Below are 54,077 nucleotides of genomic sequence, written 5' to 3'. Positions count from 1 at the left end.
CGCCCGACCCGGCGGCCCAGGCGGTGATGCTCGAACGCACGGCCGAGCGCATTGCGCATTGCTGGCACCTCATGGACACGCAGATCGACGACCCTGCGCCGTACCTGCTCGGCGAGAAGTTGAGCATGCTCGACCTGTACGTCACCGTGCTGTCGCGCTGGACGCCGGGACGACGGCGCTTCTATCGCGAAGCACCGCGCATGGCCGGCGTGGTGCGGCGGGTCGATGCCGATCCGCGCCTGGCCGAATTCTGGGCCGCGCGCTATCCTTTCACGAAGGGCGAACAGACATGAGCGCACGCACGCCGACCCCCGCGTATCCGATGACCATCTTCCACAAGCCCAACTGCAGCACCTCGCGCAACGTGCTGGGCCTGATCCGCGAAAGCGGCGTGGAACCCGAGATCGTCCTGTACCTGGAAACCCCGCCGTCCAAGGAGAAGCTGCGCGCGCTGGCAAAGGCCATGGGCGTGGGCGCGCGCGACCTGCTGCGCGCCAAGGAGGCACCTTACGAAGAACTGGGGCTGGCCGACCCGAAGTGGACCGACGACCAGCTGTTCGATTTCATCGCCACGCATCCGATCCTGCTGCAGCGCCCCATCGTCGTGTCGCCGCGCGGCACGCTGATGTGCCGGCCGTGGGCACGCGTGCGCGAGATCCTGCCTTCGGCGTAGCCCGAGCCAGTCGCTCAGCCGCGCTGCAGCAGCGCGGGCACGCCCGACGCCAGCATGGCCGCACCCGATGCAGTGAGCAAGCCCAGCACCAGCTTGCGGAACGCCGTCTCGCTGATGCCGATGTAGAGCCGCGCCCCCAGCAGCACCGGCACCGCCACGGCCAGTGCCACCAACCCCAGCAGCGGCACCGTCGACATGCCGATGCTGCCGCTTGCCAGGTGGAGCGCGAACGCCACCACCAGCATCGAGAGATTGAAGTTCTGGATCACCGCGCGCTGCGTGTCGCGCTGGAAGCCGCGCAAGGTGCACCAGAGCGTGGGAATGGTGCCGGAGAAGCCGCCGATGCCGGCCATGGCGCCGCCGATGGTTCCGGCGATGCCGTCGGCGATTCGGCCACCGAAAGTGATCTTCGGAAGATGCCGCGACATCAGCATCGCAGGACACCACAGCACCAGCAGCACACCGAGGCAGACCTTGAAGACCACGAGATCGAGGTGCGGCAGCAGCCACACGCCGAACGGCACGCCGGCCAGTCCGCCGACCACGAAGGGCCACAGCAGGTGCCTGTCGAAAGCGCGCCGCACGGTGACGGCGGCAATCACCTGGCCGGTGAGCGCGCCGAAGAGGGCAAGGACCGCCGCCAGTTGCGGCTCCAGGGTCCAGGCCCAGACCGACATGGCGACCAGGCCGAAGGCGAAGCCCGACAACCCCTGCACGAAACCCGCCAGTGCGGCACCGGCGATCACATAGACATACAAGGACTGCATGCGGCCGATGATATCGGCCACACCCGCGCCCGGCGCCCTGCCGGAACGGTCAGGCCGAGGCCGTCACCAGCGCCGTGCGCCGCACGCGCGTGACGTTGAAGGCGCTGGCAATCAGCACGGCCTGCACCAGTGCAAGGCCGACGATCACGCTCGTGTACTGGGCGTGGTCCATCAGGCGGCCGAACACCAGCGGCGCCAGGGCCTGCCCGATGTCCAGTCCGGCATACACCACGCCGTAGACGCGGCCCGTGGCGTTGGGCGGCGTCGAACGCTTGACCAGCAGGTCGCGCGAAGGCCCCGCCACGCCCGAGACGAAGCCCATGGCGCCGAACAGCACCGGCACCATCACCGGCGGAAACTGCGCAAAGGCCAGCACCAATGCCAGCACGGCCGCAACACCGAAGCCCATTCCCACGATGCGTTCGCAGCGAGACGGGTCCGAGGCGAGAAAGCCGCCCACCACCATGCCGGCCGCGCTGGCCACCATGTAGACCGTGAGGCACACCGCCACCAGCGCGACCGGCACCGCATGCAGGTGGCCGGCGGCCACGGGCGCGAAGGTCTGCACCACGCTGATCACGACCGCATAGAAGAAAAAGAAGCCGAAGCACATCCACACGGCAGGGATGCGCAGGAAGTCGAACTCGCCGCCGATGGGAGCAGGCTCGCCATGGCCGGTGGCCTTCTGCACCGTCTTCACGTCGAGCGCGAGCACGCTGCGGTAGGCCCACAGCACCAGCAGCACCACGATGGCCAGCACGCCCGCCGATGCCAGCGCCACGCGCCATGAGAACGCGATGGCGATCGGCACCACGAAGGCCGGCGCCAGCGCCCAGCCCAGGCTGCCCGTGATGCCGTGCACGCTGTAGGCATGGCCGAGCCGCGTCGGTGCCACCTTGCGGTTGAAGAGCGTGTAGTCGACCGGGTGGAACACACCGTTGCCGACGCCGCCCACCACGGCGCACAGCAGCAGCATCCAGTAGCTCTGGGCCAGCGCATAACCGAAAGCCGCCAGCGCCAGCGCACCGAGTCCCACGAACAGCACCGGCCGCGGACCGAGCTTGTCGACGATGAAGCCCGAGGCCGCCTGCACCACGCATGACACCACGAAGAACACCGTCAGCACCGCGCCAAGCTCGGTGTAGCTCACGTTGAACGCGTCCTTCAGCCATGGGAACAGCGGCGCGAGGATCAGCTGGCTGAAGTGGCTGATGGCATGGGCCAGGCCGACCAGTCCGATCAGTTGGGCGTCGCCTCGCAAATTGGTGGGGGAAGCGGCCGTGGAGGAAGGCGATGAAGACATGGATTGCTACAAAAAACGGGGCAGGCACCGATGCTATGCCGGCCAGTCGCGGCAGAATGGCGATACAGCGACAACATTTGTCGAAACCATGCCAAGCGTCGTTTCCACCCCTTCTCCGGTCACCAGCGTGGCTTCCCTCACGCCGCACCTCTTCGCACCCGACGCCGTGCGGCCGCTGCGCGCGAAGGAGCATTTCCTCAGCGCCGACACCTTCGTCGAGCTGCACCAGCACCCCTGGCCGCAGCTCACCTTCTCGACCCGCGGCGTGATCCGGCTCAGCACGCAAGACGGCAGCTACATCGTGCCCCCGTCGCGCGCGGTCTGGGTGCCGGCCAACATGCCGCACAGCATCATGCTGATCGAGGATGCCGAGCTGCGCACCGTCTACCTCCACGCCTGGCTCGGCCCGCCATGGGAGAAGTGCGAGGTGCTCGAGATCAGCCCGCTGCTGCGCGCGCTGATGCTGGCGCTGGACACCACGCCGGACGGCCTCCCGCCGGCCGACCCGCATGCGGCGCAGCGCGAACGCATGATCGCCCCGCTGCTGGTGGACGAGTTGGAGCGCGCCACGCAGATCCGCATCGACGTTCCGCTGCCCGCCGACAAACGGCTGCGCCAGCTGTGCGAGGCATTGCTGCGCAACCCCGCCGACCGGGCTACGCTGGCCGAGCGCGCCGCTGCCATCGGCGCCAGCGAGCGCACGGTGGCGCGGCTGTTCCGCGACCAGTTGGGCATGAGCTGGCAGCAATGGCGCCAGCAGGCGGTGATGGCGCATGCGCTGCCGCTGCTCGCACGCGGCATGGCCGTGAGCCAGGTGGCGGCGGCCAGCGGCTATGCGACCGACAGCGCCTTCTGCGCCATGTTCAAGGCAGCCACCGGTCGTTCGCCGACCTCGTTCCAGCACCGCAAGCGCTCCGCCGCCCTCTCCTGAATGGCGGCAAGCCGTCACGGCGCTCTGGCAAGATCGGCGGGCCGAAGAAACCACGGACCATCCACCGACTTGCCCATGGCGCCCAATTCGCGATCGCATCGCCCCCTGACCTGGACCCAAGACATCGGCGAGCGCGCTCGCAACCTGTTCTGGCTCAAGGCGATCGGCACCACGGTCTTCACCTGGCTCTTCTTCATCGGCTACTTCCACCTGCTGCGCAATCCGGTCCACCCGGTCGCGGTGATGCCGCTCACGGCGCTGGACCGCCTGATTCCGTTCCAGCCCTACACGCTGGGCGCCTACCTGTCGCTCTGGTTCTACGTGGGCGTCGCGCCCGGGCTGCAGCTTGGTTTTCGCGAACTGGTGGTGTACGGCCTGTGGATCGGCGCGCTGTGCCTCACGGGCCTGGGCTTGTTCTACTTCTGGCCCACGCAGGTACCGCCGCTCGCCATCGACGTGTCGGGCTACCCGGGCTTTGCGATGCTGCAGGGCGTGGACGCCGCGGGCAACGCCTGCCCATCGATGCACGTGGCCGTGGCCATCTTCACGGCGATCCGGCTCGACCATGTGCTGCGCGAAGCGCGCACGCCGGTCTTTCTGCGCCTTGCCAACTGGGCCTGGTTTGCCGCCATTGCCTGGTCGACGCTGGCCGTCAAGCAGCACGTGGTGCTCGATGCGCTGGCCGGCGCCCTGCTGGGAATGGCCTTCGCGCTGCCTTCGCTGCGGTGGCGCCCGGAGGGCAGGCGCCGAGGCAATTCCCTGGTCGGAGCGGATATCATTGGCCATCACTGACCCACAAGCCGAGCGAGGAAGGGGTCGATCCATGGAGCGCCCCGGGGGGCGGCGATCGATCAGCGGCCGGCGCAAGACAACAGGCATCGCACGATGAGTTCGCTGAAGGAATTGCAGGACCTGATCCACGAGAAGTACGGCATCGAACCGTCCAAGCTCGACCCCGACGCCTCGATGCGCGAAACCGGCGGGCTCGACTCGCTCGCACTGGCCGAGTTCCTGTTCGCCATCGAAGACCATTTCGGCATCACCATGCCCGACGACGACGCCAACGTCGACACGCTGGGCCAGCTCGCCCTGCTGGTCGACAAGGTCAGGGCCGCGAAGACAGCGTGAACCACGAGGTCCGCGTTACCGGGCTTGGCGTCATGGCGCCGCATGGCGGCGAGCCCGACGCGCTGTTCCAGTCCTTGCTCGATGGCCAATCGGCCATCCAGCCGATCTTTCCCGACCTGCCCAAGCCCGCCGCCGCAGCCACCGTCGCCTTCGACGAATCGCACTGGTTCACCAAGCTGCAACTCGCCGGCGTCGACCGCGTGAGCCAGTTTGCCGTGGCCGCGGCCGATCTCGCGGTGCGCGATGCAGGCCTGCCGATGAGCGATGCCGATCCCGAACGCGTCGGCGTCTATGCCGGATGCGGCATGGGCGGTGCCGCGGCGCTCGAAGCGGCGTACCGCGGCAACGGGCGGGTTTCGCCGCTCACCATTCCCGCCTTCATGCCCAATGCGCCCGCGGCCCACGTGGCCATGCGCCATGGCGTGCAAGGCCCGGTACTCACCTATTCGGTCGCCTGCGCCTCGTCGTCGGTGGCCATTGCCGAAGCCGCCAAGGCCATCCAGCGCGGCGAGGTCGACCTGGCCATTGCCGGCGGCAGCGAGGCACTCATCGTGCCGGGCGTGGTGCTGGCCTGGCAGGCGATGCAGACACTGGCCACTTTCCAGCCCGGCGAAGCAGCCTCGGCGGTGCGGCCCTTCGCGAGTGACCGCAGCGGTTTTGCGCTGGGCGAAGGGGCCGCCTTCCTGGTGCTCGAGTCCGCCGAGCGCGCACGCGCCCGCCGCGCCCGCAGCTATGCGACGCTGGCCGGCTGGGGCTTGAGCAGCGACGCCACGCACCTCACCAAGCCCGACGCCCCGGGCCAGGCCCGCGCATTGCGCGCGGCCCTGCGGCAGGCCGGGCTCCAGCCGCGCGACGTGGGCTACTGCAATGCGCATGGCACGGCCACGCGCATCGGCGACGTGGTGGAGCGCAATGCGCTGGCAGAGGTCTGGGGCAGCGATCTCGACCGCTTGCGCGTCAGCTCCACCAAGGCGCTGCACGGTCACCTGCTGGGCGCCGCGGGTGCCATCGAGGCGCTCATCACGGTGCTCGCGCTGCACCGCCGGCAACTGCCGCCCAATGCCCACTGCAGCGAGATCGATCCGGCCTGCAGCCTGAACCTGGTGACGCAGCACGATTCGGGCGCCCCGATGCTCGAAGCGGCGCTGAGCAACTCCTTTGCTTTCGGCGGCACGAATTCCGTGCTGCTGTTCCGCCGCGCGTGAGCCCGCGTTCCGCGAGGGGTATGCTGACGATGGAATCCCCCTAAACACCCTCAGACGGGAGTTCATCATGCGCTTTCGCTTCGCACTGGTTTCCCTCGCGCTGACCGCGGCGAGCTTCCCGGCCATGGCCCAGTCGGACCTGCTCGGCCAACTCAAGGACCAGGCCGGCGCGTCGCTCGGCCAGGACCTCGGCTTCAAGATGCCCGCCATGGGCTCCAGCACCATCGGCAGCGCGGCCGGCGTGCTGCAGTACTGCGTCAAGAACAACTACCTGGGCGGCGATGCGGCCTCGGTGAAAGACAAGCTCCTTGCCAGGATCACCGGCCAGAAGCAGCAGGAGAAAAACTTCGAGAGCGGCGCAAAAGGCCTGCTGAAGGGCGGCGACGGCAAGACGCTCAACCTGAAATTGCTGTCGTCCAAGCTGAAGTCCAAGGCCTGCGACTACGTGCTGAAGAACGCCAGCTCGCTGATCTGACGGCGCCCCCGCGTGCCACCTGCGCGGCGCACCGCGCATGGGCCGCCCCGCCTCTCCCGTGCGCCCGTAACGCTTCATGAATCCGGCCTCCCCCTCCCCCTCCTCCTCTTCTTCTCTGCGCCAGCGCCTCGCGCGCTGGGTTCCGTGCCTCGCATGGCCGCGCCCCTCCGCCGCGCTGCTGCGCAACGAAGCCATGGCCGGCATCACGGTGGCGCTGATGGTCATTCCGCAGGGCGTGGCCTACGCGGCGCTGGCGGGCATGCCGCTGGTCACGGGCGTCTATGCGGCGCTGTTCCCGGCGCTCATCGCGGTGATCTTCAGTTCGTCGCAGCGGCTGTCGGTCGGCCCCACGGCGCTCACGAGCTTGCTCGTGGGCGCCTCGCTCGCGCCGCTGGCGGTGCCGGGCAGCAGCGAATGGGTGGCCATGGCGGTGTGGCTCACGCTGATCTCGGGCGCCATCCAGATCGTGCTGGGCGCCGGACGTTTCGGCTGGCTGCTGCGGCTGGTCAATTCGCCGGTGCTGATCGGCTTCACGCAGGGCGCGGCAGTGCTGATCGCCATCTCGCAGCTGCCGGCGCTGCTCGGCTTCACGGGGCGCACCGTTCCGCAAGTTCTCCAGGGCGGCCCGCCGCCCGATTTCGTCGCCATCGGCTTCGGGCTCGGCAGCATCGCGGTGCTGTGGCTCGGCAAGCGGCTGGTGCCGCGCTTCCCGACCACCATGGCGCTCGTGGCCGGCGCCGCGGCCATCAGCTGGTCCGTGAACTATGCGCTGCGCGGCGGCGCCGTGGTGGGCAGCCTGCCTTCGGGCCTGCCCTCCTTCTACTGGCCGGGCCTGCTGCCCTCGGGCACGTTCAGCGCGCTGGTGTTGCCCGCGCTGATGATCACGCTGGTGAGCTTTCTGGAGACCGCATCCAGCGCCAAGGTCGACAACGCGCGCGCCGGCACGCTCTGGAACGAGAACCAGGACCTGATCGGCCAGGGGCTGGCCAAGCTGGCCTCGGGTTTCACGGGCGCCTTTCCCACCAGTTCATCGTTCTCGCGCTCGGCCATCACGCTCTATGCGGGCGCGCAGACCGGGTGGGCCACGCTGTTCAGCGTGGCGGTGGTGGCCGGTGCGCTGCTGTGGCTCATGCCCCTGCTCTATCACGTGCCGCAGGCCGTGCTGGCGGCGGTGGTGGTCACGGCCATTCTCGGCCTGGTCAAGCCCGCGAGCTTCGTTGCGCTGTGGCGCGTCTCGCGCATCGAGGCCGGCATCTCGTTCGGCACCTTCGTGCTGACCATCGCCACGGCGCCGAGCATCTACTGGGGCGTGCTGGGCGGGCTGCTCGCGAGCATGGCGCACTACATGTACCGCCACCTGCATCCGCGCATCATCGAGGTGGGCCTGCACCCCGACGGCAGCCTGCGCGACCGGCATCTCTGGAAATTGCCGCCGCTGGCGCCGCACCTCCACGCGCTGCGCATGGATGCCGAGCTCGACTTCGCCTCGGCCTCGACGCTCGAGCGCGCGCTCACGGTCGCCCTGGCCGAGCGTCCCGACCTGACCGACGTGTGCCTCTTCGCGCAGCCCATCAACCGGATCGACATCACCGGCGCCGAGGTGTTCGGCTCGATCCGCCGCATGATGGAAACCAAGGGCGTGCGCCTGCACCTGAGCGGGCTGAAACTGCCGGCCATGCAGGTGCTGGAGCGCGCGGGGCTGCTCGCGCCGGGCCCGATGCTTTTCAGCTACCGAACCGATGCAGAGGCCCTGGCCGCGCTGGCGCAGCCCGAAGCGCTTCAGCGCGCCGGGACAAAAGGCTCGACGGAAGCCGACCTGATTTCGTAGCCGCTCACGCCCATGTCCACCGACGAATAGCGCGCCGCCTTCAAGAGGCCGCTGACCCGCACCGTGTCCATCGCGTGCAGGCCCTTCACGGTGTCGGCCGCGATCACGTGGACGATCTGGTTGGCGGGCGGCGGCGGGGTGTGGATGCAGGCCCCGAAGTAGGGCACCAGCAGGAATTCGCGGATGCCGCCCTGCGTGTTGTCCAGTGGAACCACGAAGCCCGACAGCCGCGCGGCCGTGCCGTCGAGCGCCACGTTGACCGGTGCGTTGTCCCACACGGCGCGCATCTCGTCGAGCATCTGGATCGCGCGCGGGTCGTTGTCGCGCAGCGATTCCAGGCTGATGTTGCGATACCGCTTGGTGGGGTCCCAGTTCTTGGGAACGAGCTCTTCCCACTTGAGTTCCTGCACCGCGCCCAGGGCAGCCGGGCCGGCGTCACTGGACGGCCCGCAGCCCGGCAGGGCGGCCGCACCCGACACAAGCAGGACGGCCGGCACAAGGCGGCGGAGGAAGGCTCTCATGGCCTCCATTGTGCTTGGCGTGCGTGTCGGCCGGCTTAGGAGTGCCTTAAAGCTCAATCCCGCACCGGTCCGCGCAGGTTCTTGATCTGCGAACGCTGGCTCTTGCCCTCGAGCCGGCGCTGCCTGGAACCATAGGTCGGCTTGGTGGGGCGCCGCACGCGCGGCGGCGTCGCCACGCTGTCGACCACGGCCTGCAGGCGCGCGAGCGCATCGGCGCGGTTCATCTCCTGCGTGCGGTGCTGCTGCGCCTTTAGCACGAACACGCCCTCCTGCGTGATGCGGCTGTCGCGCAATGCGAGCAGGCGCTCCTTCACGTCGGCGGGCAGCGAGCACGCGTGGATGTCGTAGCGCAGATGCACCGCGCTCGAGACCTTGTTGACGTTCTGGCCGCCCGCGCCCTGCGCCCGGATGGCGCTGATCTCGACCTCATCGGGGTCGATCAGGAGTGGTGGGCGAAGCATGTCCGCCAGTGTGCCTTCAAACGCGTTCGAAGACGGCGGCAATGCCCTGCCCGCCGCCGATGCACATGGTGACCAGCGCATAGCGGCCGCCGGTGCGATGCAGCTCGGCAATCGCCTTGGTCGTGATGATCGCGCCGGTCGCGCCCACCGGGTGGCCGAGCGAAATGCCGGAGCCGTTCGGGTTCACCTTGGCGGGGTCGAACCCGAGCTCCTTGATGACTGCGCAGGCCTGGGCCGCGAAGGCTTCGTTCGATTCAATCACGTCGAAGTCGCCCACCTTCAGCCCGGTGCGCTCCAGCACCTTGCGCGTGGCGGGCACCGGGCCGATGCCCATGTAGGCGGGCTCGACGCCGGCATGCGCATAGCCGACCAGGCGCGCCAGCGGCTTCAGGCCCAGCGCCTTCACGCGGCCGCCCTCGGCCAGCACCACGGCGGCGGCACCGTCGTTGATGCCCGAGGCATTGCCCGCGGTCACCAGGCCATCCTTCCTGAACGCGGGCTTCATCTTCGAGAGCGCCTCGGCGGTGGTCTCGGCACGCACGTGCTCGTCGGTGTCGAACAGCACGACCCCCTTGCGCGTCTTCACCTCGACCGGAACGATCTCCTCCTTGAAGCGGCCCGCGGCAATGGCGGCGGCGGCGCGCTGCTGGCTGGTGGCGGCCAGTTCGTCCATCTGCTCGCGCGTGATGCCGTAGCGCGCGGCCACGTTCTCGGCCGTGATGCCCATGTGGATCTTCTCCCACGGGTCGTGAAGGATGCCCAGCATGTAGTCGACCAGCACCGCGTCGCCCATCCGTGCGCCGTAGCGCGCCGACGTGTCGAAGTACGGGCCGCGGCTCATCGATTCGGAGCCCCCGCCGATGGCGATGTCGCAGTCGCCCAGCGCAATGGCCTGCGCCGCCGACACGATGGCCTGCAGGCCCGAGCCGCAGAGGCGGTTCACGTTGAAGGCCGGCGTCTCGATCGGGCAGCCCGCATCGATGGCGGCCACGCGGCTCAGGTAGGCGTCCTTCACGTCCGTGGGAATCACGTTGCCCATCACCACGTGCCCGATGGCATCGGCCGCCACGCCGCTGCGTTCGATGGCGGCCTTGACCGCGGTGGTGGCCAGTTGCGTGTTGGGCACGTCCTTCAGCGCGCCGCCGAAGGTGCCGATGGCTGTGCGGGCGGTGCCGACCACGAAGATGTCGCGCGAGGTCATGGTGTGGGTCTCCTGGATTGAAAAGAACTGGGCCGGGCGATGCTCACCCGGGTTTGCGCGCAACGGACTTGCGGCGCGCGGCGGGAGCCGGGCGATGCAGCACACCGTTCAGCAGCAGCTGGATGCCCTGGTCCGCGATCTGCGTGGGTGTGAGGTCGCCATCGGGGCGATACCAGCGGCCGATCCAGCTCAGCGCGCCGGCCAGCATGAACGCGGCCATCTTGGGATCGCAGGGCGCAAGCGATCCTTCGGCCACGCCTTCCGCGATGAGCCGGCGGAACTGCCCGTCGATGCCGGCCTTGAGCCGGCGCAGCTCCTTCTTGAGCGGATCGGGCAGCGGGTCTTCGCCGATGCGGATCACGCACATGCCGAAGTCCTGCGTGACCACGCTCGAGTAGATGCGCATGCAGGCCTCGAGCTGGTCGATGGCGCTGCCGCCCGCGGCGCGCACCTCGTCGATGCCGGCCTGCATCAGGTCGAGCGCGATCTTCACGCACTCCAGCAGGATCTGGTCCTTGCTCTCGACGTAGTAGTAGACCGTGGGCTTGCTGACGTTGAGGCGTTCGGCGATGTCGTCCAGCGAGGTGGCATGGAAGCCGCGCTCGTTGAACAGCTGGGCCGCGGCCTGCAGCACGGCATTGCGCTTGACCTCTCGCTGCTGCGCGCGCTTGCCCGCGGGCTCCCAGGGAGAGGACGTGGAAGATGCGATGAGGGCTGGGCTGGGCATGGGGTTTGTGCGGGCGGGGAAAGTCCTGATGCCGCGGCCTGCGGCGAACCATGACATTACCCATCAGTAGGAATTTTACGCGCCAGTAGCTTTTCTGCTCGTGGACACAAACCCTGACCGTACCGCTCCCCTCTTAGCCATGCCTGACGCGCCCTCACGGGACGACTCCCTTGCGCCTGCCGCCTCCGTGCTGCGGGTGGAGGCGTTGACGCTCGCCTTCGGCGGGGTCAAGGCGCTGACGAACGTGGGCTTCGGCGTGGCACACGGTTCGATCACCGCGGTGATCGGGCCGAACGGCGCGGGCAAGACATCACTCTTCAACACGATCTCGGGCTTCTACAGGCCCGCAGAAGGCCGTGTCCTGTTCGAGGGCGAAGACATCACGCGCCTGCCCGCGCCCAAGCGCGCCGCGCTCGGCCTTGCGCGCAGCTTCCAGAACATCGCGCTGTTCCGCGGCATGACGGTGCTCGACAACATCAAGCTCGGCCGCCACGCGCACCTCAAGTCGAACGTGTTCGACGCCCTGTTCTACCTCGGCCGTGCGCGGCGGGAAGAAGCCGAGCTGCGGCGCGACGTGGAGGAACGGATCATCGACTTCCTGGAGATCGACCACATCCGCCATGCCTCCGTCGCCGCCCTGCCCTATGGCCTGCAGAAGCGGGTCGAGATGGCGCGCGCATTGGCGATGCAGCCCAAGGTGCTGATGCTCGACGAGCCCGTGGCCGGCATGAACCGCGAAGAGACCGAGGACATGGCCCGCTTCATCCTCGACGTGCGGCGCGAGTGGGGCATCACGGTGCTGATGGTGGAGCACGACATGGGCATGGTGATGGACCTGTCGGACCACGTCGTGGTGCTCAACTTCGGCCAGGTGATTGCGCAGGGCACGCCGGCGCAGGTGCAGGCCGATCCGGAGGTGATCCGCGCCTACCTGGGCGCGGGCGACGTCGGCGAGTTGCGGCGCAGGCTGCGCGGCGAAGCCGCGGCACAGGCGGCGGCATGATGGATTGGGCCTACCTGTTCGAGATCGCGCTCACCGGCATTGCCGGCGGCGGCCTGTATGCGCTCGCGGCGCTGGCCTTCGTGCTGGTCTACAAGGCCACGCGCGTGGTCAACATCGCGATCGGCGAGATGCTGATGATCGGCGCCTACCTGTTCTTCACCTTTGCCGCGAGCTTCTCCCTGCCGGTCTGGCTCGCGGTGCTGGGCTCGGTGATCGGCACCGGCCTCCTGGGCGCGGTGGTCGAGCGCACCATGATCCGCCCGCTGCTGGGCGAGCCGCCGATCTCGGTCTTCATGGTGACGGTGGGGCTGGCGTCGATCCTTGTCGGGCTGGTGGAGATCGTCTGGACCGCGGACCAGCGACGGCTGCCGGAGTTCCTGCCGAACGCGCCGGTGATGATCGGCGAAGCGTTCCTCGCGCCCAAGATCGCCTACGGCGCACTGATCGCGGTGGTGCTGATCGGCATGGTGCTGCTGCTGTTTCGCTTCTGGCGCGGCGGCGTGGCGTTGCGGGCGACTGCATCCGACCAGGCCGCGGCGTACTCGATGGGCATCAACGTGCCGCGCGTGTTCTCGCTCGCATGGGTCGCCTCGGCCATGATCGCGGCCGTGGCCGGCATCATCGTCGGCGCGATCGGCGGCATCTCGTCGTCGATGGGCGTGTTCGGCTTGTCGGTGCTGGTGGTGGTGATCGTCGGCGGGCTCGACAGCGTGCTGGGCGCGCTGGTCGGCGGGCTCTTCATCGGCCTGGTCGAGGCGCTCGCGGGCTCGTACCTGGGCGGCGAATACAAGCTGCTCGCAACCTTCATCGTGCTGGTCCTCGTGCTGATGGTGCGGCCCTACGGCCTGTTCGGCACGCGCGAGATCGAGAGGCTCTGAGATGGCGGACCCATGCGCATAGGCACCCTCAAGCAAAGCTACGTCGCGGATGCGGCGCTCTTCGACTCGCGCACACAGAAGGCGTGGCTGGCCATGGGCGCGGCGCTGCTGGTGCTGTTCCCGTTCATGGCCAGCGACTACTGGCTGTACCTCGCGTGCCTGGTCGCCATCAACGTGGCCAGCGCGACAGGGCTCAACATCCTCACGGGCTACACGGGATTGGTGAGCCTGGGCCAGGCCGCCTTCATGGGCCTGGGTGCATACACCGTCGCCATCATGCACACACGGCTCGGCACGCCCTTCCTGCTGAACATTGCCGCAGGCGGCGTGGTCGCCATGCTCGGAGGCCTGGTCGTGGGCATTCCCTCGCTGCGCGTGAAGGGCCTGTACCTGGCCATTGCCACCATTGCCGCTTCGTTCATCGCCCACTTCCTGTTCGCCAACCTCAAGCTCACGGGCGGCACATCGGGCCTCTCGCTGCCGCCCGCGCAGTTCTTCGGCTTGCCGCTGGACACCTCGTTCCGCCTCTACTGGGTGATCGTGCCCGTCATGCTGCTGATGGTGCTCGGCGCGGCCAACCTCTTTCGAACGCGCGTGGGCCGGGCCTTCATCGCGATCCGCGACCGCGACATCTCGGCCGAGGTGCTGGGCATTCCGCTGCTGCGCTACAAGCTGCTGTCGTTCGGCCTCTCGTCCTTCTACGCCGGCGTGGCCGGCGGGCTGTGGGCCTACTTCTTCCGCGTGGTCACGCCCGAGAGCTTTCCGCTCCTGATGTCGATCTTCTTTCCTGGCCGCGATCATCGTCGGCGGCATGGGCACGATCCTCGGCGGCATCCTCGGCGCGGTGTTCATGACCATGGTGCCCGAGCTGCTCAAGCTGGTGGTCGACCTGCTGCCCGGCGGCGTCGAGATGGCCGTGTTCCTCTCGCCCGTTCGCACCGTGGTGTTCGGGCTGCTGATCGTCGGATTTCTGGTGTTCGAGCCGCATGGGCTCGCAGAAGTGTGGCGGCGCATCCGCCGCTTCTTTCATCTATGGCCTTTCCGTAACTAGACCGCAGGAGACAAGCATGCCCAAGACACCGAAGCTTTCCCAACACCGCCGCGCCCTCTTGATTGCCGCCGGCCTCGCGGCCGCGGTGCCGTTCGCGCATGCGCAAGGCAGCGAGGACATCGTCATCGGCGGTTCGATCCCGATGACCGGCGTGTTCGCCTTCGCGGGCGTCGGCATCAACGCCGGCATTGCCGACTACGTGAAGATCGTCAACGATGCGGGCGGCATCAAGGGGCGCAAGCTGCGCTACGTGCCCGAGGACACGGGCTACAAGGTCGACGTCTCTGTAGCGGCCTTCAAGAAGATCACGAGCCAGAACAAGGTCAACCTCTACTACGGCGACTCCACGGGCTTCTCCAAGACGATCAACCCCGAGCTCGACCGCAACGGCCAGATCCTGATGGCCGGTGCCTCGTTCGCGACCGAGCTGAACGACGCCGCCAAGTACCCGAACCAGTTCCTGGTGGGGCCCGACTACACCGAACAGATCGGCATCCTGCTGCGGCACATCGCCAAGGAAAAGCCCGGCGCCAAGGTGGCCTTCGTGTACTCGGATTCCGAGTTCGGCCGCGATCCCATCGAGGCCAGCGAGGCCGCCGCCAGGAAGCTGGGCTTGACGGTCCCCGTCAAGCTCATGACGCCGCCGGGCAGTGTCGACGTGTCGACCGAAGTCATCAAGCTGCGCCGCGCCGCGCCCGACTACACCATCTTCCACGGCTACATCCTGGCGCCCATTCCCGAGTTCATCCAGCAGGGCAAGCAGATGGGCATGACCAGCAAATGGATGGGCACCTTCTGGACCATGGACAGTTCCACTGTCATGAAGATGGGCGAAGGCGCCGACGGGTTCATGGGCGTCATGCCCTACCGCTACTACTACGACACCTCGGCCAAGGCGCCGATGCTCGACAAGATCCGCGCGCTGCGCCCCGAGTACCAGAGCACCGCGTACACGCAAGGCTTTCTCACCGCGATGCTGTTCACCGAAGCCGCCAGGCGCACGCTGGAGGCAGGCAAGCCGCTGGACGCCAGGAACCTCAAGGCCTCGCTCAACACCATCAAGGACTTCGACACCGGCGGGATCATCGGCACGCCGATCACCATCAAGGGCAACTCGATCCCGGTGGGCCGCGTCTACAAGGCCGACATGAAGGCGCAGAAGATGGTGGCCGCGTCAGACTGGATCTCGCTGGACTGATGGACGCGCGCGCGGCACCGCCGGACCTCGTGTTGGAGGTCAACAACATCGAGGTGGTCTACAACAAGGTCGTGCAGGTGCTGCGCGGCCTGTCGCTGGCCGTGCCGCGCGGGCAGATCGTGGCGCTGCTGGGCAGCAACGGCGCCGGCAAGTCGACCACGCTCAAGGCGGTGTCGGGGCTGCTTGCGCTGGAAGACGGCGAGGTGGAAGCGGGCCGTATCGTGTTCGATGGCGCACCCACCGCGCAGCTCGCGCCGCAGCAGCTGGTGCGGCGCGGGCTCAGCCATGTGATGGAAGGCCGCCGCGTGTTCGAGGACCTGACGGTGGAGGAAAACCTGGTCGCCGCCGCCTACGCGCTGGCCGGCCGCCAGGGTGCCGCGCCGCCGCGCAATTTCGACGACGTCTACGCGTACTTCCCGCGCCTGCACGAACGGCGCAAGGGCCTGGCGGGCTATCTCTCGGGGGGCGAGCAGCAGATGCTCGCGATCGGCCGGGCGCTGGTCGCGCAGCCCAAGCTCATCCTGCTGGACGAACCCTCGCTGGGCCTTTCGCCCAAGCTGGTGGAAGACATCTTCACGATCATCGCGCGCATCAACGCCGAGCGCGGCACCTCGATGCTGCTGGTCGAGCAGAACGCGAGCGTGGCGCTGGCCATTGCGCACACGGGCTACATCATGGAAAGCGGCAAGGTGGTGATCGACGGCAGCGCCGAACGGCTGGCGGCCGATCCCGACGTGCGGGAGTTCTACCTGGGCGTGGGCGGCAGCGGCGAATCGCGCAGCTTCCGCACGCTCAAGCACTACAAGCGCCGCAAGCGCTGGCTGTCATGAGCGCAGTGCCAACGGAAACACCGATGACCTCAGCAGCGCTCCCCCCGCTCACGCTGCCGCAGATGCTGCGCGAGCAGGCGCGCCGGCAGCCCCGGCAGATTGCGATCAGGCAAAAGGATTTCGGCATCTGGCACCCGCTCGACTGGGCCGGCTACCTGCAGCGCGCCAGCCGCTTCGGCCTCGGCCTGCATGCGATGGGCCTTGCGCCGCGGCGGGCACCTGGGCGTGATCTCCGAGAACCGCGTCGAATGGCTGCTCGCGCAGATGGGCGCGGGCCTGATCGGCGCGGTGACGGTCGGCGTGTATCCGACCAGCCCCAGCAACGAGGTGGCCTATGTGATCGGCCATGCAGACATCGAGGTGATCGTCTGCGAGGACCAGGAACAGACCGACAAGGTGCTCGACGCGATCGACCAGCTGCCGCGCCTGCGCAAGATCGTCGTCATCGAGACCAAGGGGCTCGCGAGCTATCCGCCCGAGGTGCGCGGACTCATCGCCACCTTTGCGGACGTGGAACGGGCCGGCGCCGAAGTGCATGCACGCGAGGGCGACGGGCCGATCGACGCCGCGCTGGCGCACCAGTCGCTGGCCGACATCGGCCTCATGATCTACACCTCGGGCTCCACGGGCAAGCCCAAGGGCGCGATGATTTCGTACCGCAACATCCGCGGCGTGGTGCCCGGCATCGCCGAGCGGCTGGCGCTCGATGGCGCCACCACGCACCTGTCGTACCTGCCGCTGTGCCATGTGGCCGAGCAGATGCTTTCGGCCTTCGTGCCGCTCTACCTGGGCTCGCAGGTGAACTTCGGCGAATCGATCCGCACCGTGCAGGAAGACCTGCGCGAAGTGGCGCCCACGATGTTCCTCGGCGTGCCGCGCATCTGGGAAAAGCTGCACGCTGGCATCACCATCAAGATGCAGGAGGCCGGACGGCTGCAACGCGCGCTGTTCGGCCGCGCGATGGCCGCCTGCGCGCCGCTGGCCGAGAAACCGCGCCATGCATGGACCCTGGCGGAGCGCGGCCGCTTCGCCCTGCACTACTGGACGGTGCTGCGCGCACTGCAGAACTTCATCGGACTGCGGCGCGCGCGCATCGCACTGACCGGTGCGGCACCCATCCCGCCCGACGTGGTGCGCTTCTTTCGCACGCTGGGCCTGCCCCTGGTGGAGGTCTACGGGCTCACCGAATCGACCGGCATGATTGCCGGCCATCGCAGCGACGCCGTGAAGATCGGCACCGTGGGCCCGCCCACGCTGGGCACCGAGCACCGCGTGGGCGAAGCGGGCGAACTGCTGGTGCGCGGCGAGATGGTGTTCGAGGGCTACTACAAGAACCCCGAGGCCACGGCTGCATCGCTGCGCGACGGCTGGCTCCATACGGGCGACGTGGTGCGCGAAGAAGACGGCCAGCTGCGCATCGTCGACCGCCTGAAAGACATCATGATCACGGCCGGCGGCAAGAATCTCACGCCCTCGGAGATCGAGAACACCATGAAGGGCAGCCCCTTCATCAAGGAATGCATCGTGGTGGCGGACGGCCGCAAGTTCGTCGGTGCACTGCTGCAGATCGACTACGAAACGGTCGGCAAGTGGGCCGAAGCGGCACGCATTCCGTTCACCCACTTCCGCTCGCTGGTCGACGAGCCGCGCGTGCGCGCGTTGATCGAAACAGAAATTTCACGCGGCAACGAGAAGCTCGCGCAGGTGTCGCAGATCCGGCGTTTTCACCTGCTCACAAAAGAGTTGGACCACGACGACGGCGAAGTCACCGCGACCATGAAGGTGCGGCGCTCCAGCATCTACAAGGCCTACGCGGAAGAGATCGAGGCGCTGTACCGCGCCTGAACATACGCCGCGCCGCTACTCGCCGCGCGCGGGCCGGGCCCGCACGTCGGTCACGTCGCCGGCGGGACGCAGCGACAACGGGCTGCGCACCGATTCGCCGCGCGCACGCGCATTGGCCATGTCGGCCGCGGTGGGCTCGGCCGGCTGCGCCGCCTTGCGAAAGCGCTCGAAGCCCGAGCGCGGATTGAAACGTCCGCCCATCGAAGCCATCCATGGCGTCACAGGCTGGCCCGTGATCCGCCCCCAGGCGTAGCGCGCACCACACATGGCCGCGAGCAGCGTGACCACCACGGCGAGGCTGGCCGCGAACACCAGGCCCAAAAGCAGAAGAATGACGCGAAAAATGAAGTTCATCATCCGACTTTAGGCCGCAATGGCCTCCGATGGTTCCCCGGCCTTGGTGAACGAAAACTGGCCAGGGGTCCGGATCGGGTCGGTTGTCACTTCGATCGTGTCCTTCGGGCCGAAGCTGCCGTCGAGCAGCAGCTTCGACAGCGGGTTCTCGATGCGCTGCTGGATCGCGCGCTTCAGCGGCCGTGCGCCGAACACCGGATCGAAGCCGACCTTGGCAATCTCGGCCAGCGCCGCGGGGGAGACCTCCAGGCCCAGGTCCAGCTTCGCGAGCCGGGCCTTCAGCACCTTGAGCTGGATCGCGGCAATCGATTCGATGTTTTTCGCGTCGAGCGCGTGGAACACCACGGTCTCGTCGATGCGGTTCAGGAACTCGGGGCGGAAGTAGTTCTTCAGCTCGTCCCACACCGCTTCCTTGATCTCCTCGGCCGGCTGGCCCACCATCGACTGGATGATCGGCGAACCGATGTTGCTGGTCATCACGATCACGGTGTTCTTGAAGTCCACGGTGCGGCCCTGGCCGTCGGTCAGGCGGCCGTCGTCGAGCACCTGCAGCAGCACGTTGAACACGTCGTGGTGCGCCTTCTCGACCTCGTCGAGCAGCACCACGCTGTAGGGCTTGCGGCGCACGGCCTCCGTCAGGTAGCCGCCCTCCTCGTAGCCGACGTAGCCCGGCGGCGCGCCGATCAGGCGGGCGACCGAATGCTTCTCCATGAACTCGCTCATGTCGATGCGGATGAGGTGGTCTTCGCTGTCGAACATGAATCCGGCCAGCGCCTTGCACAGCTCGGTCTTGCCCACGCCCGTGGGGCCGAGGAACAGGAAGGAGCCGGTCGGGCGGTTCGGGTCGCTCAAGCCCGAGCGAGAGCGGCGGATGGCGTTGGCCACCGCGCCGATGGCCTCGTCCTGCCCCACCACGCGTTCGTGCAGCTTGTCTTCCATGACGAGCAGCTTGTCGCGCTCGCCCTGCATCAGCTTGGCGACCGGAATGCCGGTGGCGCGCGCCACGACCTCGGCGATTTCTTCGGAGCCGACCTGCGTGCGCAGCAGCGTGGGCGCGCTCGACTTGCCCTTGCTGGCCTCGTTTTCCTCGGCTTCGCGCAGGCGCTTCTCGAGCGCGGGCAGCTGTCCGTATTGCAGCTCGGCGAGCTTGTTGAAGTCGCCCTTGCGCTTCCACTCCTCGATCTCGAATTTGATCTTGTCGATGTCCTCGCGGATCTTCGCGCTGCCCTGCGCCTGCGCCTTCTCGGCCTGCCAGATCTCGTCGTAGTCGGCAATCTCTTTTTGCAGGCGCGCGATCTCGTCCTCGATGAGATTGAAGCGCTTCTGCGAGGCCTCGTCCTTCTCGCGGCGCACGGCTTCGCGCTCGATCTGCAGCTGGATCAGCCGGCGGTCGAGCCGGTCCATGACCTCGGGCTTGGAATCCATCTCGATCTTGATCTTGGCCGCGGCCTCGTCGATCAGGTCGATGGCCTTGTCGGGCAGGAAGCGGTCGGTGATGTAGCGGTCGGACAGCTCGGCCGCGGCGACGATGGCCGGGTCGGTGATCTGCACGCCATGGTGCACCTCGTACTTTTCCTGCAGGCCGCGCAGGATGGCGATGGTGGCTTCGACGCTCGGCTCGCCCACGATGATCTTCTGGAAGCGGCGCTCCAGCGCGGCGTCCTTCTCGATGTACTTGCGGTATTCGTCGAGCGTGGTGGCGCCCACGCAGTGCAGCTCGCCGCGCGCAAGCGCCGGCTTGAGCATGTTGCCCGCGTCCATCGCGCCTTCGGCCTTGCCGGCGCCGACCATGGTGTGCAACTCATCGATGAAGACGATGGTCTGGCCTTCATCCTTGGCCAACTCGCTCAGCACGGTCTTCAGGCGCTCCTCGAACTCGCCGCGGTACTTGGCGCCGGCCAGCAGCGCGGCCATGTCCAGCGACAGCACCCGCTTGCCCTTGAGCGACTCGGGCACCTCGCCCGCGACGATGCGCTGGGCCAGCCCTTCGACGATGGCGGTCTTGCCCACGCCCGGCTCACCGATGAGCACCGGGTTGTTCTTGGTGCGGCGCTGCAGCACCTGGATGGCACGCCGGATCTCCTCGTCGCGGCCGATGACCGGGTCGAGCTTGCCCAGGCGGGCGCGCTCGGTCAGGTCGAGGCAGTATTTCTTGAGGGCTTCGCGCTGGCCCTCGGCGTCGGCGCTGTTCACGCCCTGGCCGCCGCGCACGGCATCGATGGCCGATTCGAGCGACTTGCGGCTCAGTCCGTTTTCCTTCGCGATGCGGCCGATGTCCGACTTGCTGTCGGCCACGGCCAGGAGGAAGAGCTCGCCCGCAATGAACTGGTCATTGCGCTTGATGGCCTCTTTCTCGGTGGCCTGCAGCAGCTTGCCCAGCTCCGGACCGACCTGCACGACATCGTGTCCCTGCACCTGCGGCAGCTTCTTGATGGCGGCTTCGGCCGCGTTCGCCAGCCCGTGCACGTTGACGCCGGCACGCTCCAGCAAGGCGCGAGGGCCGTCGTCCTGGCGCAGCATCGCGACCAGCAGGTGGGCCGGCTCGATGTAGGCGTTGTCGTTGCCGATCGCGAGCGTCTGCGCATCGCTCAGCGCTTCGTTGAATTTGGTGGTGAGTTTGTCTTGTCGCATGGTGGTGTTCCTGCACTCAAAATAGGACTGTTCGGACGCGATTCAAGGTGTCCGGCGTCTCCGGCACGGGTATTGCACTGTGCCTGCTCATCTTTCGAATGGAGTCGATCATGGTTTTTTCAATGCAGAGCCCCCATCCGGTTCGCCGGGCGCTCGGCGTCGGCCTCTTTGTAGCGGCCCTGGGCCTGTCCGGTCTTGCGCAGGCGCAAGGCACCCCCATCCGCCTGCTGGTCGGCTTTCCCGCCGGTGCCGGCACGGACGCCATCGCCCGCACGCTGGGCGAGAAGCTCAAGGACGTGCTGGGCGTGCCGGTGGTGGTGGAGAACCGCGCCGGCGCCGGCGGGCAGATCGCCGCGCAGGCGCTGAAGGCCGCACCGGCCGACGGCCACACGCTGTTCCTCTCGCACGACCACTCCATCTCGATCCTGCCGCAGGTGGTGAAGAACCCGGGCTTCAATCCGGCGACCGATTTCGTGCCCGTGGCGGGTTTTGCCACTTTCGCCAACGTGCTGGCCGTCTCGGGCGGTACGCCGGCCAAGAGCCTCGACGAGTACGTGAAATGGGTTCGCACCCAGCGCGGCGGCAAGGAAACCATCGGCATCCCGGCGCCGGCCTCGATTCCGGAGTTCCTGGTGAAGATGATCTCGGAAAAATACAAGATCGACGTGCAGCCCGCGCCCTACCGCGGCAGCGCACCGATGACGGCGGACATGCTGGGCAACCAGATCACCGCGGGCATCGCCTCGGTGCCGGACTTCATCGAGAACCACAAGGCGGGCAAGGTGCGCATCGTGGCTTCCATCGGCGCCAGGCGCCAGGCCGTGCTGCCGAACGTGCCGACCTTCACCGAACTGGGCTTCTCCAACCTCGAAGACCTGCCCTACTACGGCATCTTCGCGCCCGTCGGCACGCCCCAGCCGATCATCGACAAGTACGGCGAGGCGCTGCAGAAGGTGCTGGCCATGCCCGACGTGAAGCAGAAGCTGACCACGATAGGCCTCACCGTGGCCTACGAGCCGCAGGGCCAGTTCGCAGGCCGCGTGCGCACCTACACGCAGGCCTGGGAGCGGATCATCCAGTCGAGCGGGTTCAAGCCCCTCTGACCTCCCTTGCCCCCTCTCCCTCTGCGAGAGGGGAGAGAGATCAGGCGTTGTTGGCGGTGATACCCCACCGCGCCAGCGCCGCGTCGTCGCTGACGCGCGCATCCACCCATCGTGCGCCTTCAGGCGTTTGTTCCTTCTTCCAGAACGGCGCCTGCGTCTTGAGATAGTCCATCAGGAACTCGCAGGCCTCGAAGCTCTGGCCCCGGTGGGCCGAGATCACCGCCACCATCATGATCTGGTCGGGCGGCCGCAGCAGGCCCACGCGGTGGATCACACGTGCGCCGAGGATGTCGAAGCGCCGGTGCGCCTCGTCGATCATCCCCTCGATGGCCTTCTCGGTCATGCCGGGATAGTGCTCGAGCTCCATCGAGGCGATCGAGCTGCCGTCATTGCGATCCCTGACCGTGCCGATGAAGCTGCAGACCGCGCCCACGCGTTTGTCGCCGGCGCGCAACGCGGCGACCTCCTGTCCGAGGTCGAAATCGGCTGTCTGGATCGAAACGCGTGCATCGCTCATGCCGGGATTGTGGCACCGCGCTAGACTTCGGCAATGCCTTGCCACGCCACGCTTTCTCCGGTGCTTACGCACCTTGAGAGCCGCCGTGCGCGCCAGGGCAGCAAAGCCAAAAAACCAAAGCTCGTCTGACCGGAGCTGCGGTTCCGTCGTCGGATGAGCGACGGAACCTGCCAAGGCATTGGTCCCCATCGGGTTGCGCGCGCATCGAACGACGGTTCTTTTTCCATCGGTCGATTCCCGTGAGGAAACGCGTGCCGCAATCATCATCTCTCTCCGCCAGCCCTGATTTCTCGGGCCTCTGGATCCCCCTTGTCACGCCGTTTCGCGGCGGCGCCATCGACCATGCCGCGCTCTCGGCATTGACGCGCCGGCTCGCCGGCGACGGCGTGGCCGGCTTCGTGGTCTGCGGTTCGACGGGCGAGGCCGCCGCGCTCGATGAGACCGAACAGCTCGCCGCACTCGAAACCGTGCAGGCTGCCGCCGAGGGACTGCCGATCGTCATGGGCCTCTCTGGCTACCACCTGGGCAAGACCACGGCCTGGGTGCGCCAGTTGGCCGAACACCGTCTGGCGGGTCTGCTGGTGCCCGCGCCACATTACATCCGCCCTTCGCAAGCCGGCCTGCTCGAATGGTTCCGGGCCATCGCCGACGCCAGCCCGGTGCCGGTGCTGATCTACGACATTCCCTACCGCACCGGTGCGACCCTGGCGCGCGAAACGCTGCTGGCGCTGGCCGAACACCCGCGCATTCGCGGCGTCAAGGACTGCGGCGGCGACATGGCCAAGACGCGCGCGCTGATTGCCGACGGCCGGCTCCAGGTGCTGTCTGGCGAAGACCACCAGATCTTCGCCACGGTGGCCGAAGGCGGCGCGGGCGCCATTGCGGCAAGCGGACATGTGCAGACGCGGCGCTTCGTGCAGGTGCTGCGCCTGCTCGCGGAGAACCGGCTTGCACAAGCGCGCGCCGAGTGGCAGCCGTTGCGGCCGCTGATCGAGTTGCTGTTTGCCGAACCGAACCCGGGGCCGGTCAAGGCGCTCCTGGCGCACGGCGGATCGATGAGCGGCGAACTGCGCTCGCCGATGACCCGCGCAACCGACGCGTTGCGAGATCGCCTCGTGGCCCTGGACGCCGGGCTCAGCCGCCGGTGACGGGTGGGAAGAAGGCGACCTCGCAGCCTTCGCGCAGCGCGGCCGCCTCGTCGCTCATGGCCTGGTCGAGCGCCATGCGCACGGCCTTGCCGCGCGCCAACGCCGTGGCGTAGGCGCCGCCGCGGGCGATGAGTTCGTCGCGCAGCGCGGCCAGCGTGCCAGCGGCGGTGTCGACGGTTTCACCGCTGGCGTCGAGTGCCTCGCGCACCGAGGCGAAGTAACGGATCTGGACCTTCATGGGTGCGTCTCAGGCCAGCAGCGAAGCCAGGGGAATGAACTTCACCGTGTCGCCGGCCCGGATGGCCTGGCCCGGCGGGTTGTCGATGATGCCGTCGCCCCAGACCATCGACGTCAGCACGCCCGAGCTCTGGTTGGTGAACAGGTCGAGCCCGCCGGCGGCGTTGCGGCGCGCGCGCAGGAACTCGCGGCGCTTGTCGGCGCGCGGCCAGTCGAAGTCGGCGCGCATGTGCACCGGCTCGGGCGCCACGCGCGTGGCGCCCTGCAGCGTCAGCAGGAAGGGGCGAACCAGCAGGAGGAAGGTCAGGAAACTGGACACCGGATTGCCGGGCAGGCCCGTGACGTGGCAGCGACCTTGCGCTTCGCCTCCGGCTCTCGCAATCGAGCCATAGGCGAAAGGCTTGCCGGGCTTCATGGAGAGCGACCACAGCTGCAGCTCGCCGAGCGCCTGGACCGCGGCCTTGATGTGGTCTTCCTCGCCCACGGAGACGCCGCCGGTGGTGATGATCAGGTCGCTGTGCTCGGCCGCACCACGCAGCGCCTCGATCGTGGCGTCGCGCTTGTCCGGCACGATGCCCAGGTCGTTCACCTCGCAGCCGAGCCGGTGCAGCAAGGCGCGCATGAAGAAACGGTTGGAGTTGTAGATTGCCCCGGGTTTCATGGCCTCGGGTGCGACTTCGCCGGGCATCACCAGTTCGTCGCCGGTCGACAGCAACGCGACGCGCGGCCGCCGCGCCACCTGGAGCCGATCGAAACCCACGCTCGCAGCGAGCCCGAGCGCGGCGGGTGTCAGGCGCTCGCCCTTGCGCAGCACCACGTCGCCGGAGGCCACGTCTTCGCCCGCGCGGCGAATCCACTGCCCGGCGGCGGGAACGGTCTCGATGCGAACCGTGCCGAGCGTGCCCTCCTGGGGCAGCGCCTGGGTGTCTTCCTGCATCACGATGGCATCCGCGCCTTCGGGTATCTGCGCGCCGGTGAAGATGCGTGCCGCGGTGCCGGCCGCGAGCGGCGTGCCCACGGTGCCGGCGGGAATGCGCTGCGCCACCTGGAGCACCGCGCCGGGCGCGGCGCAGTCGGCCACGCGCACCGCATAGCCGTCCATCGAGCTGTTGTCGCGCGGCGGCACGGTGAGCGCGGACACCAGGTCTTGCGCGAGCACGCGGCCGTCGGCGTCGAAGGTGGCGACGCTTTCGGCGGCCAGCCTGGGCTGCGCCTTGCCGAGCAGGCTTGCCAGCGCGTCGTCGAGCGCCATCAGCGGCGGGCGCGAAGGAGTCACGGAATCAGCCATGGTGTTCGGGGTTGTATTCGAAGCGGCTGCCGCTGTCGATCAACCACTGCGCGATGCCCTCGATGTCGTCGAGGTCGAAAAGGGGCAGGTTGGTGGGCTCCGGCAGGCTCGCGGGCGCGTTGGTGGCAATGGCGGTCACGAAGGCATCGTCGATGTACTTCGACGGCCGCGGCGGCTGGCCGTCTTCGGGGGCGCGCCAGACTTCGATCTTGAGCAGGTCGCTGTGCTTGAAGCCCTCGACCAGCACCCAGTCGACGCCGTCATGCAGTTCTGCAATGAGGTCGTGCACGGTGAGCTGCGCGGGCTGCTCGAACTCGCGGATCAGCGCCAGCCGTTTGTCCGATGCCACGACCACCTCGAAGGCCCCCGCCTCGCGATGGCGGTAGGTGTCCTTGCCGGGATGGTCGATGTCGAACTTGTGGTGCGCATGCTTGACCACCGACACGCGCTGCCCATGCAGCCTGAGCACCGGGATCAGGCGCTCGACCAGCGTGGTCTTGCCCGAACCCGAGTACCCGGAAAAGCCGATCACCTTCATGTCGAATTCCTGTGGCCGCCGACTATGCGGCAGGCGTATGCAGATGCAGATGCGGGGAAGCCATCGCAAGGCGAGGCTTGCGGCAAGGCTCAGTCACAGTTCTGGGCGATATAGGCCTTCACGGCCTCCACATCGGCCGGGAGCTTGACCACACGCTTGGGCAGCGCCTCGATGCCTTCGAACCTGGCCGGCCGCTCCGGCTCGTGGCCCAGGGCTTCGACCAGCGTGGCGGCGAACTTGATTGGCAGCGCGGTCTCGAGCACCACCATCGGCACGCCGGCCACGAGGTGTTCGCGCGCGGCCTTGAGGCCGTCGGCCGTGTGCGGATCGACCAGCGTGGCAAAGCGCTTGTCGGTGTCGCGGATGGTGGCCAGGCGGTCGGCATGCGTGCTGCGGCTGCTCTTGAAGCCGAAGCGCTGCGCAGCCTCGCCAAAGGCGGCGTCCGCGCTCAGGTCGAAGCGGCCCTGGCCGCCCAGTTCTTCGACGAACAGCGCGCGCAACCTGGCGGCATCGCGGCCCACGAGGTCGAAGATGAATCGCTCGAAATTGCTGGCCTTGCTGATGTCCATCGACGGGCTCGACGTTTCATGCGTGTCGACCGCCGCGCGCACGCGGTAGATGCCGGTGCGGAAGAACTCGTCGAGCACGTCGTTCTCGTTGGTGGCGACCACCAGCGTCTGGATGGGCAGGCCCATCATCCGCGCCACGTGGCCCGCGCACACGTTGCCGAAGTTGCCCGACGGTACGGTGAAGCTCACCGGCTTGTCGTTGGCGGCCGTGGCCTGGAAATAGCCTGCGAAGTAGTAGACGACCTGCGCGAGCAGGCGCGCCCAGTTGATGGAATTGACGGTGCCGATGCGGTACTTGCGCTTGAAGCCGAGGTCGTTCGACACCGCCTTGACGATGTCCTGGCAGTCGTCGAACACGCCGGTGATGGCGATGTTGTGGATGTTCTCGTCCTGCAGGCTGAACATCTGCGCCTGCTGGAACGGGCTCATGCGGCCGTCGGGCGAGGTCATGAAGACGCGCACACCCTTCTTGCCGCGCATGGCGTATTCGGCGGCGCTGCCGGTGTCGCCGCTGGTGGCACCCAGGATGTTCAGCTCCGCGCCGCGGCGGGCCAGCTCGTATTCGAAGAGGTTGCCCAGGAGCTGCATCGCCATGTCCTTGAAGGCAAGCGTGGGGCCACTGGACAGAGCCTCGAGGTACACGCCGTCCTCGAGCTCGCGCAGCGGCACGATCTCTTCGGTGCCGAACACCGCGGGGGTGTAGGTCCTGGCGCAGATGGCCTTCAGGTCGGCCGGCGGAATGTCGTCGATGTAGAGCGAGAGAATCTCGAACGCCAGTTCCGCATACGGCAGGCTGCGCCACCTGGCGAGCGTGGCGGTGTCGACTTGCGGGTAGTGCTCGGGCAGATACAGCCCGCCGTCGGGCGCCAGGCCTTCAAGCAGTATTTCGCAGAAACGCTTGCGGTCCGGATGGCCGCGGGTGCTCAGGTAGTTCACGTTGCTTCTCTTGCGCCGTCCTCAGGACAGCTCTTCCTTGCGGATGCGCACGATCGGCTGCAGCACCGTGGGCAGTGCCTGCAGTTCGGCGAGCACGTCGTTCACGGTGCCTTCGCGCGCGTCGTGCGTGAGGATGATCAGGTCGGTCTGGGTCGAGCCTTCGCCGCCCACTTCGTCGGCTTCGCGCTGCAGCACCGCGTCGATGCTGATGCCTGCGGTGGCGAGCAGGCCCGTCACCTTGGCGAGCACGCCGGCCTGGTCGGCCACGCGCAGGCGCAGGTAGTAGCTGGTGACGACCTCGGTCATCGGCAGCACCTGGAGGTCGCTCATTGCATCGGGGTGGAAGGCCAGGTGCGGCACGCGGTGCGCGGCGTCGGCCGTGTGCAGGCGCGTGATGTCGACGAGGTCGGCAATCACGGCACTGGCCGTCGGCTCGCTGCCCGCGCCCTTGCCGTAGTAGAGCGTGGTGCCCACGGCATCGCCATGCACCACCACGGCGTTCATGGCGCCCTCGACGTTCGCGAGCAGCCGCTTCGACGGCACCAGCGAGGGATGCACGCGCAGCTCGATGCCCTGCGCGGTGCGCTTGGTGATGCCCAGCAGCTTGATGCGGTAGCCGAGCTGCTCGGCGTACTTGATGTCCTGCGCGGCGAGCTTGGTGATGCCTTCGATGTGCGCCTTGTCGAACTGCACCGGAATGCCGAAGGCGATCGCGCTCATCAGCGTGACCTTGTGGCCCGCGTCGACGCCCTCGATGTCGAACGTGGGGTCGGCTTCGGCGTAGCCCAGGCGCTGCGCTTCCTTGAGCACGGTCGCGAAGTCCAGGCCCTTGTCGCGCATTTCCGAAAGGATGAAATTGGTGGTGCCGTTGATGATGCCGGCCAGCCACTGGATGCTGTTGGCTGTAAGGCCTTCGCGCAGCGCCTTGATGATCGGGATGCCGCCCGCCACCGCGGCCTCGAACGCGACCATCACGCCCTTGGCGTGCGCGGCCGCGAAGATCTCGGTGCCGTGCACGGCGAGCAGCGCCTTGTTGGCCGTGACCACGTGCTTGCCGGCCGCGATGGCCTCGAGCACCAGCTGCCGCGCGATGCCGTAGCCACCGATGAGTTCGACGACGATGTCGATGTCGGGGTTGGCGATGATGGCGCGCGCGTCGCTGACCACCTCGACGCCCTCGCCCGCCACTTCGCGCGCACGCGCCTGGTCGAGGTCGGCCACCATCGTGATCTCGATGCCGCGGCCCGCACGGCGCTTGATTTCTTCCTGGTTGCGCAGCAGCACCTTGAAGGTGCCGCTGCCGACGGTGCCTGCACCGAGCAGGCCTACTTGGATGGGTTTCATTGGAAGATTCGCGTTGATGGTTTGGATGGGGTGGCAGGCGGCACGCTCACGGCGGGGCTCAGCTTGCGCGGCAGGGTCCGGTCGCCGCCGCATGCGGCGGTGCATTGCGGCGCAACGCCCCGGGCCTCTTTGCCACGCGGGCGGATTTCATGACCCGGTCTTGCTGCGCAAGCGGTACTGCTCCAGGAACCTGGCGATGCGCTGGACGGCCTCGCGCAGGTCTTCCTCGTGCGGCAGGAACACGATGCGGAAATGGTCGGGCGTGGCCCAGTTGAAGCCGGTGCCCTGCACCAGCATCACCTTGGTTTCCTTCAGCAGTTCGAGGAAGAACTGCCGGTCGTCGTCGATGGGGTACACCTTCGGATCGAGCTTGGGGAACATGTAGAGCGCGGCGCTGGGCTTGACGCAGCTCACGCCCGGAATGGCCGTGATCAGTTCGTAGGCCAGGTCGCGCTGGCGCCGCAGCCGGCCGCCCTTGCCGACCAGGTCGTTGATGCTCTGGTAGCCGCCCAGCGCAGTCTGGATCGCCCATTGGCCCGGCACGTTGGCGCACAGGCGCATGTTCGAGAGCATGGTGAGGCCCTCGATGTAGTCGCGCGCCGGTTTCTTGTCGCCCGACACCACCAGCCACCCGGCCCGGTAGCCGCAGGAACGGTAGCTCTTGGAAAGCGAATTGAAGGTGAGTGTGAGCACGTCGTTCGACAGGCTCGCGATGGCCGTGTGCCGGACGTCGTCGTAGAGCACCTTGTCGTAGACCTCGTCGGCGAAGATCACCAGCCCGTGCTCGCGCGCGATGGCCACGATGCCGCGCAGCAACTCATCGGTATACAGCGCGCCGGTCGGGTTGTTCGGGTTGATCACCACGATGCCCTTGGTGCGCGGCGTGATCTTGGCGCGGATGTCGTCCAGGTTGGGCATCCAGCCGTTGTCCTCGTCGCAGAGGTAGTGCACCGGCTTGCCGCCCGACAGGCTGGTCACGGCGGTCCACAGCGGGTAGTCGGGCGCCGGAAGCAGCATTTCGTCGCCGTCGTTCAGGAGCGCGTTGGTCGCCATGGCGATGAGTTCGCTGGCGCCGTTGCCCAGGTAGATGTCGTCGAGCGTGACGCCGGCAATCCCCTGCTTCTGCGTCTCGTGCATCACGGCCTTGCGCGCCGCGAAGATGCCCTTGCTGTCCGAGTAGCCCGCCGAGCCCGGCAGGTTGCGGATCATGTCCTGCTGGACTTCCTCTGGCGCATCGAAGCCGAACACCGCGAGGTTGCCGATGTTGAGCTTGATGATCTTCTGGCCCTCTTCCTCCATCCGCTGGGCGGCCTCCATGATGGGGCCGCGGATGTCGTAGAGCACGTTGGCCAGCTTGGCCGATTTCTTGAACTGCTTCAAAGGGCCCTCCCGGGCGCGGGTTACTCGATGTCGAAAGGCCCTGGAGGGCCTCGTGTCACTGGGGAAAACCTATAATTTGACCACAGTTCCCAGTGCCCCGATGAAGCTCCAGCCCGACAAATCCGACGTCCAGTCCCTTACCGCCCACGGCCCCGGCTGGGTCGCGATCAACAACGAAAAGGTCGAGGGCAGCGTGGTGGTGGGCTCGCGCGGCGAACGCTTTGCGTGGGACTGCACCCGTTTCGACCAGCTGGGGCCCGAGCATTTCGCCCAGCTGGCGTCGCTGGGCGCGGAACTGATCATTTTCGGCAGCGGGACCCGCATCCGCTTTCCGCAAGCGGCGTGGCTCCAGCCCCTCATGGCCAAGCGCACCGGTGTGGAGACCATGGACACCCCGGCAGCCTGCCGCACCTACAACATCCTGGCCGGCGAAGGCCGCCACGTGATCGCCGCCCTGCTGGTCGAACCACCCCAGGTTGGCTGAGGGGGAGGTTTTCGGGGTAAAATACCGGGTTGCGAACAGGCCTGCTGCCCTCAGTTAGCAACGACCAATCCTCCATTTCGTCGAGTGTGCCTCAAAGCGCCCGATCCAATGGAAACCAACGGAGAAAACAAGATTCATGGCGATCGTTGTCAACAAACCCATTCCTGAATTCGACGCCAACGCCACGGGTGGCCTGAAAGTCTCGAATACCTCGCATCTCGGCCACGTGCTGGTCATGTATTTTTACCCGAAAGATAACACTCCGGGTTGCACGACCGAAGCCATGCAGTTTCGCGATCGCTACAAGGACTTCGAAAAGGCCGGTGCCACGGTGTTCGGCGTGTCCCGCGACAACATGAAGTCGCACGACGAGTTCAAGGCCAAGCTCGAGCTGCCGTTCGAACTCATCGCCGACACGGAAGAAAAAATGTGCCACATGTTCGGCGTGGTCAAGAACAAGATCATGTACGGCAAGAAGGTCAAGGGCATCGAGCGCAGCACCTTCCTGATCGGCGCCGACGGCATCCTGAAGGCCGAATGGCGCGGGCTCAAGGTCCCCGGCCATGTCGACGACGTGCTGAAGGCCGTCAAGGCGCTCAAGAAGGCCGCCTGACCGTTACAAGAAGCGCGGTCTGTGCGCTTTTGCTTCAGGCCGTGGGAATTGCCCAACGGACGGTGCAAACAGCGCAAGACGCGCCGCTGCGGGTGTGCATAATGGCCTCATGCCGTTGAGCTCCACGACCGCATCCCCCGAACAAAGCCGCCTTGGTCTACAGGCGGCTTTTTCGTTTTCTGGTTTCCACTTCCTGCGAGCGACCTGACACATGCCACTGCCCCCCGCCCCCACGAAACGCGCCGCATTGCTCTCGCCGGATGCGCACGATGCACCCGCCCGCTCCTCTCACCGGGGCTCGCGCCGCTCGGGCGAATCGCGTGCCGATTCGGCTTCCCCGAGCGGCTCGCAGCCGCTCGAACTGTTCGACCGGAATACCGCCGAGGCGGCAGGCGGCAGCGGCGAGGCCGCACCTTCGGCCCGCGGCAGGTCGAAACCCGCTCCTTCCCGCAACCCGGAGCGCAACCCCGAACGCGGCAATGACCGCAACCACGAGCAGCGCCCCGCAGCCCGCGGCGAACCCGAGGCGCCGCCTGCTGTCTACGTGCCCGCGCCTTCGCCTGTGGCGGCGCCGCAGGTTCCGACCCGTTCCAAGCGCGCCAAGTCGAACGGCGCCGCCAAGCTGTTCGTGCTCGACACGAACGTGCTGCTGCACGACCCGATGTGCCTGTTCCGCTTCGAGGAACACGACATCTTCCTGCCGATGATCGTGCTGGAGGAACTGGACGGCCACAAGAAGGGCACCACCGAAGTGGCGCGCAACGGCCGCCAGACCAGCCGCACGCTGGATGCGCTGGCCGGCACGCAGGACGCCGACATCGCCAAGGGCCTGAAGCTCGACACCACGGGGCACCGCGAGGCTGGCGGAAAGCTGTTCTTCCAGACCGAGCCGCTGGACTACTCGCTGCCGGTCAGCCTGCCCCAGGGCAAGGCCGACAACCAGATCCTGGGCGTGGTGCAGGCGCTGCGCGACCTCTATGCCAAGGACCAGCCCGGGCGTGCGAAGCAGGAGGTGGTGCTGGTGTCCAAGGACATCAACATGCGCGTCAAGGCGCGCGCCCTCGGCCTTGCCGCCGACGACTACCAGAACGACAAGACGCTGGAAGACGGCGACCTGCTCTATGCGGGCTCGCTCGCGCTGCCGCCCGACTTCTGGACCCGCCAGAGCAAGACGGTCGAAAGCTGGCAGAGCGGCAGCAACACTTTCTATCGCGTCAGCGGGCCGCTGGTGCCCAACCTGTACATCAACCAGTTCGTCTATTTCGAGGCGCCCGGCGAGCCGAGCATGTATGCGCGCGTCACCGAGATCCGCGACAAGACCGCCGTCTTCAAGACCTTGAAGGACTACAGCTCGGGCAAGAACGCCGTGTGGGGCGTGAACACGCGCAACCGCGAGCAGAACTTCGCGATGAACCTGCTCATGGACCCCGAGGTCGACTTCGTCACGCTCACCGGCACCGCCGGCACTGGCAAGACGCTGATGGCGCTGGCCTCGGGCCTGACGCAGGTGCTCGACGACCGGCGCTACACCGAGATCATCATGACCCGGGCCACCGTGAGCGTGGGCGAGGACATCGGCTTTTTGCCCGGCACCGAGGAAGAAAAGATGGGCCCCTGGATGGGCGCGCTCGACGACAACCTCGAGTTCCTCGCCAAGGGCGACGGCGGCGGCGCCGGCGAATGGGGCCGCGCGGCCACCAACGAGCTGATCCGCAGCCGCATCAAGGTCAAGAGCATGAACTTCATGCGCGGGCGCACCTTCCTGAACAAGTACGTGATCATCGACGAAGCGCAGAACCTGACGCCCAAGCAGATGAAGACGCTGATCACCCGGGCCGGCCCGGGGACCAAGATCATCTGCATGGGCAACCTCGCGCAGATCGACACGCCCTACCTGACCGAAGGCTCCTCGGGCCTGACCTTCGCGGTCGACAAGTTCAAGGGCTGGCCGCACGGCGGGCACATCACGCTGGCGCGCGGCGAACGCTCGCGCCTGGCCGACTTCGCGAGCGACGTGCTCTAGGCGCTTCGTCCGCCCCGATCGGGCCCGCGATGCTCCGCCGAGCATCGCGGGCTTTTTTCTTGCCCGTCGTGACAGGCTCCTGACAAGACGTTGTCAGGAGGCGGTCCGCACCATCGAGGCTCCTTCAACAACAACGAAAGAGAGTCCTTCATGCAAAACGCCATCAGCTGGTTCGAGATTCCCGTCGCCGACCTCGACCGCGCGCAGGCTTTCTACGAGACCGTGCTCGGCCGCAAGCTGCGCCGCGAGACCTTTGGCAGCGAGACGCTGGCCGTGTTCCCCTACGACGACCCGGCCACGGGCGGCGCCCTCCAGGCCGGCGCGAACGCCAGCGCACGCGCCGGCAGCGGCATCCGCATCTACCTGGACTGCATGCCCAGCATCGATGCCGTGCTCGCGCGCGTCGAGAAAGCAGGTGGCCAGATCGTCGAGCCGAAGTCCGCACTGCCGCCCGGCATGGGCTTCATCGCGCATCTGCGCGACACCGAGGGCAACGAAGTCGGCCTTCACGCCCTGGAGTGAACCGCAATGGCACAGCGCAACTGGATCGCCGTTGCCAGCGCCGAGCACGCCCGGCGCGGGCGCGACCACAAGCCGCTCGGCTTCATGCAGGTCGGCCATGGCAAGCTGGGGCCGCTCAAGCGCGTTGCAGCCGGCGACCGCGTGGCCTACTACGCGCCGGCCACGGTGTTCGGCGGCACGGACAAGCTGCAGAGCTTCGTGTCGATCGGCATCGCGCAACCTGGCGAGCCTTACGAATTCGATATGGGCGGGGGCTTCATCCCCTGGCGCCGCGACGTGGCCTACGCGCCTTCGCGCGAGGCGCCCATCGCTCCATTGATCGAGCACCTTGCCTTCGTCGAGAACCCGAGCCAATGGGGCTACAAGTTCCGCTTCGGCATGTTCGAAGTCAGCGATGCCGACATGATGCTGATCGCTCGAACCATGAAAGCCGACCTGAAGGCGCTCGCGCTTTGAGCGCCACAATCCCGACATCACCCATGCAGAAGACACACCCGATGGACCCCGTCCGCCAGCATCATGGCGCTTTCCACGTCGCCGGCCTCACCGGCCGAACGACCAACCGCGCGGAGGACGATCCCGCGACCGCCCGCATCGGCGCGCTGTGGAATCGCTTCTTCGGCGAAGAGACCTACCGGTCGACGCCCGATCGCACAAGCGACGCCCGTATCTTCGGTGTCTATTCCAGCTACGAATCCGATGCTGATGGCGCCTTCGACGTGACGGTAGGCGTGGCCGTCGCGGATGCAAGGGGCAGCGTAGCCATCGAGCCCGGCGACTACCTCGTCTTCGAGGGCCAGGGTGAAATGCCGCAGATGGTGGTCGCCACCTGGGAGCGCATCTGGCAGTATTTCGAGGCGCACCCGGAAATCACGCGCCGCTACCGCAGCGATTTCGAAGCCTACGAGGGGCCGGACAAGGTGGCGATCCACATCGGAGTTTCATGAGTACACCCCAGGGCTGGCCCCGCGAGGTCGCACCAAAATTGCAAGGAGCGCGCTGATGCGCCGCGCCGACCGCCTCTTCCAGCTCGTGCAGCTGATCCGCGGCCGCCGGCTCACCACGGCCGCCTTCCTCGCGCAGCGCCTGGAAGTGTCGGAGCGCACGGTGTATCGCGACGTGGCCGACCTGCAGCACCAGGGCGTACCGATCGAAGGCGAAGCCGGCGTGGGCTACCGGCTCGGCGCGGGCTTCGAGCTGCCGCCGCTGATGTTCACGCAGGAGGAGGCTTCAGCGCTCGTGGCTGCGGCACGGCTGGCGCAGAGCTGGGTCGATCCGGCGCTGGCACGCAACATCGAAACCGGGCTGGGCAAGATCCTCTCGGTCCTGCCCGCGGCGGCCCGCGTCTCGGCGGAAGCACTGGCGCTCTATGCGCCCGCGCTGGGCCTGGACGATGCCATGCGCAATCGGCTCCAGACCTTGCGTGAGGCCGTGGAGGCACGCCAGAAGCTGCGCCTCAGCTACCGTGACGTGTCGGGCGATGCCAGTGAACGCACCGTGCGCCCGCTCGGCTGCTTCTACTGGGGCAAGGTCTGGACGCTGTCTACCTGGTGCGAACTGCGCAGCGACTTTCGCGGTTTTCGCATCGACCGCATGGACGCGGTCGAGGTGCTGCCAGAGCGCTTTCGCGACGAAGCGGGCAAGACGCTGGCCGACATGCTGCGCCAGGTGAAGGCCCGCTCGGCGGAAGCAAAGCGGCTCGAGCAGCAACCACAATAGCCGGGCAGCGTCAGTAGTCGTCGCTGCTGCCGTAGCTGGCCATGTTCTCGAACTTGGTGAGCGGCTTCAGGAAGGTCAGCTTGACGGTGCCCGTGGGACCGTTGCGGTGCTTGCTGATGATCACCTCGGCGACGCCCGGCTCCTTGCTGTTCTTGTCGTAGTAGTCGTCGCGGTAGATGAACATGATGATGTCCGCGTCCTGCTCGATGGCGCCGGATTCGCGCAGGTCGCTCATCATGGGACGCTTGTCGGTGCGGCTTTCAACGCCGCGGCTCAACTGCGACAGCGCGATCACCGGGCACTTGAGCTCCTTGGCGAGCATCTTCAGGCCCCGCGAAATTTCGCCCACCGCTGTGGCGCGGTTTTCGTCGTTCATGCTGGTCGACACGCTCATGAGCTGCAGGTAGTCGACCACGATGAGCCCCAGCCGCCCGTACTGGCGCGCGAGGCGGCGCGCGTTGGCGCGCAGCTCGCTGGTGGTGAGGCCCGGCGTCTCGTCGATGTGCAGCGACACATTGCGCAGCTTCTCGATCGCCTCGGTCAGGCGCGGCCACTCTTCGTCGCTGAGCTTGCCGGTACGCAGGTGCCCCTGGTCGATGCGGCCGATGGAGCCGACGATACGCACCGCGAGCTGCGAAGCGCCCATTTCCATCGAGAAGACCGCCACCGGCAACCCTTCGTTGAGCGCCACGTGCTCGGCGATGTTGATGGCCAGCGAGGTCTTGCCCATGGAGGGACGCGCCGCCAGCACGATCATGTCGCCCGGCTGCAGGCCCGAGGTCATCTTGTCGAACTCGTAGAAGCCGGTGCGCACGCCGGTGATGTCGTTCGGGTTCTCCGCCATCTCCGTCACGCGGTCGAGCAGTTCGACCACCAGGGCATCCATGCTCTGGAAGCCCTGCTTCATCCGCGTGCCTTCTTCGCCGATGTTGAAGATCTTCTGCTCGGCCTCGTCCAGGATCTTGTCGACCGACTTGCCTTGCGTGTTGAAGGCGTTGGTCGCGATCTCGTCGCTCGCGGACACGAGCTTGCGCAGGATCGAGCGCTCGCGCACGATCTCCGCGTAGCGTCGGATGTTGCTTGCGCTCGGCACGTACTGCGCGAGCGAGTTCAGGTACACCAGGCCCCCGATTTCCTCCGCCTTGCCAAGGCCCTGCAGCTGCTCGTACACGGTGATCACGTCGGCCGGCTTGCTGGCATTGATCAGCCCCCCGATGGCCGCGTAGATCAGCTTGTGCTCATGGCGGTAGAAGTCGCCGTCCACCAGCAGGTCGCCCATGCGGTCCCACGCGCCGTTGTCGAGCAGCAGCCCGCCGAGCACGCTCGATTCGGCCTCGATCGAGTGAGGCGGAATGCGAAGCTTGCCGACCTGGCGATCGGCCGACGGGTCGTTGTCGGCATAGGAGAAAACGGCGGACATGGGACCTTGATGAGTGAACGGGGATGCTACGCGCGCCGGGGCTGCGGCGCTACGCATAACTCTGTGAACGTGCTGTGCAAAACCCTGTGGACAGCCACTGGACAAAAGCGGCGGCCAAAAGACAAAAGCCGCCCGGAGGCGGCTTTTGTGGCAGCGCACCAGGCGCTGTGGGCGGTCAGGCGGTTTCGCCGTAGACCGTGACGGTGATGTCGACCACCACGTCGGTGTGCAGCGCAACGCTCACGGTGCTGTCGCCGACGACCTTGATCGGGCCGTTGGGCAGGCGCACTTGCGACTTGGCAACCTTGTAGCCCTGCTTGCCGAGTTCTTCGGCGATGTCGCCGTTGGTGACCGAGCCGAACAGGCGGCCGTCGACGCCGGCCTTTTGGGTCAGCTTGACGGTCGTGCCACCGAGCTTCTCGCCTTGGGCTTGCATTTCGGCCAGCTTGGCGGCCGCAGCCTTTTCGAGTTCGACGCGCTTGGCTTCGAATTCGGCCTTGTTGGCGGCGGTGGCGCGGCGGGCGCGGCCCGTCGGGATCAGGAAGTTGCGGGCGTAGCCGTCCTTGACCTTGACGATATCGCCCAGGGCACCGACGTTCAGAACCTTGTCCAGAAGAATGATTTGCATGGTGACGGCTCCTTAGACGCGGTGCTGGTCGCTGTACGGCACCATCGCGAGGAAGCGTGCGCGCTTGATCGCGGTGTTGAGCTGGCGCTGGTAGATCGCGCGCGTGCCGGTCAGGCGTGCGGGGATGATCTTGCCGTTTTCGCTGATGAAGTCACGCAGCGTGTCGATGTCCTTGTAGTCGATTTCCTCGACGCCAGCGACGGTGAAACGGCAGAAGCGCTTGCGCTTGAACAGCAGCGACTGGGTGTTGCGCTTCGGGCGCTTGTCTTTGTTGAATTTCTTGAACGTGGCCATTTGGGGACCTCTTGTCGAAAATTAATCTTGCTGAAAATCCTGGATGTGCAGGACCGGATGCTTGCCGTTGCCCGGTGTCGCGAGAAATCCCTGAAAACGCCAGAGGCTTCCCATCGACTGCGTTGCGAGCCGTTCGGCGATGGCGCCGAAGGCAACGGCCTTGAGGGCCGTCTTCACCTGCCTGGACTTTCCTGCCTCCTGGAGCGTCGATTCGTGTTCGAGCTTCAGGTCGATGGCGGGAAGGCCGGCGGGCGTGTATCGCAAGGCTCCGAGTTCGGCAACAGAGGCGGTCAGCACAAGCTGATTGACCCCGGTTGCCGCAGCAGCGGCAGCGGTCACGCCATCAGCTGTTGTTGGCGGCGTATTCGGCCTGCTGGGCCTTGCGTGCTTCTTCGCGCTCGACCGTCTTCATCATCGACGAAGGACCGGTTTCGGCCTTCTTCTTCTGGACGGTGAGGTGGCGCAGCACGGCGTCGTTGAACTTGAACGCGTGTTCGAGTTCGCCCATCACGGTTTGCTCTGCTTCAATGTTGACGCACAGGTAGTGCGCCTTGTTGAGCTTGTTGATCTGGTAGGCCAGCTGGCGGCGGCCCCAGTCTTCAACGCGGTGGATCTTGCCACCGCCGGCCGTGATGAGGCCCTTGTAGCGCTCCAGCATGGCCGGAACTTGTTCGCTCTGATCCGGGTGGATCAGCAAAATGATTTCGTAGTGACGCATGGCACTCCTTGTGGATTCTTCCGTAGAAGAGGAAAAGCCACCTGCAGCGTCGGGCGCAGTGTGGCAAGGCAAAGCCGGCTATTGTAGCACGGCTGGTGCAATGCTTGTCCAGCTCAGTCGTTGAGCGCCTTGTCGAGGGCGGCTGCCTTCTCGGGGCCCACGGCGGCGCGGATCTTGGGTGCCAGCGCGGCCAGGTCGTCGTAGCTGCCGGTGCCCTCGACCTGCAGGTTGAGCCGGAAGCCCTTCAGTCCGAGGGCGCCCGTCAACTGGGTCGCGATCGGATAGGCGTCCTTGTAGCGCTGCTGCTTGCTGCGCCCTGAGGGAGCGGCCGCAGGCGGCACGGTCTCGGCCGGCTTTGGCTCGGGTGCCGACACTGGCGCAGCGGGTGCGCTGCCACCCGCCGGCGTGTCGACTGCCGGCACTGGGACGGGGGCCTTGCTGCCCGCCGCCGGTCCGAGCAGGCCCAGCGTGACCAGTTGATCGACCTCCTCCCGCGCGATGCCTGTTCCGGCAATCACCTCGTCGATCGAGCGCTTGCCGTCGAACAGGATGAACGCGGTACGCTGGCGCGGCGAGAGGGGTACCGAGCGATCTTTGAGAACCTGCTGTCCGGCGTCTGTCTTGACAAGAATCATGATGGTTTCTTCCGCAATATGCCGGCGGGCGCAGCCACGAGCGGTTTTCGCCATGCGCATTCCGCAAGCGGCCGAGCCAGCCCTGTGAGCTTACAGGTCTGACACGAGTAACACATTCTGATTCATTTCAGCTGACGGCGAGGCAGGAATTTCCCGGTGGCTGTCGCGCGACAGGGGCGCAGCGCGCCCCTGCGCCGTTCAACGCTTGGCGAGCTGCTGCCAGGTATCGATCACGCTGTCGGGGTTGAGCGAAATCGATTCGATGCCCTGCTCCGCCAGCCAGAGCGCAAAGTCGGGATGGTCGCTGGGGCCTTGGCCGCAGATGCCCACGTACTTGCCCTCGGCCTTGCAGGCCTTGATGACACGGCTCAGCAGCGCCTTGATGGCGGGGTCGCGCTCGTCGAAGTCGGCAGCCAGCAGCTCGAGGCCGGAGTCGCGGTCCAGGCCGAGCGTGAGCTGGGTCAGGTCGTTCGAGCCGATCGAGAAACCGTCGAAGAACTTCAGGAACTCCTCGGGCAGGATCGCGTTGCTCGGCACCTCGCACATCATGATCAGCTTGAGCTCGTTCTCGCCGCGCTTCAGGCCGTGCTCGCCCAGCAGCGTGGTCACGCGTTCGGCCTGGCCGAGGGTGCGCACGAAGGGCACCATGATCTGCACGTTGACCAGGCCCATGTCGTTGCGCACGCGCTTCAGCGCCTCGCATTCCATGGCGAAGGCTTCGCCGAAATCCTTGCTCAGGTAGCGCGCCGCACCGCGGAAGCCGAGCATGGGGTTTTCTTCTTCCGGCTCGTAGCGGCTGCCGCCGATCAGCTTGCGGTACTCGTTCGACTTGAAGTCGGACAGGCGCACGATGACCTTCTTGGGCCAGAACGCTGCCGCAATGGTCGCGATGCCTTCGGCCACCTTGTCGACATAGAAGGCGCGCGGCGAGGCGTGGCCGCGGGCCACCGACTCGACGGCTTTCTTCAGGTCGTTGTCGACGTTCGGATAGTCGAGGATCGCCTTCGGGTGCACGCCGATGTTGTTGTTGATGATGAATTCGAGCCGCGCCAGGCCCACGCCGTGGTTCGGCAGCTGCGCAAAGTCGAAGGCGAGCTGCGGGTTGCCCACGTTCATCATCAACTGGATGTCGATCTCGGGCATCACGCCGCGCTGCACTTCGGTGACCTCGGTCTCGAGCAGGCCGTCGTAGATGAAGCCGGTGTCGCCTTCGGCGCAGCTCACGGTCACCAGCGTGCCTTCCTTCAGCAGGTCGGTGGCGTCGCCGCAGCCCACCACGGCGGGAATGCCGAGCTCGCGCGCAATGATGGCCGCGTGGCAGGTGCGCCCGCCGCGGTTGGTGACGATGGCGGCGGCGCGCTTCATCACCGGCTCCCAGTTGGGGTCGGTCATGTCGGTGACGAGCACGTCGCCGGCCTGCACCTTGTCCATCTCGCTGATGTTGTGCACGAGACGCACGGGGCCGGTGCCGATCTTCTGGCCGATGGCGCGGCCTTCGGCCAGCACGGCGCCTTTGCCCAACAGCTTGTAGCGCTGCTCGGCCTTGCCCTGCTGCTGGCTCTTCACGGTCTCGGGACGGGCCTGCAGGATGTAGAGCTGGCCATCGGTGCCGTCCTTGCCCCACTCGATGTCCATCGGCCGGCCGTAGTGCTCCTCGATCACCAGCGCGTACCTGGCGAGCTGCTCCACGTCGGCGTCGCTGAGCGAATAGCGGTTGCGCTGCTCGGTCTTGACGTCGGTGGTCTTGACCAGCTTGCCGCTGGCCTTCTTCTCTTCGGGCGTGGCGAACTCCATCTGGATCAGCTTGGAGCCCAGGTTGCGGCGGATCACCGCGCGCTTGCCGGCGCGCAGCGTAGGCTTGTGCACATAGAACTCGTCGGGGTTCACGGCGCCCTGCACCACCGTCTCGCCCAGCCCGTAGCTGGAGGTGATGAACACCACGTCTTCGAAGCCCGACTCGGTGTCGATGGTGAACATCACGCCCGCTGCACCGAGATCGGAACGGACCATGCGCTGCACTCCGGCCGAGAGCGCCACCACGTCGTGGGCAAAGCCCTTGTGCACGCGATAGCTGATGGCGCGGTCGTTGTAGAGCGATGCGAAGACTTCCTTCATCTTGTGCAGCACGTCGTCGATGCCGACCACGTTGAGGAAGGTCTCCTGCTGGCCGGCAAAGGAAGCGTCGGGCAGGTCTTCGGCGGTGGCCGACGAGCGCACGGCGAACGAGGCGGCCGGATTGCCTTCGCTCAGCTTCGCGAACGCCTCGGCGATGGCTTTCTGCAGGTCGGCCGGAAACGGCTGGGCCTCGACCATGGCGCGGATCTCTGCGCCGGCCACGGCCAGCGCCCGCACGTCTTCGGTGTCCAGCGCGGCGAGCCGCTTGCTGATCTTGTCGGCCAGCCCGTCGTGCGCCAGGAACTGGCGAAAGGCGTGCGCCGTGGTCGCGAAGCCCGTGGGCACCCGCACGCCCTCAGGCAGCTGCGAGATCATTTCGCCGAGGCTGGCGTTCTTGCCGCCGACCGACTCGACGTCGGTCATCCTCAGGTTTTCAAACGGTACGACCAGGGCGGTCGCGTCGAAAAGTGCAGACATGGGAAAGCTCCAGAAGTTGAAACCGGTGCTGCATGCAGGCGGCGCGGCACGATCGTTGTCGTTGCTTTGGGTGCGGGCGCGGCGTGCATGGAAAGAATTAGGGCAAGGGAAAGCGGATTCCCGATAATGGCCCGGATTGTAGGCGTGGCGAGGTTGCACGCGCCGCAGGACAAGGCCGCAAGAGCTACACCATGCACACACGCACCGTTTTCTTCATTTCCGACGGCACCGGCATCACCGCCGAAACTTTCGGTAACGCCGTGCTCGCGCAGTTCGAGATGAAGCCGCGCCATGTCCGGCTGCCGTTCACCGATACCGTCGACAAGGCGCACCAGGCCGTGCGGCAGATCAATCACACGGCCGAGCTGGAGGGCGTTCGCCCCATCGTCTTCACCACGCTGGCCAACATGGAGGTGCTCGAAGTCATCGAGACCGGCTGCAAGGGCATGCTGCTCGACATGTTCGGCACCTTCGTGCGGCCGCTGGAAATCGAGCTGGCGGTGAAGTCGAACCATCGGATCGGCCGCTTCAGCGACGTCAGCAAGAGCAAGGAATACGACGCCCGCATCGCGGCCATCGACTTCAGCCTGGCCCATGACGACGGCCAGAGCAACCGCGACCTCGAAGGCGCCGACGTGATCCTGGTGGGGGTGAGCCGCAGCGGCAAGACCCCCACGTCGCTCTACCTGGCCATGCAGCACGGGCTGAAGGCGGCCAACTATCCGCTGATCCCGGAAGATTTCGACCGCCGGCAGCTGCCTCCGGCGCTCATGCCGCACCGCAAGAAGATCTTCGGGCTCACGATCCAGCCCGAGCGGCTGAGCCAGATCCGCAACGAGCGCCGGCCCGACTCGCGCTACGCCAGCCTGGAGAACTGCCGCCACGAGGTGAGCGAGGCCGAGGCGATGATGCGCCGCGCGGGCATCCGGTGGCTTTCGACGACGACCAAGTCGATCGAGGAAATCGCCACGACCATCCTGCAGGAGCTCAAGCCGGAGCGGCTGGTCTACTGAACCCGCCGCCCGGCCTGCCCGCCGCTGCTGGGCTTCAGGCGGCAGCCTGCTCGGCCGGGGCCGAGGTCCGGATCAGGTGATCGAACGCACCCAGCGCCGCCTTCGCGCCATCGCCGGCCGCGATGATGATCTGCTTGAACGGCACCGTGGTCACGTCGCCGGCCGCAAACACGCCCGGCACCGAGGTCTGCCCCCTGGCATCGACCACGATCTCGCCATGCTTCGTGAGTTCAACCACGCCCTTGAGCCAGTCGGTGTTGGGCACCAGGCCGATCTGGATGAACACGCCTTCGAGCTCGACCTTCTTCAGCTCGCCCGTCGCGCGGTCCTTGTAGACCAGGCCGTTCACCTTCTGGTCGCCGGTGATCTCCGTGGTCTGCGCGTTGGTGAACACGTCGACGTTCTGGAGGCTCTTGAGCTTGCGCTGCAGCACGGCGTCGGCGCGCAGCGCAGTGTCGAACTCGATCAGCGTGACATGGCCGACGATGCCCGCGAGGTCGATGGCCGCTTCGACGCCCGAGTTGCCGCCGCCGATCACGGCCACGCGCTTGCCCTTGAACAGCGGCCCGTCGCAGTGCGGGCAGTAGGCCACGCCCTTGTTCTTGAACTCGTGCTCGCCGGGCACGTTGATGTTGCGCCAGCGGGCGCCGGTCGAGATGATGATCGACTTGCTCTTGAGCGAAGCGCCGCTTTCGAGCTGCACCTCGATCAGGTCCTTGCCCGGTACCAGCGCCTTGGCGCGCTGCAGGTTCATGATGTCGACGTCGTAGTCGCGCACGTGCTCCTCGAGCGCATGGGCGAACTTGGGCCCCTCGGTTTCCTTGATGGAAATGAAGTTCTCGATGCCCAGCGTGTCCAGCACCTGCCCGCCAAAGCGCTCCGAAGCCACGCCGGTGCGGATGCCCTTGCGCGCCGCATACACGGCCGCCGCGGCACCGGCGGGGCCACCGCCGACGATCAGCACGTCGAACGGGTCCTTGGCGGCGATCTTCTGCGCCTCGCGCTCTACGCCGCTGGTGTCGATCTTCGCAAGGATTTCTTCCAGGCTCATGCGGCCCTGGCCAAACTCCGTGCCGTTCAGGAACACGGTCGGCACGGCCATGATCTGGCGTTCCTTGACCTCGTCCTGGAAGGTGCCGCCCTCGATCATCGTGGTGCGGATGCGCGGGTTCTGGATCGCCATCAGGTTCAGCGCCTGAACCACGTCGGGGCAGTTGTGGCAGGTGAGCGAAACGTAGATCTCGAACTCGAAATCGCCGTCGAGCGCGCGGATCTGGTCGAGCACCGCCTGCTCGACCTTGGGCGGATAACCGCCGATCTGCAGCAGCGCCAGGATCAGCGACGTGAATTCATGGCCCATCGGCAGGCCGGCAAAACGCGGGCCGTGGTTCTCGCTCGGGCGGTTGACCGAGAAGGAAGGCTTGCGATGGTTGTCGTCGCGGCTTTCGGTCAGCTTAACCAGCGGCGACGCTTCGGCAACGTCCTTCAGGAGCGACAGCATCTCGCCCGAGGCCTTGCTGTCGTCGAGCGAGGCGACGATCTCGATCGGCTGGGTGGCGCGTTCGAGGTAACTCTTCAACTGGGTTTGGTGCTGGCGTCGAGCATGACGGACTCTCTTTCGATATCTTAAAACTATCAACTGGGAACAAAAAAGCCCGGGGCCTCGTGAGCGCCCGGGCTTTCGCGCGGGACGCTTAGATCTTGCCGACGAGGTCGAACGACGGTGCAATGGTCTTGTCGCCCTCATTCCACTTGGCCGGGCAGACTTCGTTCGGATGGGCGGCGGTATAGACCGCTGCCTTCAGCTTGCGCAGGGTTTCCTTGACGTCGCGGGCAATTTCGTTGGAGTGCACTTCGGCGGTCTTGATGATGCCCTCGGGGTTGATGACGAAAGTGCCGCGCAGCGCCAGGCCTTCTTCGGGGATGTGCACACCGAAGGCGTTGGTCAGCGTGTGCGTGGGGTCGCCCACCAGCGGGAACTTGGCCTTGCCGACTGCGGGCGAGGTGTCGTGCCAGACCTTGTGCGAGAAGTGCGTGTCGGTGGTCACGATGTAGACCTCGGCACCCAGTTTCTGGAACTCGGGGTAGTTGTCGGCCGCGTCCTCGACTTCGGTCGGGCAGTTGAACGTGAAGGCTGCGGGCATGAAGATCAGCACGGACCATTTGCCCTTGAGCGTCTCGTCGGACACGTCGATGAACTTGCCATTCAGGTAGGCCTGGGTCTTGAAGGGTTGGACTTGGGTGTTGATCAGGGACATGGTGATTCCTTGGATGCTGCAGGTGGACAAAAATAAGTGCGAGCCATGAGTATACCTACCATATAGGACAAATTCATAGTAAAGAACTATCGAATGTATCGCCGAGGTCTATGAAAGACAAGGCCGTGCTTGCGTCACGCGATGCTCGAATACGAACGTGTATCACCATCAAACGCATGCAGACCGTTGCAGCATGGGTTTGCTTGCAACTGCTCGCCTGCCCCTCTCACAATCCCTACTTTGAGAACAAGGAAAAAACATGAAGGGCGACCCCAAGGTCATCGAACATCTGCAGGCGCAGCTCAAGAATGAGCTCACCGCAATCAACCAGTACTTCCTGCACTACCGCATGCTCAAGCACTGGGGCCTGGACAAGCTGGCCAAGAAGGAATACGAGGAATCGATCGGCGAAATGAAGCACGCCGACAAGCTGATGGACCGCATCTTCATGCTCGACGGCCTGCCGAACCTGCAAGACCTGGGCAAGCTGAACATCGGTGAAGACGTGCCCGAACTGCTGGGCTGCGACCTGGGCGCCGAAACCGGCGCCCAAGCCACCATCAAGGACGGCATCGCCTACTGCGAAACGGTGCGCGACTACGTCTCACGCGACCTGCTGCAGGAAATCCTGGACGACACGGAAGAGCACATCGACTTCCTGGAAACGCAGATCGAGCTGATCGACAAGGTCGGCCTGCAGAACTACCTGCAATCGCAAATGGGCGAACTCGGCTGATCGGCGAGCCGGGCGGCCGGCGTCAGTCGACGTCGCCCGGCGACTTGGCGCGCTTGCGCCCGCTGACCATGGCGGCCACCAGGTTCTCCCTGTGCCGCCAGCTCGTGAAGACGACGCCGGCCACATGCAGCGCAATCAGCGCCACCAGCATCCAGGCCAATGTGCGGTGAAGCCATTCCACCCACGCCAGTCCCCAGAACATGTCGAGCGAATACATCCACCCCGTCACGCCGACGACAGCCACCGTCGCCAAGAGCGCAAGCACCATCCAGCCGCCCAGCGGGTTGTGGCCCAGGTAGCGCTTTTCGCGCCCGTCAAATACTTCGGCCGCATAGCGCACCACCGCGGGGGGAGATCGCACGAACTGGCGAAAGCGCGCATAGTGCCCGCCGAGCCCGCCACCGACGCAGCGGCCGGCGACCAAAGCCAGTGCTGCGTAGCCTGCCCACTCATGCTGGCGCAGCAGCGCCTCGCCGCTGAACCATGCCACGGCAATGGCGGCCACCAGCGCCCAATGGGTCGCACGCAGCCAAAGCGCCCAGACCGGCGTCGATGGACGCCCGGAAGCCGCAGGCACCGAGCCGATCCTCAGGACGGCTGCTTCACCTGCCCGACCTTCTCGAAGGTCTTGGGGTCGAAGAACACTTCGGCGCGCTGCCCTTTCTCGTCGAAGCCGTAGACCTCGTAGCAGCCGTTGAAGTTCTTTATCTGGCGGACCTTCCAGCCTTCGGAGGTCAGCTTGCGCTGCAGTTCCATCTGCGGGCGCATTTCCTCCTTGGGGACCGGCGCGCACTTGACCGCGTCGTGCTCGACGAACTGGGCCGATGCGGATGCCGACCAGAGGACCGCGGATGCGGCCGCGAGGCAAAGAAGTGACTTGTTCATGAATGAATCTCCTGGCGTTGCAGGCGCCACGCCGCGGCTCAGACGTCGAGCCACATGCGCAGCAGGTTGTGATAAGTGCTGGTGAGGCCGATCACGCCCGGATCGGTCTCGCCATATTGGCTGCGCAGATGGCGCAGGTGGTTGTCCATCTCGAACAGCAGGCGGCGCTGCTCGTCGCTGCGCACCATGCTCTGGATCCAGAAATAGCTCGCGATCCGGAAGCCGCGCGTCACCGGCAGCACCCGGTGAACGCTGGTGCCCGGATAGAGCACCATGTCGCCGGCTGCGAGCTTGACGCGCTGGGTGCCGAAGGTGTCCTCGATCACGAGTTCGCCGCCATCGTATTCGTCGGGTCCGGCCAGGAACACGGTGCAGGAAATGTCGGTCCGGACCCGGCCCGTGCCGTCGCGCAGGAATCGCACCGCGCTGTCCACGTGATTGCCGAAGCTGTTCGACGTGCCGCCGTAGCGATTGAACAGCGGCGGCGAGATCTGCTTGGGAAGCGCGGCGGAGAAGAATATCTGGTGCCGCTCGAGCCCGCGCAGCAGCAATTGCTGGACCGCGCGGGTTTCCTCGCAGTCTTCCCTCAACTGCTCGTTGTTCTTCGCCTTGGCCGATTGCTCGCCAGCGGTCAGGCGGCCGTCCTCCCAGGGTGCTTGGCCCAGGATTTCCCTGGCATGGCGAACTTCGTCAGGCGAAAGGACTTCGCGAATGTGCAAGAGCATGAAGAGCGGAAGATCGTTTGTGCCGGCCTATTCTAGAAACGTGCACCCACGGTGAGGAGCACCGTGCGCTTGGCACCCGCGATCGCGAAGCCCGGGTAGAGCTGATCGCCGTAGAGCTTGTTGGTCACGTTGTTGATGTTGAGCTGCGCGTACAGGTCGGGCGTGAACTTGTATTCGAGCATCATGTCGCCCACCACGTAGCCCGGGGTGCTGTTGGCCAGGCTGGCAGCGCCGCTGGCGCCCTGCAGCGGGCGGTTCTCGGACGCGCCTCGCACGCCGCCCGCAATGCGGAACTTGGGCGTGGCCTGGTAGCTGATCCAGGCGGCCCCGCTGTGCTTGGGCGTCAGGCCGACGCGCGAGCCCACGGTCCCCGGCGTTGCGGTGCTGCCCACCTGGTCGATGGTGGCCTTGGGAATGAAGGAGTACGAGAAATACACCTCCCATTGCGAGGTCAGGCGCCCGACCACGTCGAGCTCGAGGCCCTGCGAATGCCGCTTGCCGGACAGCAGGTACGAACTGTTGGCAAAGTCCGAATCGGTGGTGCGTTCGTTGGTCTTCTCGGTGCGGAACAGCGCCGCCCGCGTGGAGAGCTTGCCGTCGAGCCAGTCGAGCTTGGCGCCGAGTTCGATGTTGCGGCTCTTCTCGGGCGGCGTTCCCGCCGTCTGGGGGGACACATACTGGTAGGTGTCCGCCGACGAATTGAACGACGTGCTGTACGACAGGTGATACGACTGCGTGGTCGAGGGCTGGTAGAGCACGCCGGCCCGGTAGCTCCAGGCGCCTTGCGACAGATGGGTGCTGGCCACCGTCGGCAGCGGGCTGCCGGCGGAATAGCGTTCACGCGGGTCGGTGCAGTTTGCCGTTTGCGTGTAGCCGCGCGGCGCGGGCGTGGGCCTCACGCACGCGGGATTCGTGTAGTTGTACTGGTTGAAATCACCGCTCAGGCGGTCGTAGCGCACACCGCCCAAGACCTTCCAGTCGTCCGCAACCTGCACCAGGTCCTGAAGGTAGAGGCCCACAGACTTTGCGGAGTACGAACTCGAATCGCGGTACACCGGCTCCACGAAGGTGCCGCTCAGGCCCGCGCCGTCGTTCGGCGTGCCGACGAAAGTGTTGGGCCGGGAGCCGAGCGCGCGGCCGCGGAAGCTGTTGTTGAAGAACGCATCGTTCTGGTAGCGGCTCGCCTCTTCCTTCGAAGCATCGATGCCGGCCAGCAGCTGGTGCTTCATGCCGCCCCAGTTCAGCTCCTTGCTGTAGTCGCTCTGCAGGTAGGTGCCCTTGTACTCGTCCTTGCGCGGCGTGAGGCCGCTGCGCGTGAGCACGGTGTAGTCGCTGAAATTGGCCAGCGTGGTCGGCGCACCGAAGGTGGTGCTGGCACCCGCTGCGGTGGACCACTGGTTGCGCGAGAAGGTGCCCGAACGCACCTGCGTGCGCAGTTCGCCTCCGTCGTCGAAGCGATGGAGCCATGAAGCCGTGCCGTAAGTCGCCTTGCCCAGGAGCTGGTCGGCCGCGGTGCCGTAGAAGCTGCCCGGCTTGGTCGGTGCAAGCGTTCCCAGGCTGCCGATGGTCGGCACGCCGCTCGCGTTGTAGCCCGTGATGCCCTGCCGGCCGGTCGCCACCCAGCGAACCGCCGACAACGGGACGTTGTCCACGTTCAGGTGGAACAGCCCGACCGTGAATTCGTTGGCCGTGCCCAGGCCCCAGCTGTACGAAGGCGCGATGCCGTACTTGTCGACCTTGGCGCCGCCGTTGTCGGCCTTGTTCCACATGCCGTTGATGCGCAGCGCCGAGGTTTCGCCGGTGCGCACATTGAAGTCGGCCGTCGTGCGGTAGTAGCCGCGCGAGCCGATTGTGGCCTCCACGTCGGTCTGGTCGGCGAGCAGGGGCTTCTTGGTCACCTGGTTGATCACGCCGCCGGTGGAGCCCCGTCCGAAGATCATCGATGCCGAACCGCGCAGCACCTCGATGCGTTCCAGGTTGAAGGTGTCGCGGTCGTACTGCGAGGGATCGCGCATGCCGTCGATGAGCAAGTCGCCGACCGTGGCCACCGGAAAGCCGCGCAGCCGGATGTCCTGGTCGGTGCCGTTCTCGGTCGCGGCGAAGGTGATGCCGGCCGAGTAGTGCAAGGCATCACGGAGCGTGTCGAGCTTGACGTCGTCGATCAGCTTTTCGGTGATGACGTTGATCGACTGCGGAATGTCGCGGATATCCTGCGTTCCCTTGCCGATGTTGGTCTTCCTGGTCTGGACCTGGTCCTTGCCCTGCGTCTCGGCCTGCTCCGTGACGGTGACGGTGCCCAGGGTCCCGCCCTGCACTGTGGCCGGTGGCGTCTGCGCCCAGCTGCTGACCGAGGCTGCCAGCATCAGGGCGCCAAAGGGAAGCATCGCCGCTTCTCGCGGGATTGCAACTGCCGTGGCGCCCACGGCGGCTGCAGAAGAAGACACGGGACGCGACACACGAGCGCGCCGGCGGACAACATTGGCCAAGATAACCTCCCAGAAAGCCCGAAACGGCTGGTTTGAATGGATGGCTGGCTCGCGTCGATGCTTGCACCGGGCTTGGCTTGCCGAAATCGGGCTGAAGTGTATGCGAACGTAGTTCTTAATCATTCGCATTGAGATTTGGCTGTTGCGCCTTTCCAACACCCAGCCAACTCGTACGGAAGACCTACCTTCGGGATAGTTATTGAAAATGCGAGAGATTCGTATTTATAATCGGCTCGAACCAACCAGCCAGCCACTGCCGCTTTCACCACCATGATCGTTTGCGTCTGCCGCCGAGTCTCCGACCGTGAAATCGCACGTCACGTGCGCGCGGGCATGACTTTCGACGAAGTCCAATTCGAGCTTGGCGTGGCCACCCAGTGTGGCCAATGTGAAGGATGTGCGCGCGATATCGTCGCGCAGTGCAGCGCCTCGCATCCCGTCGCCGCGTTGAACCGCGAATCAGGAACGAGCGCGATCCAGCTTGCCACCTCCATTTCGGAAAGCAAGGCATGGAACTCTTCTCGGCACTCGGCGGCAGCCTGATCTTCGTCGCGGGCTCGGTCTGGTGGATCTTTCGTAAGTAATCGGTAGTCGTAGCGGTTTTGCTGCAATCGGGGCACGTTTTCGGCGCGCCCGCATTCGAATGGGTTGATCGTGTCTGACCGCTTTGCCCCTCCCCCCTCTGTCCTGGGCCTTTCGCGCAATGCACTCATTGCCGGAGGCGTGATCCTGTTTCATGCGGCGGCGCTGTGGGCGCTGCAAAGCGGCCTGCTGCGCCGTGCCGCGGAAGTGGTGATTCCCGTCGAGATACTGAGCCAGTTCGTGGAGCCTCCCAAGCCGGCCGAGCCGCCGCCCCCTCCTCCCCCGCCGCCGCCTCAGCGCAAGCCGGAGGCCGTCAAGCCGCCGCCGCGCCCGGTCGCGGTGCGCGAACCCAAGCCGACACCCGCGCCTGCCGCGCCCGTGGGCGTGCCCGAACCTCCGCCGCCCGCACCGGTGCCCGTGGCCGAAGCCCCGGCGCCGCCTGCTCCCCCGGCGCCTCCGCCGGCACCGCCCGCGCCGCCCGCACCACGGACGATCGAAATCACCGAAGGCCAGACGCGCTACGTCAGGGAACCGCGGCTCGCCTATCCCACCATGAGCAAGCGCCTGGGCGAGGCCGGAACCACCGTGGTCTCGATCTATTTCGACAGCGAGGGCTTCGCAAAGCGCGTCGAACTCTTCAAGTCCAGCGGCTTCGAACGGCTCGACGAGGCGGCGCTCAGCGCCGCCCGGACTGCCCAGGTCACCCCCTTCAGGCAAACGGGCGGCAATGCGCAGACCACCTACCTGCTGCGGGCACCCTTCTCATTCAAACTGAACTGATTTTTTCTCTGGAGCAATTTCGTATGGATTCCCAATTCGGCTTGATGAACGTCTGGAACCAGGGCGATTTCGTCACCAAGGCCGTGGCGGTGCTGCTGATCGGCATGTCGCTGGTCTCGTGGATCGTGATCATCATCAAGGCCCTCGACGTCATCCGCTACAAGCGGCTTGCCAAGCATTCGCAGGATTTCTGGCACAGCGAAGACTTCGCGACCGCGCTGAACAAGCTCGGCAAGGACGACAGCAACCCGTTCCGCGCCCTGGCGCTCGAAGGCCGCGAAGCGGCTGCGCACCACCGCAACACCAAGGCCCACCTGCACGACGCGCTGGACGTGAGCGACTGGATCACGCGAGCGCTGCGCAACGGGATCGACGCATTCACCGCCCGCCTGCAGACCGGCCTGGCAATCCTCGCTTCAGTCGGTTCGACCGCCCCTTTCATCGGCCTGTTCGGCACCGTCTGGGGCATCTACCACGCGCTCATGAGCATCAGCACGGCCGGCCAGGCCACCATCGACAAGGTGGCGGGCCCCATTGGCGAAGCGCTGATCATGACGGCGCTGGGCCTTGCGGTGGCCATCCCCGCGGTGCTGGGCTACAACGCGCTGGTGCGCGGCAACAAGTTCGTGCTGACCAAGCTCAACAGCTTCGCGCATGACCTCCACGCCTACTTCGTGACCGGCGCACGCGTGCAAAGCGGCAGCGGCGACGCGATCGTGGTTCCGCTCAAGAAGGGCTGAGCATCATGGCTTTCGGTACCCAGGACGAACCCGACGAGGTGATGAACGAGATCAACATGACGCCGCTGGTCGACGTCATGCTGGTGCTCCTGATCATCTTCATCATCACCGTGCCGGTGATGAAGCACGCAGTGAACATCGACCTGCCCCGCGCCACCAGCGAACCGGAGCAGGCCAAGCCGCAGAACATCCTGTTCAGCATCACGGCGGACGGCGCCTACTACTGGAATGAACAGAAGGTCGAAGACAGCGAACTGCCTGCGCGGCTCGCCGCCGAGGCCGCCAAGGACCCGCAGCCCGAGATGCACATCCGCGGCGACAAGGCCGTGCGCTACGAGCGCGTGGCCAAGGCCATGTCCGCGGCGCGCGAAGCCGGCGTACGCAAGATCGGCTTCATCACCGAGCCCGACGCAAAGTAAAGAAAGCCGCGCGAGAGATAAAAAAACTCGATCGCATCGATTGACTTTTTATTGCGAATCATTATCATTCACTCATCGCCTCGATAAGGGAATTCCAAATGCAAGCCAAGCCCAACGCCTTTTCTGTTCTGAGCCACCCATCGCTCGATCAATCGGGTGGCGGACATGCATCCGTCCAGGCAGCGCGTCCGGCGCCCATGGTCGAAAGCACGGCGCTTCTCAAGGGAAGCAAGACCGTGGGCATCATGCACAACGGTTCTCTCTATCGCCTGCAGGCCACCAAACTCGGCAAGCTGATCCTTACCAAGTAAGTAAGGAAAGAAGTCAGCCCGCCCTTCGCGCAAGTTTCATCGTGGGGCGACTCGAGGAGATTCGATCTCCAAGGGTCGTTTTTTGCTAGCCAACGGTTCGCCGACTAGCCAAGCTTTTTTTTCACGCTGAAGATCCATGAAAAACGCCGACCTCGAAGTCGGCGTTTTGCTTTTCGACCGGCGCACCGCGGCACGGACATGCCGTGCGGTGCGCTCGATGTCAGAGGCCGAGGGCGGCGATGCCGGCCTTGGCAATCTGGGCGTCTTCGTTCGACTTGACGCCGCTCACGCCCACGGCGCCGATCACCTGGCCATCCTTCACGATGGGCACGCCGCCCTCGAGCAGCCCTTGCACCGCGGGTGCCGTGAGAAACGCCGTGCGGCCGCCGTTGATGATGTCTTCGTAGACCTTGCTCTCGCGGCGCCCCATGGCGGCCGTGTGGGCCTTGGCGGGAGCGATATGCGACGACAGGGCCGCGGCGCCGTCCAGGCGCTGGAGCCACAGCAGGTTGCCGGCGTCGTCGGAAATGGCAATGGTCACGGCCCAGTTGTTCTTGAGGGCTTCGGCCTCGGCGGCGGCGGCAATGGCCTTCACATCGGCAAGTTCGAGGAAATGCTTGGTCTTCATGTCGGGAGCGGTTCGTAAAAACCTGACAGCATAACGGCCAACGCCCCCAGGCGTCTGCCAGGCTTAGGACCATCGGCCATACGGTCTTTTCGCTTCCACCCTCTTGCAGACCCCTAGAATGCGCCCAATTGCGTCATTGCAGCAACCCAAGGAGCTACGTCCATGAACGACCGCGTTACCACCCTCGACACCTCCACCGGCTACGGCCAGGTGCTGCCGCAGGCTGAGCGCCAACGCGTGCTGCGCAACACCTACTGGCTGCTGGCACTGAGCATGCTGCCTACCGTGCTGGGCGCCTGGATCGGCGTGAGCACCGGCCTCACCCGCTCTCTTACCGGCGGCCTGGGCCTCATCGTTTTCCTCGGCGGCGCCTTCGGCTTCATGTACGCCATCGAGAAGACCAAGAACTCGGCCGCCGGCGTCCCGGTGCTGCTGGCCTTCACCTTCTTCATGGGCCTCATGCTGTCGCGCCTGATCGCGATGGTGCTGGGCTTCAAGAACGGCCCGGAACTCGTCATGACCGCGTTCGGCGGCACCGCCGGCGTGTTCTTCGTGATGGCTTCGCTGGCCAGCGTGATCAAGCGCGACCTGTCCGGCATGGGCAAGTGGCTCTTCGTCGGCGCCCTGGTGCTGATGGTGGGCGCGATCATCAATGTCTTCGTGGGCTCGAGCGCCGGCATGATGGCCATCTCGGTGGCTGCCATCGGCATCTTCTCGGCTTTCATGCTCTATGACCTGAAGCAGATCATGGACGGCGGCGAGACCAACTACATCAGCGCCACCCTCGCGCTCTACC

The 54,077-nt window shown here is 66.2% G+C and carries 57 protein-coding genes and 3 pseudogenes (2 of these 60 running past the window's edge); 31 read left to right on the top strand and 29 right to left on the bottom strand.

Annotated elements, in window-relative coordinates; translation table 11 throughout:
* Both ABID97_RS11035 and arsC read left to right on the top strand, forming a co-directional pair.
* Positions 1-293, top strand: partial view of a glutathione S-transferase family protein gene (locus ABID97_RS11035; protein WP_354398524.1) — the 3' portion only. It extends 382 nt beyond the left edge of the window; only the last 293 of its 675 coding nucleotides appear in the window; the start codon falls outside the window, past its left edge; the stop codon is at positions 291-293.
* A complete protein-coding gene (arsC, locus tag ABID97_RS11030; protein ID WP_354398523.1) occupies positions 290-673 on the top strand; it encodes an arsenate reductase (glutaredoxin) in 384 nt (127 codons plus the stop codon). Before ABID97_RS11035 ends, arsC begins: the two co-directional genes overlap by 4 nt.
* A 14-nt stretch (positions 674-687) precedes the next feature.
* Here arsC and ABID97_RS11025 read toward each other — a convergent pair whose 3' ends face one another.
* The gene (locus tag ABID97_RS11025; RefSeq protein WP_354401732.1) at positions 688-1,440 is read right to left on the bottom strand and encodes a sulfite exporter TauE/SafE family protein; all 753 of its coding nucleotides are present in this window, start codon (positions 1,438-1,440) and stop codon (positions 688-690) included.
* A 49-nt stretch (positions 1,441-1,489) separates the two neighbouring features.
* On the bottom strand, positions 1,490-2,743 hold the full coding sequence (locus ABID97_RS11020; protein WP_354398522.1) for an MFS transporter: 1,254 nt from the start codon (positions 2,741-2,743) through the stop codon (positions 1,490-1,492).
* A gap of 88 nt (positions 2,744-2,831) precedes the next feature.
* Between ABID97_RS11020 and ABID97_RS11015 the strand changes: the two genes are divergently transcribed.
* The 6 genes from ABID97_RS11015 (at position 2,832) to ABID97_RS10990 (ending at position 8,310) form a co-directional block, all read left to right on the top strand.
* A complete protein-coding gene (locus tag ABID97_RS11015) occupies positions 2,832-3,674 on the top strand; it encodes an AraC family transcriptional regulator (protein WP_354398521.1) in 843 nt (280 codons plus the stop codon).
* 75 nt (positions 3,675-3,749) lie between these two features.
* Entirely contained in the window at positions 3,750-4,466 is a 717-nt protein-coding gene (locus ABID97_RS11010; RefSeq protein ID WP_354398520.1) for a phosphatase PAP2 family protein, read from the top strand.
* 93 nt (positions 4,467-4,559) lie between these two features.
* A complete protein-coding gene (locus ABID97_RS11005; protein ID WP_354398519.1) occupies positions 4,560-4,802 on the top strand; it encodes an acyl carrier protein in 243 nt (80 codons plus the stop codon).
* Positions 4,799-6,007 carry a beta-ketoacyl-[acyl-carrier-protein] synthase family protein gene (locus ABID97_RS11000; protein ID WP_354398518.1) on the top strand — a complete coding sequence of 403 codons (1,209 nt, stop codon included), beginning with the start codon at positions 4,799-4,801 and terminating at the stop codon, positions 6,005-6,007. Before ABID97_RS11005 ends, ABID97_RS11000 begins: the two co-directional genes overlap by 4 nt.
* 67 nt (positions 6,008-6,074) lie before the next feature.
* Positions 6,075-6,482 carry a DUF2501 domain-containing protein gene (locus ABID97_RS10995; RefSeq protein ID WP_354398517.1) on the top strand — a complete coding sequence of 136 codons (408 nt, stop codon included), beginning with the start codon at positions 6,075-6,077 and terminating at the stop codon, positions 6,480-6,482.
* Positions 6,483-6,558: 76 nt separating this feature from the next.
* Positions 6,559-8,310, top strand: a complete 1,752-nt coding sequence (locus ABID97_RS10990) for a SulP family inorganic anion transporter (RefSeq protein ID WP_354398516.1) — start codon at positions 6,559-6,561, stop codon at positions 8,308-8,310.
* Here ABID97_RS10990 and ABID97_RS10985 read toward each other — a convergent pair.
* The 4 genes from ABID97_RS10985 to ABID97_RS10970 are packed head-to-tail and all read right to left on the bottom strand — an operon-like array spanning position 8,262 to position 11,220.
* Positions 8,262-8,831: a DUF3299 domain-containing protein gene (locus ABID97_RS10985; RefSeq protein ID WP_354398515.1), complete on the bottom strand. Its 570-nt coding sequence runs from the start codon at positions 8,829-8,831 to the stop codon at positions 8,262-8,264. The two genes, ABID97_RS10990 and ABID97_RS10985, sit on opposite strands and share 49 nt — an antisense overlap.
* A 53-nt stretch (positions 8,832-8,884) precedes the next feature.
* A complete protein-coding gene (gene arfB / locus ABID97_RS10980) occupies positions 8,885-9,292 on the bottom strand; it encodes an alternative ribosome rescue aminoacyl-tRNA hydrolase ArfB (protein WP_354398514.1) in 408 nt (135 codons plus the stop codon).
* Positions 9,293-9,308: 16 nt separating this feature from the next.
* Entirely contained in the window at positions 9,309-10,493 is a 1,185-nt protein-coding gene (locus tag ABID97_RS10975; RefSeq protein WP_354398513.1) for an acetyl-CoA C-acyltransferase family protein, read from the bottom strand.
* Between the two features lie 43 nt (positions 10,494-10,536).
* Positions 10,537-11,220: a TetR/AcrR family transcriptional regulator gene (locus ABID97_RS10970; RefSeq protein WP_354398512.1), complete on the bottom strand. Its 684-nt coding sequence runs from the start codon at positions 11,218-11,220 to the stop codon at positions 10,537-10,539.
* A 139-nt stretch (positions 11,221-11,359) separates the two neighbouring features.
* On the opposite strand from ABID97_RS10970, the gene ABID97_RS10965 reads away from it, so the two are divergent.
* From ABID97_RS10965 to ABID97_RS10940, 6 genes and pseudogenes are all read left to right on the top strand, one after another.
* Positions 11,360-12,223 (top strand): ABC transporter ATP-binding protein, encoded by an 864-nt coding sequence (locus ABID97_RS10965; protein ID WP_354398511.1) that lies wholly within the window; start codon positions 11,360-11,362, stop codon positions 12,221-12,223.
* Positions 12,220-13,101, top strand: coding sequence for a branched-chain amino acid ABC transporter permease (locus tag ABID97_RS10960; RefSeq protein ID WP_354398510.1), 882 nt, complete (start codon positions 12,220-12,222; stop codon positions 13,099-13,101). Before ABID97_RS10965 ends, ABID97_RS10960 begins: the two co-directional genes overlap by 4 nt.
* A gap of 12 nt (positions 13,102-13,113) precedes the next feature.
* Positions 13,114-14,152, top strand: a pseudogene (locus tag ABID97_RS10955) (branched-chain amino acid ABC transporter permease).
* A gap of 16 nt (positions 14,153-14,168) precedes the next feature.
* Entirely contained in the window at positions 14,169-15,350 is a 1,182-nt protein-coding gene (locus tag ABID97_RS10950; protein ID WP_354398509.1) for an ABC transporter substrate-binding protein, read from the top strand.
* Positions 15,350-16,180, top strand: coding sequence for an ABC transporter ATP-binding protein (locus tag ABID97_RS10945; protein ID WP_354398508.1), 831 nt, complete (start codon positions 15,350-15,352; stop codon positions 16,178-16,180). The genes ABID97_RS10950 and ABID97_RS10945 overlap by 1 nt, the downstream gene beginning before the upstream one ends.
* Before the next feature lie 23 nt (positions 16,181-16,203).
* Positions 16,204-18,025: pseudogene (locus ABID97_RS10940) on the top strand (AMP-dependent synthetase/ligase).
* Positions 18,026-18,040: 15 nt separating this feature from the next.
* On the opposite strand, the gene ABID97_RS10935 reads toward ABID97_RS10940, so the two are convergent.
* Both ABID97_RS10935 and clpB read right to left on the bottom strand, forming a co-directional pair.
* Positions 18,041-18,379: a hypothetical protein gene (locus ABID97_RS10935; protein WP_354398507.1), complete on the bottom strand. Its 339-nt coding sequence runs from the start codon at positions 18,377-18,379 to the stop codon at positions 18,041-18,043.
* Between the two features lie 9 nt (positions 18,380-18,388).
* On the bottom strand, positions 18,389-21,010 hold the full coding sequence (gene clpB, locus ABID97_RS10930) for an ATP-dependent chaperone ClpB (RefSeq protein WP_354398506.1): 2,622 nt from the start codon (positions 21,008-21,010) through the stop codon (positions 18,389-18,391).
* Positions 21,011-21,120: 110 nt separating this feature from the next.
* Here clpB and ABID97_RS10925 point away from each other — a divergent pair, with 110 nt between their 5' ends.
* Entirely contained in the window at positions 21,121-22,113 is a 993-nt protein-coding gene (locus ABID97_RS10925; protein ID WP_354398505.1) for a Bug family tripartite tricarboxylate transporter substrate binding protein, read from the top strand.
* 40 nt (positions 22,114-22,153) lie between these two features.
* On the opposite strand, the gene ABID97_RS10920 is transcribed toward ABID97_RS10925, so the two are convergent.
* Positions 22,154-22,630, bottom strand: coding sequence for a molybdenum cofactor biosynthesis protein MoaE (locus ABID97_RS10920; protein WP_354398504.1), 477 nt, complete (start codon positions 22,628-22,630; stop codon positions 22,154-22,156).
* A 251-nt stretch (positions 22,631-22,881) separates the two neighbouring features.
* Between ABID97_RS10920 and ABID97_RS10915 the strand changes: the two genes are divergently transcribed.
* The gene (locus tag ABID97_RS10915) at positions 22,882-23,778 is read left to right on the top strand and encodes a 4-hydroxy-tetrahydrodipicolinate synthase family protein (RefSeq protein ID WP_354398503.1); all 897 of its coding nucleotides are present in this window, start codon (positions 22,882-22,884) and stop codon (positions 23,776-23,778) included.
* On the opposite strand, the gene ABID97_RS10910 is transcribed toward ABID97_RS10915, so the two are convergent.
* From ABID97_RS10910 to ABID97_RS10885, 6 genes are all read right to left on the bottom strand, one after another.
* A complete protein-coding gene (locus tag ABID97_RS10910; protein WP_354398502.1) occupies positions 23,765-24,016 on the bottom strand; it encodes a MoaD/ThiS family protein in 252 nt (83 codons plus the stop codon). The two genes, ABID97_RS10915 and ABID97_RS10910, sit on opposite strands and share 14 nt — an antisense overlap.
* Positions 24,017-24,025: 9 nt before the next feature.
* Entirely contained in the window at positions 24,026-25,303 is a 1,278-nt protein-coding gene (locus tag ABID97_RS10905; RefSeq protein WP_354398501.1) for a molybdopterin molybdotransferase MoeA, read from the bottom strand.
* Entirely contained in the window at positions 25,296-25,841 is a 546-nt protein-coding gene (gene mobB, locus ABID97_RS10900) for a molybdopterin-guanine dinucleotide biosynthesis protein B (RefSeq protein ID WP_354398500.1), read from the bottom strand. Before mobB ends, ABID97_RS10905 begins: the two co-directional genes overlap by 8 nt.
* Before the next feature lie 89 nt (positions 25,842-25,930).
* Positions 25,931-27,346, bottom strand: coding sequence for a threonine synthase (thrC, locus tag ABID97_RS10895; RefSeq protein ID WP_354398499.1), 1,416 nt, complete (start codon positions 27,344-27,346; stop codon positions 25,931-25,933).
* Positions 27,347-27,367: 21 nt separating this feature from the next.
* Positions 27,368-28,690, bottom strand: coding sequence for a homoserine dehydrogenase (locus ABID97_RS10890; RefSeq protein ID WP_354398498.1), 1,323 nt, complete (start codon positions 28,688-28,690; stop codon positions 27,368-27,370).
* A 147-nt stretch (positions 28,691-28,837) separates the two neighbouring features.
* Positions 28,838-30,070 (bottom strand): pyridoxal phosphate-dependent aminotransferase, encoded by a 1,233-nt coding sequence (locus tag ABID97_RS10885; RefSeq protein ID WP_354398497.1) that lies wholly within the window; start codon positions 30,068-30,070, stop codon positions 28,838-28,840.
* Between the two features lie 100 nt (positions 30,071-30,170).
* Between ABID97_RS10885 and ABID97_RS10880 the strand changes: the two genes are divergently transcribed.
* From ABID97_RS10880 to ABID97_RS10850, 7 genes are all read left to right on the top strand, one after another.
* On the top strand, positions 30,171-30,554 hold the full coding sequence (locus tag ABID97_RS10880) for an Mth938-like domain-containing protein (RefSeq protein ID WP_354398496.1): 384 nt from the start codon (positions 30,171-30,173) through the stop codon (positions 30,552-30,554).
* Positions 30,555-30,690: 136 nt separating this feature from the next.
* On the top strand, positions 30,691-31,167 hold the full coding sequence (locus ABID97_RS10875; RefSeq protein WP_007830801.1) for a peroxiredoxin: 477 nt from the start codon (positions 30,691-30,693) through the stop codon (positions 31,165-31,167).
* Positions 31,168-31,378: 211 nt separating this feature from the next.
* Positions 31,379-33,190, top strand: coding sequence for a PhoH family protein (locus tag ABID97_RS10870; RefSeq protein ID WP_354398495.1), 1,812 nt, complete (start codon positions 31,379-31,381; stop codon positions 33,188-33,190).
* A gap of 150 nt (positions 33,191-33,340) precedes the next feature.
* Entirely contained in the window at positions 33,341-33,712 is a 372-nt protein-coding gene (locus ABID97_RS10865; RefSeq protein WP_354398494.1) for a VOC family protein, read from the top strand.
* 6 nt (positions 33,713-33,718) lie between these two features.
* Positions 33,719-34,168 carry an EVE domain-containing protein gene (locus ABID97_RS10860; RefSeq protein ID WP_354398493.1) on the top strand — a complete coding sequence of 150 codons (450 nt, stop codon included), beginning with the start codon at positions 33,719-33,721 and terminating at the stop codon, positions 34,166-34,168.
* A 23-nt stretch (positions 34,169-34,191) separates the two neighbouring features.
* Complete coding sequence (locus tag ABID97_RS10855) at positions 34,192-34,659, top strand: GyrI-like domain-containing protein (RefSeq protein ID WP_354398492.1); 468 nt, start codon at positions 34,192-34,194, stop codon at positions 34,657-34,659.
* 55 nt (positions 34,660-34,714) lie between these two features.
* The gene (locus ABID97_RS10850; RefSeq protein WP_354398491.1) at positions 34,715-35,431 is read left to right on the top strand and encodes a helix-turn-helix transcriptional regulator; all 717 of its coding nucleotides are present in this window, start codon (positions 34,715-34,717) and stop codon (positions 35,429-35,431) included.
* A 10-nt stretch (positions 35,432-35,441) separates the two neighbouring features.
* On the opposite strand, the gene dnaB is transcribed toward ABID97_RS10850, so the two are convergent.
* The 7 genes from dnaB to ppsA form a co-directional block, all read right to left on the bottom strand.
* Positions 35,442-36,851 carry a replicative DNA helicase gene (gene dnaB, locus ABID97_RS10845; protein WP_354398490.1) on the bottom strand — a complete coding sequence of 470 codons (1,410 nt, stop codon included), beginning with the start codon at positions 36,849-36,851 and terminating at the stop codon, positions 35,442-35,444.
* 175 nt (positions 36,852-37,026) lie between these two features.
* Positions 37,027-37,479 carry a 50S ribosomal protein L9 gene (gene rplI / locus ABID97_RS10840; protein ID WP_093011867.1) on the bottom strand — a complete coding sequence of 151 codons (453 nt, stop codon included), beginning with the start codon at positions 37,477-37,479 and terminating at the stop codon, positions 37,027-37,029.
* Positions 37,480-37,491: 12 nt separating this feature from the next.
* Complete coding sequence (gene rpsR, locus ABID97_RS10835; RefSeq protein ID WP_007830781.1) at positions 37,492-37,773, bottom strand: 30S ribosomal protein S18; 282 nt, start codon at positions 37,771-37,773, stop codon at positions 37,492-37,494.
* Positions 37,774-37,794: 21 nt separating this feature from the next.
* Positions 37,795-38,112, bottom strand: a complete 318-nt coding sequence (gene priB, locus ABID97_RS10830; protein ID WP_354398489.1) for a primosomal replication protein N — start codon at positions 38,110-38,112, stop codon at positions 37,795-37,797.
* 4 nt (positions 38,113-38,116) lie between these two features.
* A complete protein-coding gene (rpsF, locus tag ABID97_RS10825) occupies positions 38,117-38,491 on the bottom strand; it encodes a 30S ribosomal protein S6 (RefSeq protein WP_028258846.1) in 375 nt (124 codons plus the stop codon).
* Between the two features lie 113 nt (positions 38,492-38,604).
* Positions 38,605-39,126, bottom strand: coding sequence for a hypothetical protein (locus ABID97_RS10820; RefSeq protein ID WP_354401731.1), 522 nt, complete (start codon positions 39,124-39,126; stop codon positions 38,605-38,607).
* A gap of 198 nt (positions 39,127-39,324) precedes the next feature.
* The gene (gene ppsA / locus ABID97_RS10815) at positions 39,325-41,718 is read right to left on the bottom strand and encodes a phosphoenolpyruvate synthase (RefSeq protein ID WP_354398488.1); all 2,394 of its coding nucleotides are present in this window, start codon (positions 41,716-41,718) and stop codon (positions 39,325-39,327) included.
* A 191-nt stretch (positions 41,719-41,909) separates the two neighbouring features.
* Here ppsA and ppsR point away from each other — a divergent pair, with 191 nt between their 5' ends.
* Positions 41,910-42,731 (top strand): posphoenolpyruvate synthetase regulatory kinase/phosphorylase PpsR, encoded by an 822-nt coding sequence (gene ppsR / locus ABID97_RS10810; RefSeq protein WP_354398487.1) that lies wholly within the window; start codon positions 41,910-41,912, stop codon positions 42,729-42,731.
* Between the two features lie 34 nt (positions 42,732-42,765).
* On the opposite strand, the pseudogene ahpF reads toward ppsR, so the two are convergent.
* Together ahpF and ahpC are read right to left on the bottom strand one after the other, a co-directional pair.
* Positions 42,766-44,336 (bottom strand): annotated as a pseudogene (ahpF, locus tag ABID97_RS10805) (alkyl hydroperoxide reductase subunit F).
* 89 nt (positions 44,337-44,425) lie between these two features.
* Positions 44,426-44,989 (bottom strand): alkyl hydroperoxide reductase subunit C, encoded by a 564-nt coding sequence (gene ahpC / locus ABID97_RS10800; RefSeq protein ID WP_007830764.1) that lies wholly within the window; start codon positions 44,987-44,989, stop codon positions 44,426-44,428.
* 259 nt (positions 44,990-45,248) lie between these two features.
* On the opposite strand from ahpC, the gene bfr reads away from it, so the two are divergent.
* Positions 45,249-45,725, top strand: a complete 477-nt coding sequence (bfr, locus tag ABID97_RS10795) for a bacterioferritin (RefSeq protein ID WP_354398486.1) — start codon at positions 45,249-45,251, stop codon at positions 45,723-45,725.
* A gap of 22 nt (positions 45,726-45,747) precedes the next feature.
* Here the strand turns inward: bfr and ABID97_RS10790 are convergent, their stop codons facing one another.
* The 4 genes from ABID97_RS10790 to ABID97_RS10775 are packed head-to-tail and all read right to left on the bottom strand — an operon-like array spanning position 45,748 to position 49,719.
* On the bottom strand, positions 45,748-46,302 hold the full coding sequence (locus ABID97_RS10790) for a cytochrome b/b6 domain-containing protein (protein WP_354398485.1): 555 nt from the start codon (positions 46,300-46,302) through the stop codon (positions 45,748-45,750).
* 11 nt (positions 46,303-46,313) lie between these two features.
* Positions 46,314-46,610 (bottom strand): PepSY domain-containing protein, encoded by a 297-nt coding sequence (locus ABID97_RS10785; protein WP_354398484.1) that lies wholly within the window; start codon positions 46,608-46,610, stop codon positions 46,314-46,316.
* A gap of 38 nt (positions 46,611-46,648) precedes the next feature.
* Positions 46,649-47,335, bottom strand: coding sequence for a Fe2+-dependent dioxygenase (locus ABID97_RS10780; protein ID WP_354398483.1), 687 nt, complete (start codon positions 47,333-47,335; stop codon positions 46,649-46,651).
* A gap of 32 nt (positions 47,336-47,367) precedes the next feature.
* Positions 47,368-49,719: a TonB-dependent receptor gene (locus ABID97_RS10775; protein WP_354398482.1), complete on the bottom strand. Its 2,352-nt coding sequence runs from the start codon at positions 49,717-49,719 to the stop codon at positions 47,368-47,370.
* Positions 49,720-50,091: 372 nt separating this feature from the next.
* Here ABID97_RS10775 and ABID97_RS10770 point away from each other — a divergent pair, with 372 nt between their 5' ends.
* The 5 genes from ABID97_RS10770 (at position 50,092) to hemP (ending at position 52,653) form a co-directional block, all read left to right on the top strand.
* Positions 50,092-50,364 carry a (2Fe-2S)-binding protein gene (locus ABID97_RS10770; protein WP_018903007.1) on the top strand — a complete coding sequence of 91 codons (273 nt, stop codon included), beginning with the start codon at positions 50,092-50,094 and terminating at the stop codon, positions 50,362-50,364.
* A gap of 108 nt (positions 50,365-50,472) precedes the next feature.
* Positions 50,473-51,183 carry an energy transducer TonB gene (locus ABID97_RS10765; protein ID WP_503012813.1) on the top strand — a complete coding sequence of 237 codons (711 nt, stop codon included), beginning with the start codon at positions 50,473-50,475 and terminating at the stop codon, positions 51,181-51,183.
* A 23-nt stretch (positions 51,184-51,206) separates the two neighbouring features.
* A complete protein-coding gene (locus tag ABID97_RS10760) occupies positions 51,207-51,923 on the top strand; it encodes a MotA/TolQ/ExbB proton channel family protein (RefSeq protein ID WP_354398480.1) in 717 nt (238 codons plus the stop codon).
* 5 nt (positions 51,924-51,928) lie between these two features.
* The gene (locus ABID97_RS10755) at positions 51,929-52,342 is read left to right on the top strand and encodes an ExbD/TolR family protein (protein WP_354398479.1); all 414 of its coding nucleotides are present in this window, start codon (positions 51,929-51,931) and stop codon (positions 52,340-52,342) included.
* A gap of 98 nt (positions 52,343-52,440) precedes the next feature.
* Entirely contained in the window at positions 52,441-52,653 is a 213-nt protein-coding gene (gene hemP / locus ABID97_RS10750) for a hemin uptake protein HemP (protein WP_354398478.1), read from the top strand.
* 220 nt (positions 52,654-52,873) lie between these two features.
* On the opposite strand, the gene ABID97_RS10745 is transcribed toward hemP, so the two are convergent.
* Positions 52,874-53,281 carry a GlcG/HbpS family heme-binding protein gene (locus ABID97_RS10745; RefSeq protein WP_354398477.1) on the bottom strand — a complete coding sequence of 136 codons (408 nt, stop codon included), beginning with the start codon at positions 53,279-53,281 and terminating at the stop codon, positions 52,874-52,876.
* 162 nt (positions 53,282-53,443) lie between these two features.
* Between ABID97_RS10745 and ABID97_RS10740 the strand changes: the two genes are divergently transcribed.
* A protein-coding gene (locus ABID97_RS10740; RefSeq protein ID WP_354398476.1) for a Bax inhibitor-1/YccA family protein crosses the window boundary here: on the top strand, positions 53,444-54,077 show its 5' portion. It continues 68 nt past the right edge of the window; the window shows 634 of its 702 coding nt (coding positions 1-634); its start codon is at positions 53,444-53,446; its stop codon lies beyond the right edge, outside the window.

The organism is Variovorax sp. OAS795 (assembly GCF_040546685.1).
Taxonomy (GTDB): Bacteria; Pseudomonadota; Gammaproteobacteria; order Burkholderiales; family Burkholderiaceae_C; genus Variovorax.
This window is presented reverse-complemented; position numbering and strand designations above follow the sequence as displayed.

Bases quoted from the DNA above. Each gene is read 5' to 3' on its own strand.
- ABID97_RS10760 (WP_354398480.1), top strand. From the start codon at position 51,207: ATGGATTCCCAATTCGGCTTGATGAACGTCTGGAACCAGGGCGATTTC.
- ABID97_RS10850 (WP_354398491.1), top strand. From the start codon at position 34,715: ATGCGCCGCGCCGACCGCCTCTTCCAGCTCGTGCAGCTGATCCGCGGC.
- ABID97_RS10880 (WP_354398496.1), top strand. From the start codon at position 30,171: ATGAAGCTCCAGCCCGACAAATCCGACGTCCAGTCCCTTACCGCCCAC.
- ABID97_RS10775 (WP_354398482.1), bottom strand. From the start codon at position 49,719: ATGCTTCCCTTTGGCGCCCTGATGCTGGCAGCCTCGGTCAGCAGCTGG.
- ABID97_RS10950 (WP_354398509.1), top strand. From the start codon at position 14,169: ATGCCCAAGACACCGAAGCTTTCCCAACACCGCCGCGCCCTCTTGATT.
- ABID97_RS10935 (WP_354398507.1), bottom strand. From the start codon at position 18,379: ATGAACTTCATTTTTCGCGTCATTCTTCTGCTTTTGGGCCTGGTGTTC.
- ABID97_RS11020 (WP_354398522.1), bottom strand. From the start codon at position 2,743: ATGTCTTCATCGCCTTCCTCCACGGCCGCTTCCCCCACCAATTTGCGA.
- ABID97_RS10860 (WP_354398493.1), top strand. From the start codon at position 33,719: ATGGCACAGCGCAACTGGATCGCCGTTGCCAGCGCCGAGCACGCCCGG.
- ABID97_RS10755 (WP_354398479.1), top strand. From the start codon at position 51,929: ATGGCTTTCGGTACCCAGGACGAACCCGACGAGGTGATGAACGAGATC.
- ppsA (WP_354398488.1), bottom strand. From the start codon at position 41,718: ATGTCTGCACTTTTCGACGCGACCGCCCTGGTCGTACCGTTTGAAAAC.
- arfB (WP_354398514.1), bottom strand. From the start codon at position 9,292: ATGCTTCGCCCACCACTCCTGATCGACCCCGATGAGGTCGAGATCAGC.
- ABID97_RS10945 (WP_354398508.1), top strand. From the start codon at position 15,350: ATGGACGCGCGCGCGGCACCGCCGGACCTCGTGTTGGAGGTCAACAAC.
- bfr (WP_354398486.1), top strand. From the start codon at position 45,249: ATGAAGGGCGACCCCAAGGTCATCGAACATCTGCAGGCGCAGCTCAAG.
- ABID97_RS10910 (WP_354398502.1), bottom strand. From the start codon at position 24,016: ATGAAGGTCCAGATCCGTTACTTCGCCTCGGTGCGCGAGGCACTCGAC.
- ABID97_RS10975 (WP_354398513.1), bottom strand. From the start codon at position 10,493: ATGACCTCGCGCGACATCTTCGTGGTCGGCACCGCCCGCACAGCCATC.
- mobB (WP_354398500.1), bottom strand. From the start codon at position 25,841: ATGAAGGTGATCGGCTTTTCCGGGTACTCGGGTTCGGGCAAGACCACG.
- ABID97_RS11025 (WP_354401732.1), bottom strand. From the start codon at position 1,440: ATGCAGTCCTTGTATGTCTATGTGATCGCCGGTGCCGCACTGGCGGGT.
- ABID97_RS10865 (WP_354398494.1), top strand. From the start codon at position 33,341: ATGCAAAACGCCATCAGCTGGTTCGAGATTCCCGTCGCCGACCTCGAC.
- ABID97_RS10965 (WP_354398511.1), top strand. From the start codon at position 11,360: ATGCCTGACGCGCCCTCACGGGACGACTCCCTTGCGCCTGCCGCCTCC.
- hemP (WP_354398478.1), top strand. From the start codon at position 52,441: ATGCAAGCCAAGCCCAACGCCTTTTCTGTTCTGAGCCACCCATCGCTC.
- ABID97_RS10985 (WP_354398515.1), bottom strand. From the start codon at position 8,831: ATGAGAGCCTTCCTCCGCCGCCTTGTGCCGGCCGTCCTGCTTGTGTCG.
- arsC (WP_354398523.1), top strand. From the start codon at position 290: ATGAGCGCACGCACGCCGACCCCCGCGTATCCGATGACCATCTTCCAC.
- rpsR (WP_007830781.1), bottom strand. From the start codon at position 37,773: ATGGCCACGTTCAAGAAATTCAACAAAGACAAGCGCCCGAAGCGCAAC.
- clpB (WP_354398506.1), bottom strand. From the start codon at position 21,010: ATGCGACAAGACAAACTCACCACCAAATTCAACGAAGCGCTGAGCGAT.
- rpsF (WP_028258846.1), bottom strand. From the start codon at position 38,491: ATGCGTCACTACGAAATCATTTTGCTGATCCACCCGGATCAGAGCGAA.
- ABID97_RS10920 (WP_354398504.1), bottom strand. From the start codon at position 22,630: ATGAGCGATGCACGCGTTTCGATCCAGACAGCCGATTTCGACCTCGGA.
- ABID97_RS10960 (WP_354398510.1), top strand. From the start codon at position 12,220: ATGATGGATTGGGCCTACCTGTTCGAGATCGCGCTCACCGGCATTGCC.
- ABID97_RS10925 (WP_354398505.1), top strand. From the start codon at position 21,121: ATGGTTTTTTCAATGCAGAGCCCCCATCCGGTTCGCCGGGCGCTCGGC.
- ABID97_RS10780 (WP_354398483.1), bottom strand. From the start codon at position 47,335: ATGCTCTTGCACATTCGCGAAGTCCTTTCGCCTGACGAAGTTCGCCAT.
- ABID97_RS10870 (WP_354398495.1), top strand. From the start codon at position 31,379: ATGCCACTGCCCCCCGCCCCCACGAAACGCGCCGCATTGCTCTCGCCG.
- ABID97_RS10745 (WP_354398477.1), bottom strand. From the start codon at position 53,281: ATGAAGACCAAGCATTTCCTCGAACTTGCCGATGTGAAGGCCATTGCC.
- ABID97_RS10995 (WP_354398517.1), top strand. From the start codon at position 6,075: ATGCGCTTTCGCTTCGCACTGGTTTCCCTCGCGCTGACCGCGGCGAGC.
- ppsR (WP_354398487.1), top strand. From the start codon at position 41,910: ATGCACACACGCACCGTTTTCTTCATTTCCGACGGCACCGGCATCACC.
- ABID97_RS10875 (WP_007830801.1), top strand. From the start codon at position 30,691: ATGGCGATCGTTGTCAACAAACCCATTCCTGAATTCGACGCCAACGCC.
- ABID97_RS10990 (WP_354398516.1), top strand. From the start codon at position 6,559: ATGAATCCGGCCTCCCCCTCCCCCTCCTCCTCTTCTTCTCTGCGCCAG.
- ABID97_RS10970 (WP_354398512.1), bottom strand. From the start codon at position 11,220: ATGCCCAGCCCAGCCCTCATCGCATCTTCCACGTCCTCTCCCTGGGAG.
- ABID97_RS10890 (WP_354398498.1), bottom strand. From the start codon at position 28,690: ATGAAACCCATCCAAGTAGGCCTGCTCGGTGCAGGCACCGTCGGCAGC.
- ABID97_RS10905 (WP_354398501.1), bottom strand. From the start codon at position 25,303: ATGGCTGATTCCGTGACTCCTTCGCGCCCGCCGCTGATGGCGCTCGAC.
- ABID97_RS10820 (WP_354401731.1), bottom strand. From the start codon at position 39,126: ATGATTCTTGTCAAGACAGACGCCGGACAGCAGGTTCTCAAAGATCGC.
- dnaB (WP_354398490.1), bottom strand. From the start codon at position 36,851: ATGTCCGCCGTTTTCTCCTATGCCGACAACGACCCGTCGGCCGATCGC.
- ABID97_RS11015 (WP_354398521.1), top strand. From the start codon at position 2,832: ATGCCAAGCGTCGTTTCCACCCCTTCTCCGGTCACCAGCGTGGCTTCC.
- rplI (WP_093011867.1), bottom strand. From the start codon at position 37,479: ATGCAAATCATTCTTCTGGACAAGGTTCTGAACGTCGGTGCCCTGGGC.
- ABID97_RS10770 (WP_018903007.1), top strand. From the start codon at position 50,092: ATGATCGTTTGCGTCTGCCGCCGAGTCTCCGACCGTGAAATCGCACGT.
- ABID97_RS11005 (WP_354398519.1), top strand. From the start codon at position 4,560: ATGAGTTCGCTGAAGGAATTGCAGGACCTGATCCACGAGAAGTACGGC.
- ABID97_RS11010 (WP_354398520.1), top strand. From the start codon at position 3,750: ATGGCGCCCAATTCGCGATCGCATCGCCCCCTGACCTGGACCCAAGAC.
- ABID97_RS10855 (WP_354398492.1), top strand. From the start codon at position 34,192: ATGCAGAAGACACACCCGATGGACCCCGTCCGCCAGCATCATGGCGCT.
- ahpC (WP_007830764.1), bottom strand. From the start codon at position 44,989: ATGTCCCTGATCAACACCCAAGTCCAACCCTTCAAGACCCAGGCCTAC.
- ABID97_RS10785 (WP_354398484.1), bottom strand. From the start codon at position 46,610: ATGAACAAGTCACTTCTTTGCCTCGCGGCCGCATCCGCGGTCCTCTGG.